Genomic DNA, 49,486 nt, shown 5'->3' with positions numbered 1-49,486 from the left:
TGGTCGCTTCACCACGACACGACGTTTAGCTAAGGCTAAAGCGGGTGCCAATAAAGAATCGGCATCATCATCAGCCCCTACCAATGATTGAAAAACACGCATCTCTTTTTTGACTAATGCACTTTTTTGGCGGTGTGGGTACATTGGGTCGAGATAAATAACATCAGGCGGTGTTGTGATATTGGCTAATGCAGTAATACTCGAGGCATGGATTAACGACATACGTTGTTTTAGCCACTCGCCAATTTCGCTATCTTGATAACCACGTTGTAGTCCATCATCTAACAGCGCGGCAACAACAGGATGACGTTCAAACATACGTACCTGACAACCTAGCGCCGCTAACACAAAAGCATCACGCCCAAGACCAGCAGTCGCATCAATTACATCGGGTAAATAATCTTTTTTGATCCCAACAGCTTTGGCAACAGCTTCACCACGGCCGCCACCAAATTTACGTCGGTGCGCCATTGCCCCTGAAACAAAATCGACAAAAATCCCCCCTAGTTTTGGTTCATCCATTTTGCGTAATTGCAAATTCTCAGGTGTCAGAACCAGCGCCATAATGGCATCAGGACAATGGATAAGATTCCATTTTTCAGCAAGTTGAGATAGGGCGCCTTGATCGGCACCCTCTTCACAGATCAATTGGATCTTGATGTGATCAGCCATTGATACCATAGCTCTTCAACATTGCATCCAGCTCAGGCTTACGGCCACGGAAACGTTCAAACAGTACCATTGGCTCTTCTGAACCACCACGACTGAGGATATTGTCGAGGAATGATTGCCCAGTTTCGCGGTTAAAAATACCTTCTTCCGCAAAGCGTGAATAGGCGTCTGCCGCAAGTACATCTGCCCATAAATAGCTGTAATACCCCGCAGCATAACCACCCGCAAAGATATGGCTGAAGGCGTGTGGGAAACGGCTCCATTCAGGTGATGGAACAACGGCTACTTTTTCTTTTACCGCATATAAGGTTGGCATGACTTGCGCGCCTTTCGCTGGGTCATATTCAGCATGTAAGCGGAAATCAAATAAACCAAACTCCAACTGACGCAGAACAAACATGGCAGATTGGTAGTTTTTCGCTGCCAACATGCTATCAAGCATTGCGCGTGGTAATGGCTCACCCGTTTCATAGTGTCCAGAGATAAACTCAAGCGCCTCAGGCTCCCAGCACCAGTTTTCCATAAATTGGCTTGGTAATTCAACGGCATCCCAAGGTACACCATTGATACCCGCAACATCGGCGACATCGATTTTTGTCAGCATATGGTGCAGGCCATGACCAAATTCGTGGAATAGGGTGATCACTTCATCATGAGTGAATAAAGCGGGTTTATCACCAAGTGGTTTGTTGAAGTTACAAGTCAGATAAGCGACAGGGTTTTGTAGCGAGCCATCTTTATGAACCATTCTACCTGCACAATCATCCATCCACGCACCGCCACGTTTGTGCTCACGCGCGTATAGGTCAAGGTAGAAGCTACCGCGCAATGTGTTGGTGTCATCATATAGCTCAAAGAAACGCACATCGGGGTGCCATGTTTCAACATCTTTGCGCTCTTTGGCTGTTAAACCATAAATACGATGAACGACTTCAAACAGACCTTCAATAACACGTTGCTCTGGGAAGTAAGGGCGCAGTTGCTCATCACTCAGTGAGAATTTGTGCTGCTTCTGTTTTTCGCTGTAATAAGCAATATCCCAAGATTCGAGCTTATCGACGCCATAATGTTCTTTCGCAAATGCGGTGAGTTCCGCTAATTCATCCTTACCTTGTTGATGAGCTCGTTCAGCTAAATTGGTTAAGAAGTCTAATACTTGCTCTGGCGATTCAGCCATTTTTGTTGCGAGTGACTTTTCAGCAAAGTTTTTAAAACCAAGCAATTGAGCGAGTTCATGACGCAGTGCCATCAATTCATCGATAAGTTCACTGTTATCCCATTTGCCTGCATTCGGACCCTGATCGGAAGCACGAGTGCTATAGGCATAACTCATCTCGCGGCGTAGCTCAGCGTTATCTGCATAAGTCATTACAGGTAAGTAACTTGGCATATCCAGAGTGAGTAAATAGCCTTCTTCACCTTTGGATTCAGCCATTGCTTTTGCTGCCGCGATAGCGCTTTCAGGCATACCAGCCAGTTCGCTTTCATCTTTAATTAATTTGGTCCAGCCCATTGTCGCATCAAGGACATTGTTGCTGAATTTAGAGGCGATTTCTGACAAACGGGCAACAATTTCACCGTAGCGCTGTTGTTTTTCAGGTGGTAGACCAATGCCTGACAATTCGAAGTCGCGCAGCGTATTTTCAATCGATTTTTTCTGGGATTGGCTGAGTGAAGCAAATTGTGCACTATCTTTTAGGGATTTATACGCCAGATAGAGAGGTTCATGTTGGCCCATCCAAGTGCTGAATTCAGAGAGTAATGGTAGGCATTTTTCATAAGCTTCACGCAGTTCTGGGCTATTTTTGACGGAATGAAGGTGCCCAACGGGTGACCATACACGGGATAGTTTATCGCTTGCTTCTTCAAGCGGTTGGCATAGGTTATCCCAAGTATATTGATGAGTGGCTGACAGGATATTTTCGACAGTTTGGCGATATTCAGTCAGGACTTGTTGAACCGCAGGAAAGACGTGATCAGGTTCAATTTTAGTAAAATGAGGTAGTACAGAATCGGTTAATAATGGGTTTGTCATATAAACATCCTGTGATAGCAGGCTTGCGCTCGTAGGCCAAGGCTTACTGTATTGACAATAAGTTAAACGGCTGACCCTCAACTTAACGAAAGCAGCACGCCACTGTGAATATGTAAAATTATATGGGGGCGGAAATGAAAACCTCAATACAAGATAACGTTTTTTGTGCTTAATCTTTATCAATAAATGTGACTATTTGATTTCATAGGCTTTGGAAAATAGAGTATTCGGGCTATAATCAAGCCTCTACAGATAAGGAAGATCGTCGTCTCCGGTGAGGCGGCTGGATTTCAAATCCAGTTGGGGCTGCCAGCAGTCCCGGGCAGGTTCGACTCCTGTGATCTTCCGCCACTCAAGTTCAATACACCGCCACAAAAATCAGTTAATCCCTCAAATATCAACTATTAATCCACTTTCAATTTAACGGATGCCAGCTCAGCTCACCCCAAATCAATAGGATTGTGGGGGCATATGAGGTGCCCCAATGACATAAACCGCCCGTCAGGTAGAGGCTGCAAAGCCTAAAGAGAAGCCATATAAACTCTTTGATGGTGGTGGCTTATGCCTTGAAGTTACAACGAAAGACTCATGCTACTGGAGAATGAAGTAGCGCTTTAGTGGTACAGAAAAAGATTAGTTTTTGGTGTATTGCCTATCGTGACGCTTGCTGAAGCGCGTGAAATGTGAAACCAAGCAAAAAAAGATACTGGCTGCTGGTGGAGATCCGGGAGAAGTCAAAAAAGAATAGAAGGCGATTCAAAAGCTCAGTACAGGAAATACGTTTGAAGCTATTGCTCGCGAATGGCATAAATCTAAAGCAGATCGCTGGTCACTACGTTATCGCGGAGAAATTATTGATACCTTTGAAAAGGATATCTTTCCTTATATGGCTACGCTTGATCTGGCTAGAGGGCGAGCACAGTTTGTGGGTAAGAGCTTAATTGCACTGCTCGATTAGGTTAAATATGTGGGGGAAGACGCTGGTATTAAAGCGATTACAGGTGGTGACCTTGTCAAAATTGATGGCAAATATGAGAAGCAATTTAGTACAGTGCTGACGGCTGTTGTATTGGCAAAAAATAATGAGCCGATGAATTTTAGTGAACGCCAAGGTGGTATAACACGGCGACGTGTAATTTTTGCATTTAACCATTCAGTAAAAGAGTCTGAGAAAGCCCCACTTTATTGGAGAGAAAATTGCCAATGAGTTACCCATAGTTATTGGCGCCTTATTAGCGGAGTTTCATGACTAGGAACAAGCAAAGTAGCTATTGATTGAGCAACGTGATTCAATCGAAGCAATGGGAGTGAAGTGGGAGGCTGAGCCACTCTATGGATTTTGTGCCTATACTGTTGAGTTGGGGAAAGCTGTAGGCATGTATATGGGGACTTGGCCATTTATCCTAAGCCCCTCGCGTTTATTTTTATCATGCTTATTTAGCGTATATGGAAGCTTACGGCCACCAATACTCATTTTTTCTCATAAAATTTGGTAAAGATTTTCCTAAAGTGATGAAAGAATTTGGCGCGGAATATAAAAAGGCTAAGACGGATAAAGGATTTCGTTACGACATGGATTTATCAGAGACGGCCAATGATTGGTTGCGCGCGTTGGCATTATCTCATCCACCATTACCTAATTAATCATAATGATTATCTAAATTTGCTCTGTTCATGGTGTTCAGTAAATATTTATGGTAGTTCATTGGCTAGCGCTGGTGGCTAAAACTGAACACTTGAATAGTTGATAAAGAGTTCTGAGGTAAATATTCAGAGCTACGAACATCAGTGCTGGTGCGGGCTGTGAGGGTATTTTGATGAGTAGTGAAGAGGATGAAGAGTATGTGGGGGAGTTGAAGGCGTCGAAAGGAGGGGTAATAGAATATGAAATATTTATATAAATAATAAGCTTACTTATTAATGAAAAAGCAACAGGTTTTAATCTAAATCGTTAAAGTATGCCTAAATTTAATATAAATAAACACTCTTAAATATACCAATTTTCGCTTGCATAAGCTGTAATCACTTGAATCTAGTTAGAAGCTAGTTTAGCATCTAACTATGCAATTTTTGCATTTTTTTCACAAAAATAGAGGTTTCATATGCTTATACAGTTTACGATAGAAAACTATAAAAGTTTTAGGGATAAGCAAAGCCTTAGTTTTGTTTCATCTCAAGGTGATGAGCATCCTGAGCATGTTGTGAAACTTGATAATGGCTTAAGAATTAATAAAGTTGCTGCAATTATTGGTGGTAATGGTACAGGTAAAAGCCAATTATTAGCTGCTATAACTGAGTTTGCTAATGCAATTCGTCAGGATAAACTGAATGATTTGCATCAGCCATACATTTTTAGTCAAGAGTCACGAGTAAGACCCACATCTTATGAAGTAATTATCATTAATGAAGATAAAACCTTATTTTTAAGATATGGGATTTCAGGACTTAATGAAAAAATAATTTCAGAATACTTATATTCTAGACCTGTAAAAAAAGGGGCTAAAGAGTCTTGTATATTCAAACGAGAATTAAATGATGTTGAATTTATTAAACAAGAATATAAAAAGCAAGAAGGTCTTATTAATCCAATACTAAAAGATAGTGGGGCTATTATCACATTTAGTAAGTCGTTAGAAGTTTCTGAATTAACAGCAGTCGGTTTATGGGCAATTCGGCAACTACCATATATTCCTGAGGATCATACAAATCAGGCAATTAATTTTATTGAAGAACGATTGCAAAATGAGCTAGAAAATGGAAGTAAAAGTAGATTTAATCAATTTTTAAATGAATATAATAAGTATATAAAACTTTGCCCTATTTATATTGACTCTGTCAGTTTTCAGCCTCAAGGGGATGAGGGTAAATATCGTTTTGTATATAGAATAAATAATCATCATGACAGTTCTGAATTTGTTTCTGTAGGCCTTGATAGAAGAAGTGGTTTTTTTTCTCGTGGCACCTTAAATATATTGGGCTTCATGGCTGTTTTATTATGGAGTCATAGCAATAAACTTACCTTATATATTGATGAAATTGATTCATCTATTCACTATTTATTAGCAAATAGCATGCTGAAAAAAATAATCCATGATGTTTGTCAACTGGATAACGTACAGTTTATTTTTTCAACTCATAACCTTCCACTTTTAGATGACTGTATTCGTAGAGATGAATTAAACATTATCTATAAAAATGAGGATAAATCATCTGAAATAATAAATGCATCTAAATTTTCAGTCAGAAAAGATGCAAAAATTTCAGCTAAGTATTTCAGAGGTGAGTTTGGAATATTGCCTAAATTTTTAAAAGATAATTTAAAGGATTAAATTATGTCAGATGATTTTGATTTTGATTTTGATTTTGATAACTCGTCCAGTACTATGGTAAATCTTGAATTGTCTTCTTTTGAAGATATCAGATTAAAATGTCAGGATAAAAGGGTTTGTGTATTTTTAGGAGCTGGTTTTTCTAAAGCATGGGATAAAAATTATCCCTTAAGTAATCAGTTGTTTTCTATTTCAGATGAAGAAGCAGAAGAAAATAAGGATAAATATAATTTCTTTTCTTTGTTTACTAGTTTGAATTTAAAGTGGGCAGAAAATAGTGCGGAAGATGAGGATAAAGCAAAGGTATTTAAAAGTTTTAAATACATGATTGATGTTTATAAAAGATATCCAAGCTTACTGCCATCACATTTAGATAAACATACTGTTTCTCTTTTAGAAAATGAGATAAAAAGTTATATCAAGAATAAGTTTAAAAGAATTGTTAAATCTAATGAATTAAAACTGAAGGATACAGGAAAATTAAATAAAAGTAAAACAGGTATCGTGAGATTTTTCAATGAAATAAGTTCTTTTAATGGATTGGATGTAATAACGACTAATTATGATATTGTTATAGACAAGGTTTTGAATAAAATTTCACCTACAAGATCTATTTTACGCGGTATGCCTGTCATGATTGATGATGTATTACAATGCCCTAAAGCTGGTGGTATTGGTTTATACAAATTAAATGGCGGTTTTGAGGTCATTGCAGATGGAGATATTTTTAAAATAGATTATGAATCTATTAAAAATGAGAAAAAAGCACCAAATATTATATTGCCTTCTAATGAACAAGATTATAGTGATAAATACTTTAAAAATGCATTTATTAAATCTTCAAATCAATTGAGAACTGCAGATATTCTTATTTTTATTGGTTACTCTTTTCCATCTGAGGATTTTATTATCCAGTTTTTGTTAAAGTCTTTTTTAGACACCAATAACAAAAATAAAGAAACGATTATTATTAGTAGGGATAAAGAAAGTGCAATTAATTGCCATAAGAATGCATGCAATATATTTAAAGAGTTACATGACAAATCAGGGTTATATTATGTAGATAAGGGATTTGTGGAACTTTGTGAAACAATATAGCCTTACCTTGTATCATATTTCAATAAACAAAGTTTATCTGAATGTACCCCTGTTCAATTGAACAGAGGTATCCCTCCAGATATAGTAACTCTGTAGCGGCGAAATCCGCTGTCGTGGATTAGCGTCCCGAAATTTAATAGAGGCACAACCACAAAGCGGTTATTATGTGCGATACAGCTACACCCTGTGAAAAGCAATGATGGGCTTGACGAGGGCATCGAAAGATGTGCCAGATTTTCTGTTGACTAGTTACGCTAACCTTGTTCAGTTCACCATCCTTTAAGGTTAGCGTCTCTTGGTGGTGATCTTTAAATCATCAACAGAGAGGTTGTCATCATGGATTCGACGACCAAGTGCCCCCTCCCAATAACGATTTTTAGCCCATTCAAAGGTTCCACCACTGCACTTCTATCTAACCAGAAGGTGCGAAATGTACGATAATTCCCATCTTGATCTAGAAGAAATCATTGACCGGTGCTGAGCGTTGATTTATGCCATTGTTACTTTTGAATCACAAGAAACAAAAGAATTTCTTGGGGGCAATTGAACCTATTACACCAAACCTATTCATAAGAAAATTGCACATTAACTACAAATATTGTCAACTGAAAACATACTTTAAGGCATCGAAAGGTGCCTTAAAAAATTGTATTTTTTCTGAATAAAGTTAATTATTTCATTGCTATTTTTTCACCAGTGTTTCCTCTGTTTTGATTTCAGGCCAGTCAAGAGCTAGGATATTTTGCAATGTATAAAAATATTATCCATTTTGGTATGGTTATTATATGGGTAAAGTTTAGACATATTAGACGAGGTAGGGTGTGGATAACATACAGATAAGCGGATTAATAATTAATATTTTAATGATGTTGATAGCTATAATGTCATCATTTATCAGTTACTTAATATATAAAGATAACTCAAGTCCTGATGTTATCGTTTATCTAGAACTAGATAAAGATGCAAAAACGCTATTGAATTTAGTTATAAAAAATATCGGTAAAAGTCCTGCAAAAAACGTAATGTTCAAGTTAGATAAAAAAATACCCCAATTTGCACATGGTAATTCAAAGGCTGAAGAGATGATTGATGGTGCTTTATTCACAGGAATTCCATTTTTAGCACCAGGAGCTTCAAGAGTCTCCATGATAGGTGACTATTATGGGTTAGATAAATGGTTTCAAGGTAAAGAGATTAGAGTAGAAACAACTTTTTATAAGGCAAACAATCGTTCAATATTTAATAATCTAATTACGAATGAAAGCTTTCTTGAAGTTTACTCTTTTAAGGCTGTTTCAGCCTCAGATAATAGTACAGAAACAAAGGTCGTACATGAATTGAGAAATATAAATAAATCATTATCGAAATTTGCAAAATAAAAAATCAAAAAATAATAGTTAAGTCGATGTGTAAAAATTATTTAATTTTTCATAAGGTTAGCAATAAGTAAATATATAATTATTGCCTGACTAACAATCATATTGCAGTTTTTTATACCAATACTTGGCCCTCTATTTTGTAAAATAAAACCAACCAAAAAATTTGGGCAAAATTGGGGGGCATATGAGGTGCCCCAATGACATAAACCACCCGTCAGGTAGAGGCTGCAAAGCCTAAAGAGAAGCCATATAAACTCTTTGATGGTGGTGGCTTATGCCTTGAAGTTACAACGAAAGACTCATGCTACTGGAGAATGAAGTAGCGCTTTAGTGGTAAAGAAAAAGATTAGTTTTTGGTGTATTGCCTATCGTGACGCTTGCTGAAGCGCGTGAAATATGAAGCCCATTTTGGCGACAGATATCTTCGACTTTCATACCTGAATCAGCGAGTTTTAAAATATTAACGATTTGAGTTTCAGTAAAACGAGCTTTTTTCATCATGATCTCTGCAAATTTTAGGGCAGAAACACTAATTATCGCTGTCTTATTTTAAGGGAAGTGGACATATATGGATGGGTGCAGGGAAATGTGTGGTGGTATGCTACATGGACAAGCGTTTGAATAATATAGCCAGTGTGAATTTTAAGTGATGATTGGCCATCTTTATCTATAAATATAAAGATGGCCATATCTATTAGAAATTTAAATAATATTTAATATATTATTTATTATTAACATTATGGTTTATTTATAATGTTGTTGAATCTTTTGCGCAGTAGCAAATCCACGTTTTGCTTCTTTCTCGGCAATTTCAACAGACAAACCAATATAAGCTCGAGGGTCTAACATTTCTTTGATTTCATCATTGCTAAATGCCGCGGAAATGATCTCATTCTTAGTTAAGTTAGTATAAAAATCCTCACCATCAGCAGCGGTTTTAATCGCTTCCTCATAGAGTAGTGAGTGAGCTTTATCTTTACCCAATTTTTCAGCCATCTTCATCATAACGTATTCAGTATTATCTAATCCTTTATTTCTGAGGACGTTATGTAGCATTCTTTCTTCATGAGGCACAATCGTTCTAGACAGCTCTTCAGTTCTCAACAAGATCTCCGTAGTAAGCTCTAATGCTTCTTCAATCAAGCCATCAAACAACATGTATGAACTGCTATCCCCTTCATATGGTCTCACAGCAGAGTACATACCCACACTTGGCAAGGAATATAATTTCTGTGAGTTAGCAATGATCCCTTTGGCTAATTTAGGGTTAATTTTATGTGGCATGGTACTGCTACCCACGGTGCCTTTAGTAAACCCTTCCGAAACCTCAGCGATTTCTTCCAATGTTGTGCTATAGACTTCTTCACCAATTTTATGGCAGATGTTAGCCATCAACGCTAAGTTAGCCATATATTCTAATTTATGGGTACTCAGGTTTCTTGATGGTACTTCCATCGCTTCCATGCCCACTAATTCGGCAACTCTTTTTTGTACCTCTAAACCTACACCTGGCATGGAGTTAAATGCCCCAACAGCGCCGCCCATCATGATAGTAAATACACGCTTTTCACACTCTTGCATACGCTGATAACAGTCAATGAAGTCACTGATCCAGACAGAAACCTTATATCCATAGGTAATCGGGATCGCATGGCGACCATGGGTCCTTCCCGGCATGACCATCGATTTGGTTTTCAATGCTAAATTAGATAAGTTTTCAATGATCTCGCCGAGCAGCAACATAAACTTATGATGTACCGTCTTCATCATATACAGCTGTGAACTTTGTTGTATATTCTGTGTGGTAATTCCATAATGAATATATTTACCGCTCTCTTCGGAACAAGCATTCACCAGTACTTTTAAAAAAGGTACAAAGCCATGACCGATTTTTTGATAAATACGGTTCATTTCTTCGAAATCAATATTCTCGATAACTGCTTTTTCTTTAATTTCATCCGCTGCCGATTGAGGAATAAAACCAAGTTCGGCTTGAGCCTGAGCTAGCATTGATTCAAACATTAACCAAGTTGAATATTTGGCTTCATTCGATAACAGGTCTTTTATTCCACGGTCATCAATAGTTTTACTTTTAGAATCGTATAACGCTCTCATTTTGTATCCCTTCTTTATTTCTTCATTGCTTCATCAACAGCATTACGAACAAACTCAACTTTTGGACCATAGACAACATGGACATGGTTTGCCGATGGGAAGAAGAATGCAGTACAACCAGACTCCAACATTAAATCTTTATCAATTTGATTCACTTCTGCGACGTCAATACGCATACGGGTAATACAGTTATCAACATTACGAATGTTTTGTTTTCCACCTAATGCATTGATCAGTATTTCTGCAACCTCGCCATAACGCTTTTCTTTAATTAAGGTATTTTTCAAATTACTTGATTCTTCTCTGCCCGGTGTTTTGATATCAAATTTGATGATTGCCCAGTAGAAGATAAAGTAAGTGACAACAGCTAAACAGCTTCCGATAATCACTAAGAAGATCCAGTTCGTATGTTCATACAGCAAGCCAAAGATAGTGAAGTCAAATATTGTTCCCCGGATATAGCCGATTGCAACACCCGCTAAAGAGAGTAGAACTGCACCAATCCCAACAATGATTGCATAAACTAAATATAAAAGAGGTGCGATAAAGACGAAGGTAAATTCTAACGGTTCAGTCACGTTACCTAATATGGCGGTTAATACCATGGTAACTAACATTGATTTAACTTCAGCACGATTCTCTTTTTTGGATGTTTTATAGATGGCTAAGGCAATAGCAGGGAATAAGAACAAGGTCACTAACATCTGCTGTTGAGCCATAAAACGTGTCAGGCTTGGCATCATTGCCCAGTATTCACTGTTTGGTCCTTGTTTGAATAACACTTCCGTCATTGCAGGAACAACACCGACAAAAGTTTGCCCATCAATAACGTAAGAGCCGCCTGCTTCTGTAAATCTAAATAAAACGTTCCAAACATGGTGTAAGCCAAATGGAATAAAGAGTCGTTCACCACCTGCCGTAAAGAATGGTCCGACTGGGCTGAGGATCACGGCTGATAATTTCATCAAGCCAAGAACCAAAATTTCCCAAATAAAAGGTAAGACTGCACCCACTGCGATCATTAAACCAATCATAATAATCGATACTGATTTTTTACCTGAGAAGAAGGCAAATGCAGTCGGTAACTCAAGGTTATAGAATTTATCGGTGGCCCAAGCAGCAATTAACCCAGTGATTATCCCGCCCGCGGCGCTAATATTCATGGTTTGTATGCCTAACACCTTAATTTGCCCAACCTGAGTCATAACGGCAGGATCCGCAAGCTTACCTGTCAGTACTAGCCAGACATTAATGGTTATGATTAATGTTAGGTAGCCAACGACAGAGGCAAAAACAGCAATGCCTTTATCTTTTAAGCTCATGCCATAAGCCACCCCCATTGCGAAAAGGAGCGGGATATTGTCAAAAATAACACCTGCAATTGAACGGATACTGACTAATAACGCATTAACGGTTTCATTCCCCAGAAAAGGAAACCGAGCTATCATATAGGATTGAACTAAAGCACCGCTGATACCCAAAATCATACCAATGGGTGCCAAAACACCGATTGGAAGAAGTAAGGTTCTCCCAAAACGTTGAATTGATTCACCGAACTTTTTTTTGGCCATATTTTTTTCCTTATGACTTCGAATATAAAATATATTCTAAATAATTCGAGGTGCAGCTAAGCGACAAGCCAAAAAATCGTTATGCGCTTAGAAAACGCTGCAACTAGAAGTATGACGAGTATAAAAGGGATACTAGCACTGGAGATCGAGTAAAATAAATGATGTTTCGGTTTTAAATATTATCTTAGGTCATTAATTATGACCTAGGTCATTTTATTTTTTCCAATATGAGAGGAAATTATTCTAAATAATGTAGGAATAATATTGTTGCTCACATTAAATAATGGTTAAAATTATTTAAGTTAAGTGGATATAATAAACAATACATAGGCATTTCTTTAGATAAAAAAATTTTAATTTAACTTTATTTATACTTTAGTGATTCGAGATATAGATAAGTAACAAATCAACGTAGTCACCATACTTTAACGAGAAGCATTGCAGTTTGAAATATGACGAGTACAGATTATTTTAAAGCAAATACTCCAATTCATTGATCAATAAATCAACTAAAATAAAAAAGCCAGTTCTGGACTTGGTATCATCGATCTTAGTGTCATAACTATCTGAAAAACAAAATAGAGTATTGTCTGCATAGCTGGTAAGCTCATTGGTATGAAATGCTGTCATACTAATGATATTTGCCTCTTTTAACTGGACAATTTTCGCTGTTTCAATGATTTTTTTTGTTCCCCCAGACAGAGAAATAAAAATCACGGTATCGTCCTTGGTCACTAAGCGTGTGAATGAATCCGATAGGTTGTAATCATTAATAAAAAAGCAATGTAGCCCCAGTGCAAACAGCATATGTTCAAGATAAAAACCTACAGCTTTACTCGTTCCCCTAGCAACAATAAAAATATTCCTAGAATGACGTAATGTTTTGGCACAATTAGCAATTTGCTCCTCATTTATCAATGTAAAGCTTTTATTAATGTTTCTTTCTAGTTGTTTTTTGTAGGATGACGGGTTTATTTTTTCTGTTTTATTTTTGCTGAGAATATAATTATTAATTTGAAATTTAAGCTCTTTAAAACCACTAAACCCTAATTTTTGCGATAAGTTAATGATCACCGTTTTTGAGACAAAGGTTTTAGCCACTAATTCATTAATATTTAAATAAGGGATATCAGTAATATTATCGGTAAGATATTTTAATACTTTTTTTTCGCTAATTGTTAAGTTATCGTAATTTTTTAAAAATTCCAACATACCTTACCGCCCTATTCAGTATAAAAACAGCATCAAAAACCGGTCATTTGATCAATTTTACCGTTTCATCAATATCTATTTCATCTTCTGAGAAGATCAGCGTTGTGCCATGTAACGTGGTGATCGCCAATTTTTTTAATGAGCGCATATCACCCGCTTTAATGTCTGATTTTGGCCTAATATTATTCATTAAAGCGCCTACAGATAATACAGCATTTTCTTTATTAATTCCTGTATCAGCAGGTACTTCTTCACTGTAAACCACATAAGACTTGATGGATGTCAGCTTAATACGTTCACCAGCAATATAAATATACTTGCTTTCAGGTATTACTTTAACAGCGTAAGCCGATAACCCTTTATTATTTGTTGTTGGCTCAAAGGTGACTGCTGCATTTTTCTTAATCAGATCAGGGTTGGCGACCTTAATCACATGAAAATAGCGGTTATCGCCGTTTTCATCTTTGATAAACCCAAAACCTTTATCTTCAAACCACGTTGTGATTGTTCCATTCATCGCCATTACCGCCCATTCAATTATTTCATTACAGACTGCAGTATAAAGCACAATGATAGTGCAAACTATGCCTTTAATTTAGCTTGTTACTTAAATTAGTTATTATATGCGAAATAATTTGAGGTGCAGCTAAGCAACACATCAACGTATCAGTGCCACTCAGAATCTCGGCTGACGTTTAGTCTGACATCCCAACCACCACCTTGCTTGATAGTCTTCAGAAAGAGGACTTTTACCTGTTCTTTGCCTACCAAACTTATCAGCCGTCGAGATCAGGCTTAGGCAACATGGCTAAATTGCGGGTATACAAGTTCCTTAAATAGCCCTGATAGATTAAGTCGTTATCTGATGTTACCCGGCCTATTTAGAGCGGTAGGTCAAAATGATTTAGTTTGTGGAGAGACTTTTGGTGAGGAACATCAATCTATTACAGAAACAAGTATTACAACCTCGTCGTTGGGAAGATAAGAAAGATGATCTGTGGATGGTATATCAACGTTTGCAGGAAAATTTAATTAAAGGAGGATTATCGGGCAGAAGTGCTAAAGGCAAGTGGCTTTGTACTCGTTCGCTGAATGGCATTGATGGGGATATTAAATTGAATAAGGCACTGTGGGTTTGTGATGGATGATGAGCGGATGAAAAATCGCTCACTAAGAACCTTGCCGATTATTGCGCTGACACTGAGTGATGAAAAGCTATCTATGCCCGTCTATCTTTCAGGGATCCGTAACGAAGATGATTGAGAGGATATTGGGTTAGGTCCTCTCATTTTTATCTGGAATGTGGGTCGTGTCGCAGAACCATTCAGCCTCTCTGTTAACGGTAAAGCAATTGCTCATCTCTTTGAGCCATTTGTCCCCGAGATAACCTTGCGTATGTTGAAACCCGAGATGAGATGATGAAGGTTATCGCTGAAGTATCTACTCAGATAGTGCCGACAACTATAGAGGAAACTGGCCTCATGCCCAATGTTGTTTTTGCCTACCGCACTGAGGATGCACGGCAGGAACAAAGCTGACAGTCAGGCAAAGTTTGAGATTATGCTAGGGAAAAAATTAATCAGTCCTATCATCGCAACGCTAATTATCGTCAAGAAACGCTTTAGGTTGCCGATATATACGTTCAGCGTTATTACTGAAAATAAACAAAATGAATTGATCTGTATGAAAAAACTCTTACTTCTTGTTCCACTGGTGTTTACTGCGTCGGTGCAGGCTTCTGGAGTCACTGTAGGTCAGGTTTGCAAGGCTGCATCTGCTGCGATGTTTGGCCGTGACCATAAGATCATGCAGTTGGATAAAGTCGAATCAGGTATTGCCTACGTACATTATATCCGGCAGAACGATAGCTCTCGTTGGGCAATCAAATGCAAACTTATAGGTGATCAAGTTATGTGGGCATCTGACAATCCCGACAGTACCGGTCGCTGGCGAGATGATCCTGCAGACAGCACGGTTAAATATGCTATTGATGATAAAAAAATTATTATTACCGAGCTTTACAGTGACGGTTCCAGGACTACTAACTCTTATCCATTAAAGCAGCTAAAGTGACTATGGTCTGCTCTCCGTTGATTAAGGCTCCTCAATGTTAGTCGTGTAGTTGTTGGAGTGAAGAACTTCGGCTTTTCGCTCACAGTAGATCTAACGACCACTCAACCTAGCCGTTGTGTGCCGGAAGCGAACGTTGCTCCATACGGAGCAGGGTCGGATATCTTCAGACCTTCAAATCAGAACAGTATCGTATTTCATATAGTTTAATTAAATACCTAAGCGATATCACTGTTCATCCGATAGTGGGTTTTTTATAGCCTCTTGATACGCTGCCTCACATTTGAGCCAAAATTGATGATGGAATGCACGTAACTCAGCTCCAACAAGCGCATCAAATCTAACCCAAAAAAGATATCTCACAGCCCTAAACTTAACGAGCTCTGGAAACATGTTGGATTGTGTGTTTTTGAGTCAAAAGGGACAATAAGTCCTCCATGACTTGCAAAACCATGTTCTCCATATGTATCTCGATAATTCTGGTAGATTGGATCTACATCAATGTGTAAAAAGATAATGTTCCTACTCGTTTTTCCTATAGCAACTTCGCAAGTTTCTAATGGGCGAGGGCCTCCTGCTTCTGCAATTTGGCAGCATAAAATTTTGGAAAAGTATCTAAACACATTGAGGTAATCTTCTGATCCTAAAATATACTTTGGCATATTAAACACCTCGGAAGGATCCCTGCCTCTTGATAAAAGCGATGAAACTAAAGTGTGAAATAGATCAAATTCCTGATCTGCCGGCTGAGTACGAGAGCCATTGCATAAAGAGCACATTCGTACCGAAAAATGGAAAGCCTTAGACTTAGGACCTTGTGCTGTACGAAGAATGTCGCCATCATCAAAATTTCCAATGACCATTGCATTGCTTCCAAAAATTTTTCTCAACGCCGAAGCTTTTATTTTGTGCTCTCCGGTGAGAGAACCACTAGATCCGCATAAGCAACAACTTTCTGTCTGATACGATTTGAAGAACATTTCCATTAAGACCACCAAATGTGTAAGACATTCCTTAGAGGTCGAGGCTTAGCCAGCGACACGATAAGTATCCCAGAAAGTCGCGCTATTGACATTTGAATCCCCTTTTAATCTATAAGTTAATATCCGCTTCTCGCTCATAACAAACACTATCAATCTCAGGTTTGATTGCTACACTCAACATCACGATACTTTTATTTCGTAATTCTCTAACCACTACACCCTCAAAAACTAATTTGGGGGCATTAATGGGCGCACTGCTATCTATCCAACTCAGTAAACTTATTTAGTATCAATGCTATTACCCATCAAATGAGACTTCCGTAATCTACTTAAGTTAATCCACCCTTTTAAATTTAATATATAAAAAGCTATTCATAGTTAACTTAGTTCAATTGAGATTATCCCATATCACTTCTTGTTGGAGGAATCATTGGGGTACCCCATAATTTTCGTTTTTCTATGTCATAGATAGGGATTACAGGGGCTTTATTATGGTTCTTAATGTTATAAAAATTAAAGCGTCAAAGCCGCTGGATTATATTCTATCATCAATGTATCTTGCTTCATTAAATCAGATTGATTGCAAGACTCTAAAGTTAGGTTGGTTTTACTGGCGTAATAAAAAATTAGGATAAAGGTATTAAGGAGTGAGTATGAGTTTATTTAAAAAAGATGTCACTAACAGGGTTATACAGAATATCATTATAGAAAGGTTAAAAACGGATATATCAATAAACAGAGATGAAATTATTGATATAATTATTTCTAAAAACTCTTTTTTATTCAAAGAGATTGAACATGGAAATGGTATAGAGTGGGTCGTTGGTAATATGGTGGACTGGTTTTCTGCATCCTATACATTAAAAAAATTACCGGCTGATTTTTTAGAAGATTATGAGAAAGTAAAGATGAAGTCTAAAGGTCGATATATTTCATGCTTCCAGCTTAAAAAATAATAATTAAAATGCTAATCTCATGTAAGGGGGAGGCAGGAGCCATTGAAGGAAGAAACTATAAAATAACAACAAGTAATAGCAAACAAAAAGCTAGTGGAATGGAATTATAAATAATATATTGGATTTAAATATCGGGTTAGATTGTTGATTTCGGTACTCTAGCACAGGAAGAATTCGCTCTCATATGGGCTAAAAAATGCCCGCAAATTAGCAAAAGTGGTTATGCACATGGACATTGGAAAAGCTTGAACACATTTATTTGGATGATATTCGTAAAGTGATTTATATAACCAATGCAATAGCGTCATTAAATAGCATTATTTGCCATGTCACTAAGAAGTGCAAGGTATTCCTGACAGATGATTTTGTTTGTGAAGTGATTTAGTTAGCAATGGAGCCGGCCTTTAAAAAATGGAATATGCAACTCAAATTTATAAAAATGTAATGAGTCGTTTTATTATTCAATTTGGTGACCGCCTAGAACTATCACATTGAGGGAAAGGTAAACACACAGAATCATTGACAGGAACTTTTTAGCATAACTATAAAGAAACTTATTTTTTTAATGAAATAATAGCGATAAAGCCACTTCAATTAAATTCGCTCGTTATAATTATGGGTTATTAAAACCATAATTAGTCCTCTGCGATTACCTATATTTTTGCAATAAATAAACATAAGGAAACTTTATGAAAGTTAAATCACTAGCACTTATTGTTGTTTCAGCTCTCTCTTTAAGTTCAGTTGCGGCATTTGCGGATGCGGTGAAAGTTAACGGCGGCAGCGAATGTTTATGTTAACCTTCAGCCTAGCGTGTTGCCGGTGCAGAACTTAGTGGTTGATCTGTCAAAATCGATATTTTGCAGAAATGATGAGCCCAGAACTCGAAGGGATATGGTGAGTATGATTAGAGGGTCTGCTTATGGAGGAGCGCTTTCTAAATTTACGGGGTCCATAAGGTATTATGGGTCAAGTTATTCATTCCCTCTCGCCTCACCAACGCATTAGCAGAGTTTTCCCTCAGGTGATTATGTTCCTTGGCATACTCAGTTTTACCTTACACGCCGTTTCAGCGGCTGGCGGTGTTGTGATTAATCGAGGATCGCTTTTTGCTTCACTGGTTATACACCAAGTTGGGTCAAATATTGTTGGTGGTGGTAATGTACATACGGCAACGTTTGTATGGAATTTATATGCTAATAACGATGTTGTTGTTCCTGTTGGCGGCGGTGATGTTTCCTCACGTAATGTCACTGTGACATTGCCGGAATATCCTGGAAGTGCGCAATCTATCTCTCTCTATTGGTTGTGCTTCAAATCAAAATATCTCTTATTATTTGATCGGTATAACGGATACAAGTAATTCGATATTTGCCAATACGCTTTCTGGTACAAATGCGGCAAAAGGGGTTGGGATACAACTCTTACGCAATGGTAATGTCATTTCGGCTAACCAAAATGTACAATTGGGTCGGGTTGGAACATCGTCAGTGAGTTTAGGTTTAAGTGCCCGTTATGCACGTACGCAAGGGCAAGCTACGGCGGGAAAAATGCGAACGGTGATAGGCTTGGGGTGCTTTTACTTATGATTAGCCGATAAAACATTTTCTGTTTGATCGTCAATGTTAGCTTTTGAGGGCTGATATGATGAATTTTCTATATGTTATTTCCTTTAGCAACGTGATAAATAAGTAGTGAAGCGTTATCAACGGCTAAAGATAAGCCTTTTCCATCTTAGCCATAATCAATTGATGCTGCTTGTGGATCACCTTCGCTGATATAAAATTCGCTAAATGATGGCTGTCTAATAATTGATCAGTTAGTTGGGTTGTTGTATTTGGTAAGTTGATGAAATATTAGAACATATCTGGAATATTATATCAGTGAACAACGAGCTTATTTATAGGAAAAAGATTTAACCGTGACTGCAATTACGAAATTTTTCAGAATCACTAGAGTATTTCAATTCTTATGAGATATTCAGGTTATTATTCTTTTATTTGGTTGAAATAATCTATTTATTAATAGTTTATTTTTTATTTTTGTATATTTTTCTTGTTGTCTAAATATTTATTTAGTAAATTGTTTTTATTATTTTACTAAATAAAGGCTTATTATGTTCAGTGAAGATTTAATTACACTATCTTTAAAACTACTTTCTTGTACTCAAAAAGAGTTGGCAACTGATTTGAATGTATCACCAACACAAATTAGTAAATGGAAAAAAGGTGAGTATATGTCACAAGAAATGGAGGAGCGTATAAGAAAAAAAATAGCTATTGGTGATTTAAATCCTTCATTAATTTTGCTAACTGGTAGTGTGGAAAATGCAATTAAATGGAATAGGCTTATTTTATTTATAGCTGATTTAGCTAGTGAAAATGCAGAGACTGGATATACAACTTTACCATTAGTAGAAGACACGGAGTTTTTATCTTCTAAGATAATGCGAATTTTTGCTGATGTGGGAATTAAGATCCCAACTCAATTTCCTCAAGATTTAGATATTGATTTAGATATTGATTTTGAAGATGACGATTATGAAGTAATAGAGCAACGCCTTAATAATAACCTATATGCATGTACGATAAAAAAAATTTTTGACGCATTAAACGATCTATATGGATTTTATGCAGCTTATATAAGCGATTTCATAATGAATGATTCATTAGATCTTTTTGATACTGATGCAATTAATATAGAAGCGTGTTTAATCGATTTAGCCATAACAAAAGTTGATATTGATATTTCTTTTGCTCCGAAGTTTTATGAGTTTACGTTCAAAATTAATAACGAATACTCTAATTGGCTTCAAATTGTTAAAAATAAAGCATTTCAGTCGGGTATTCCACTGAGAGCTGAATTGTTAAATTTAGTAAATAAAAGTCACGATGAACTGGGACATGAGGCAGAAGCAGAAAGTTTAGGGTTTAATGATAGTCGTATCCATCCCGATATATATATGAATGAAATATTAACAGGAATTCGCGTAATTCATCAAGTTCTACCTAAAATAATGGATAAATTAGGTATTGATGATTTTGTGATAGATAAATCTAATTTGTCTCTCTAAGTCATTTATGATTAGATTGGCGGCGATTATATAATAAGAAATATTAACCAGTGGCAATATTCATATTCTTTTCCACATTATCTACTTTTTAGATAGGATTTTGAGTTAGAAAGCCAAATACATTAATACCCCAATGTGATTGCTATATCGCATTGGGGGATAAATAGATTATTGAGGTTGACGAGGAATGACGAGTACAGGTTGAGTGACGGCATCTAACAAACTGCGAGTTACTGAGGTATTGGGTTGCCGTTAGTGGAAATCGAATTGCCTCTTGAATTGGAATCCGTATTTATTGTTCAGGCATGGCATCCTCGGTTGGATAGAGACCCTGCTCATCAGTGGTTGCGGCAAACGATTAAGCAATATTTCTTGAAACGGGAATAATTAACAGCACCCGAGCCATTATTATATGACCGATGTGAGAGGATAGGATGCTTTATTCCAGCATAATAATAGATAGTTCCGCACTGCCAGTGACTTTACCTGTCCAATACACATTGGCGCCTAACATACCAGTAAGTAACATAACGTATTTTAAATAATCAAAATAGATAAATTATCAACTTGCCATACTGGTTTGGCAGGTTTTTTGTGATTTTATTTTAAGTTATATCAATATTTTTTAGCGGCTGGTATTTTGTAATACCGCCGCCTGCTTTTGGCATTTAATGAATTTTTTGGGAATTATTTCAATGTTCCTAAGCCACCAATGATGAGGTTTAGCCCGTCTATAAAGCGTTGGTCATAGTTATCAGAAAACAATGTTGCTTTAGCTTCCCATGTATATGGGTACTTATCATTCGATAATTTATTGAATTCATTTAATTTTTCTTGTAGATCATTGCCGTTAGAAAAGAGAGCCGCTTGCTGCTCAATACAGCACCCTAAAATAAAATAGAACACGGTCATGGTGCAGCTTGCTGCTTTGTCGGCGGACATTCCTGACTGTACGAATGTTTTGATTAATGCGTTATTAATTCGTAATACATTATCTGAAATTGCATAGGTCCCAGCGAAAACACGGGCGCCATCTCTGTGTTGTAAGAGCGCTTTTCGTAACTGAGTTGTGATCTTCAGTAAATTAGATTTCCAATCATCACTATCGCACTCATTGAGTGCAACCTCCGCAACAATGTGATCTGCCATGCCTTCGACCAACGATAACTTATTGCTGAAATGCCAATAAAGTGAAGCGGCTTTGATATTCAGTGCGTCCGCAAGCTTGCGCATCGTTAATCCATCAATACCTTCTGTTTCTAAAAGTTGAAGCGCGGTCTCAAGTATTTGTAATCGTGTGATTTTTGGAGTTTTCATAAATAATTCTCATTTAGCTCTTTATTCCCTAACAATGTTAGTTTAACATATTTATCCAACCTAACAATGTTAGATTGCGGGTGTTATTTATTGCGTTGCCAATCGGTGTAAGTATAGAGGTCCATAGAATGACGACAAATGAGACTAAACAATTTTCAAGAAAAATCATTGGATTAACACCTTGGGTTAGTCTGTTGTGTGTCGGCGTATTAGTTGCTATGACGACCCTCAATTGGGATCGGTGGCAAAGTAATCGACGCTATCAAGAATCGAATAATGCCTACATTAAATCGGACTCTGCAATACTGAAATCAAGAATGACGGGGTATATCTCACGTATTTTGGTGGAGGATTATCAATATGTCCGTGAGGGAGACGTGATTGCAGAAATTAACAACCAAGAGGAGTTGTTAAATCAACAGATTGCTAAAGCTAACTATAAAAAAGCACAGCAGCAACTCAATAATCTTGCGGATGAAATTAAAGAGTATGACCTGACCATTGAAAAATTATGGAACCGTTATAAAGCAGCAGGTATTGAGGTTTCTCAAATGCAGCGTAGTCCTTTACTGCGTAAAGAATTAATTAAAAGTGGGGCGATCACTTCTCAAAATTACCTTGATGCGAACTCAGATTTACAGCGGTTAATAAAACTGGAACAAGCCGCAAAAGCCGAATGGGAGCAAGCAAAACAATCGAAATTACTCTTAGCTCAACAAGAGAATATTCGTCTTGCAGAGCGTGATATTGCCTTGGCCAATTATCAACAAGCAAATACGCAAATTTCGTATGCGACGATTACTGCACCTTTTGATGGGCAATTAAATAAAATTAAGCTGAATGTAGGAAGTTTGGTAACACCAGGCACCGAAATTGTCACCGTCACACCGCGTTCACAGCCTTATGTCATTGCTCATTTAAAAGAAACCCAATTAAAAAATGTCCAGTCGGGGCAGTCTGTAGCCATTTCAGTGGATGCTTTTCCTGATATGAAATTTAGTGGCGTAGTGCGTGATATTGGAGCACAAAGTAGCGGAGAGTCCGCTTTAATTCCCGCAGATAATAGCAGCGGAAATTTTACGAAGGTCGTCCAAAGGATCCCTGTTTATATCAGTTTATTATCAGAGCAATCGGCGATAGATAAGTTGCGTCCGGGTATGTCGGTCATTGTGAATATTGATACTCAGAGTACGCAGTCACAAGGAGACTGAGATGAGATTAGCAATATTGCAAAATAGCAAAGAAACGAATCCACTTTTTGTTGTGATATCCGTATTTATCGGCGCGATATTGTCGACGTTATTTGTACGCATGTTCTCTTTATCACTGGCGGATATTCGAGGCATTTTTGGGTTAGATGTACAAGAAGGCACATGGATTAATGTCTCTTTAAACGCTGCGCAATTAATCAGCATGACATTGACGCCTTGGTTTATGGTCGTGCTGGGTGCCGAAAAAATATTAATGAGTACCAGTGCCGTATTGTTGGTGAGCTTTCTCTCTTTTCCATTAATAGGGGAAGGTGGGGATCTATTTACTGCATTAGTCTTGATCCATTTTGTTATTGGTTTTTGTTTAGGTGTGTATTTACCGATGACAATTTCATTGGCTTTACGAAACCTACAACAGAATGTCTGGTTAATCGTTATGGCCGCGTATAGTTTGCGCGTCTCTTTGGGGATGGATGCGGGGGTCGGAATTTCAGGATCTTTTATTGAAATTTTTGGCTGGCAATGGATGTATTGGGTCTGTGCTTGTTTTGCCTGTTTAATATTTATCTTTGCATGGAAGGGAATGCCATTAGTCGGAATTAACCATGATTTTTTGGCCCAAACAGATTGGGGAGGCATGGCGCTGAAAAGTGTCAGTTTGGTTCTACTGTATATTGGTGTTGTGCAAGGTGAAATGTTGGGTTGGTATGATTCAGGCTTGATCACCGCTTGCTTAATCGCGAGTGTGGCTCTTTTTGCTATTTTTATTATTCGTGCATTCTCTTTTAAGCAGACTTTTGCTCACCCCAGCTGGTTAATGAATAGAAATTTATTTCTTTGTTTTGTCGTTTCCTGTTTATACGGCTTTTTGATGCTAGCAAATTCGCTGTTTATTCCCTCATTTTTAATCACAATTGGGGGATTAAAACCTCACCAGATAGGCGAAGTGACGAATATTGCTTTTATTTCATACCTATTGTTTAGCCCGATCGCAATTTGGTTAGCTAGACGGGTGGACTCGCGGTTATTAATGATCATCGGTGTGTCTATTATTGGTGGCGCGAGTCTATTGGGAATGCAGGTTGATTATCAGTGGCGAGTTGATGAATTTATTCCATTAATGATCATGCAGTCTTTTGGGGAGTGCTTGGTGCTCATTGGCTTAATTGCTTCTTTTGTGGTCAATATTAAGCCGCAAGATGCATTAAATTTAGGCGCCTACATTTCTATTGCGCGCGTATTGATGCCTGCAATAGCAGGCGCATTAATGAACACTTATTTACGAATCTCTTTTGATGAGCACTTTGAGGCAAAAAGAGCTTTTATTCAGACTGGGGAGCAGAAATTACCCACAATGGATAGCGTGAATATGAGTTTGTCTCTTATCAGTAGAGAAGCTCATGTTGGCTCATTCATTGATGGCTTCGCCATTACATTAATGGTTGTTATCATAGTATTAACCTTATTAATGTTTATAAAACCCGCACCAGAGAATAACATCGTCCCTGGGGGGAAATAAAAAATGACAGATGATTTATTGGTTTGCGACAACGGTCAGTGAAATTTTATCAGTATTATTTTTAGGGAATGGGCTAATTTGCTCGGTCATCATAATTAGCTCATTATTCTTTTCTACCCTTGCACTAATACCTAAGTTGTTTTTTCTAATAATTATGTCTGGAGGGAGTGCAACACTAAATGCAATAGTGCGTCCAGTCTCTTTAGTTTTAAACTGAAAGTTATCATTTTTAGTATTTTCATTATCATTTTGTTGTAATGGTGAAAATGACAGAGTAATAATCGATTCATTTGGTATATCAATATTTTTGGAATAAATATTACCTTGTAAACTCATTGCGTTTTCTTTATTACTAAGGTTATGCGGTTTTTTCACACAACCAGATAGAAAAAAAGCGAGAATAAATAAAAATATTGATGTTTTTAATCTTTGTTTATAATTCATAATCTTCATATTGATACTCTTTATCTTTATAAGATAGTGCGATTAAATACTTTTTGAAAGAAACATTGAATATATGAATAAACCCCTTTCTTTTGGTGGTTGAATAGCGCATGGCTAGCCTCCGATTTAGTGCCCGTATAGAGGATGCCGACTCTAGGCAGCGTCATAATTAGGTTTTCATCAAGCTCCATTTTTTTGAAAGAGAGGCGTAATTGTCTGACTAATTTGTAATAACTACTTTCAGTCACAATTGTTCCACGTTTTTCCCAGATCTCATACATAATTTCTCGTTTACTGCTGGTTTTATTCAGTAATAATTTCAATAAGCATGATTCATTCTCTGAAAGATTAATCGTTTTCTTCCCCCGAGACAGGGTTCGCTTAAGTGGGTCATAAACAACATGTTCAGATAAAATAATAAGAGGTTCTTGTTCAATTTGTTCAGTATTATTCATATTATTTTCCGTAAATATAATTTCATCGACAAGTTATTCTTCCATATCCTAACGTTCAATACGTCGTGCCACAATATAAAAAAACGACACACTATAAGATATTTATAAAAAAAAGACGATTTTTAATAAAAACTCTCTGTTTTTTTAGGATGACTTAATTTATAACTTTACGACGCGCTATATATATCAATTTTGTATATTGATTTTTTATATTTTTCTATGGAATGTTTTGGGTTAAGACTTAACATAAAAATAATATATTAAGTCTATGAGAAGGTGGGGATATTAAAAGGAGTGACGCTTTAAGTGTGCTATAATGAATTTAATTGATTAATAAAATTTGAACTCATCATCTTGGTCACCCTCTAGACTAATACTACTGATACTATCATTCATCTGGTTGATAAATGGCTGAGTCATCAGGTTAGTTGCATTAACTCGATATAAGGTTTTTTCAAATGTTGCTTTGAGTTGTTCTTGATCAGCAAATGCGTCGGGAGTTTTTAGTCGTTGCATTGCTCCAGTAATAAACCGCTCTTTTGCTTCATTCGTTGAGTTGGCGAGTTTTTTATACAAGACCAAAAAATTGGCTCTGCGCGCTTCGTTATTTGTGTCATCAATTTTTAATTGACTTAATAATTGATTGATCTCGGTATGTTCAGCATCAGTTAATACAATATAGCGCTCTTGAGATGCTGTCGGTTTGACTGTGGTAGATTTTGTGTGCCACGCATCACTCACTTTGGTTGTAATATTGAGGCGATTCGAACCTGTTGATATTTTTTCATTCATTCCTACGTTGAGTCTATTAAGCGTTAGTGGGGATATCATTACAATCTCCTTGTTCGATCAAAGCCATGATATGCTGATAGGCTGATTTTCTCTCTGCTAAAATTTGGCAGCGGGCTGAGACGGATAATATTTGAGGCAAAGTCTGCTCGGCGGCAATCGTCGGGGAAAAATGAATGACTTCATTACCTATTTCTAAAGCAATATCCCCCTCTACACTGGGTAAGATTTTTAGACCCGCCTCGATATGGTTAAACATGTTTTGTAACCTATCAGGTAAATACAGTGTGATGGGGCGTCGCTCTTGTTGCTGAATGAGGTATTTAGCAATGATTTCTTGTAAGTGTGGATCATGAAAAAGCGCAGAAAGTTGCTGCAATAACGTTTCTTGGCTTTGATTCACGGCTTGTTGATAGCACTTTTCGCTGATCTCAATGCTTTCAATTAATTTAGACAGGAGCTGTTTTAAGCCATCAGAGTAGCCTTGCTGATAGGCAATTTTGTGAATATGTTCCACCTGTTGCTGAGCTTGTTGATAACGCTCTGTGGCTTGCTGTTGAGCTTGTTGTTCAATCTGTTTCACATAGCGAAACGCACGAGTAGCATGATGTTTAATCAATACTTTTTCACATGCGGTTTGTTGGATATCAGGCTGTATTTTTTCTGACATAACGGCAAGTTTCTTCAATGATATTCCAAGGTAGCATCGCGTTAAACGATGAAGGGATTAGCGCTAACGTTTGATTGCTGAACATATATTTTAACCTCTCGGTATAAGCACGCCCGAAGGGAGTGATATAGGCGAAAAGTTGTTCAGCCCCAAGCGCAAGTAAATGTTGGGGAGTCGGGCTTTCTCTATCAGTGCACTGCCAGCGTGGGTCACTGTATTTGTGGCGTAAGTCGGAAAAAGCCGCCAACTCTCCCCACCAAGGCAGCGCGCCTGAATGTAAAATAGCCCCTAATCCGAGAGCGACTTTTGGGAGTTGATTCCACTCCATCGACAAAATACGAGGTAGCCGTGCCGTTGTGCTATCAGGCCAAGGCAAAAGATACTGTTGGATCAACTGCTGGTTATGCAGTTTTTTTAACGTTGCAGGTAATCGATGATAATCAACATCACTGTATTCTAAATGGAAATAACTCCCCGGCGCTAAGAAGATATCTGCTTGCAGAAGTGGATGAATATTATGCAATAGTGTCATCGATTTTTGCCTCTATAGCGGCCTTGTCTTGATCATCTCTATTTTTCAATGATTGCTGGCGGTGCCAAAGGAATATGGCTAGGCCAAGAACAGCGGCTCCCCCGAGCGTCAGTATGGCAACCCAAATAGGATTAAATATTGATTCAGGTTCAGTGCGAATTTGATGCTGTAAAGGTGGGCGGCTGACAATCACCACAGAAACATTGTCATAATTGGTTTCTGCAAAGCTACTGGTTAGGAATAGTTTGATTTTATTCATCATCAATTTCGGGTCTTCATTACCAGAGTAGGTCACTAAACTAGACACTTTTTGCGTCTGCTTAGTCGGGGTATTACCATTCAGAGGGTAACTGACATGCACCCTCGCATTAACAACATCAGGGATCGTTAATAGAGATTGCTCTAAGCGTTGTTCAATCAAGGAGAGCAGTCGAGTGCGTTCCGCCTGTGGTGAAGCAACCAGCGAGTCTCCCGGGAAAGCCTGAATGATCTCCACAGGGTCTTTAGACGGTAAGTTATATTGACGTAATAAATCTACGGCGATCACAAAGTCACGCGGCGATACCTTTATAGAATCCCCTTGTTTATTATCTTGTTTACGTGAAGCTTCAACGCCATGCTCTTGTAAGATGGCTAGGACTTCATTGCTCTGGCGTTGGCTAAGATGACTGAGTAAGAGTTGGTTATCACACCCAGCCAATAACCCGACGAAGGTAATTAGGATTAATTTCTTCAATGTATTCATGACTTATTGGGCTTTTAGTAGAGTATCAATAGCACCTGTGGCTTTATGGGTGAGGGTCGACACAAAATTGAGGCCTAAACTGTATTGGGCGATTGAATTTTGCATATTCATCACATCAATGGGATTGCTAACATCTATGGTATCGGCTTGGTGAAAAAGGGCCTCTTTTTTATTTTGTACTTCAACAGAATATTGTGCATAAAGAGATCTAACCGTACTTTCAAGAGATTGAGTCGATACGCTGTCAGTAGTATTATCTAACATCATTGACATGAAAACGGATCGATTAATAGGCTGTATCATCATAGGCTCCTAAAAGGTAGAGCACCCACAAAGCGATGCTCTATTGTGAAATTAAACGTTACGGATAATGGCTTGAGCGGTATCTTTAATGGATTTCATTAAGTTGCTTTGTAACTGTCTTGCCATATTGTAGCTACCACTTAAAGCGGTAATTTTTCCGAGAGTCAGTGGGTTATCGACTTCTAACTTTACCGTCTTACCATCAGGTGTTGTCGTCTTACCATCAAGTATGTCTTTTAATTCATCGGCGAACTCTTTGGCTCGGTTACTGACATTCGCACTACTGCGATACATCATTCCCCAGTTTTTATCACCAGCCACCGGCGTTTCGAATGCGGATGACTCCCAATTACCCGTGTCTTTATTAATACCTAGAATACCTGAATCTGACATATATCACCTCATTAATTAATTGTGTTTGAATTAAACGACCAATGGTTATGGCCTAAAATAATAAAACCCTGATCGTTACGGATAAATGATTTCCCTGTTAGTTGATTCGTTGCCAGAGAAATTGAAAACTGAATATGCTGATTTCCCCATTGATTAATAAATTGATCCGCGAGCCGAACAGTAGACGATATCTGTTTATCATCCAAACTTCCTTGAACAATAAATATGGTCATATTATCTTTATCAACTCGTTTCCACGGAACGTTACTTTCTGTTAATCCTATTTCCGCCTTTTTTATCAGTTCGTCTAAATTGACGGTCAAAATTTCACTGTTTTTATAGCAGCCAAGATAACCTTTCATAATATTATTAATGATTTTTTCATCCTTAGTGGTTACCTGTTTATTGGCTTTTCTAACAATAGGGTGACAAGGATTACTTAAATCAATCTTTAATAAACTCGGTACGTTTTCGGAAATTTTATTCTCAATTTCACTTTCCAACTGAGCTATTTTTGTTATCTGATACTTTTCAGAATAATGCTCTTTTCTTAGGCGTTGAATACTCCAGTCGACGTCACGCTGATTTCGCACTAAAATTAAGGTTTCACCTTGCTGGTTCAGAGTCACAATGATGGGATAATGGCTACCTTGTAGAATGTTTTCGACAGTGTTTATCTTTTTTAAAGAATTATTTCCAGAGTAGTATTGAATAACTAGAATTATTGAAAAAATAGTTAAAACAAATAGCCCAAAGAAAATAAAATTTTTCTTGGTTAATTTGGATTCCAGCATAGGTTGGCTGTCATTTTCAATACAAATTTCAGGTAATGCAGGCTCACGAGTTGATAGGTTCCATGGTGCATCAATTGGTTTTATTGCAATAGGAAATGTGTCGGCCAATATTAATTCTTGAAAAGGGATAGGAATAGACTTTGATTTCATACCATCATTGATATGAAGATAAAATATTGGTTCATCGGCATCATTGATATGATCATTCGAACCATCCTCTGTTGTGATAGCTAGTTCGTAATGTATTGATTCACTAGGGATATAGTAAGTCATAAGCCCATCATTATCGACCTCCGTGTGGTATTCAACATTCGGGTCAATAACAATCAAATGAGCGTCAGCAGTTAACATTAGCTCATGTCCATTCATGGGGCCGCTAGCAATTTTCATTATACAAGCGCGGCTATTTGTATCTTTCATAAAGTAAATTCCAATGACAAGAAATTGGCGCTAGTAAAACTGATAACTGCATTTCCGTCAGTAGAATTTATCTTAATCATTCTGACCTATTATGTTAGATATCGAGTATGAGTTATTCCGGATTATTCCTTTGTGCCATGATGCATTTTCCGCCATTTTAGCGCTATTGATTCTCTTTAGATAAAGTAGAAACATCATGGTGAATACAAATATTGCGGCATTACTTGAAAATAAAGAAGGCTGCTTCTCTTTACAAGACAGCTTAGTTTTAGCGATACCTAACGCTGAGGAAACAGCGTTAATTTTTCATTCTCCCTATTCGGGTAAAAAAGTAGAGGTAATGGGGCAATCTTTATTTGTATTCCCATCATCAGATATTACTTCTATTAATAAAAAGGGCTGGTTTATTCATTCAATGCTACTTTCTGAGGTCATTGAAGTTCTTGCTGTTATTGATACCGCAATGGGGCAATCATTTCTTGCAGAAAACGAAATAACCTCATCAGATAATAAAGAAGATGAAGTTATTCATCTATCAAGTGATATTTTTTCCGAATATTCAATAAAGAATATTGTTATTGATTTGATTATTCAACGGCAACCTCAGTTTTATTCATGGTGCAATATATTAAGGCGCTATGAAGCATACGGCATTATGCGTTTTTTACTTTCTGCCGCCGAAAAAGATAAAAATGCCAATATTAACCAGCTATGTGCAAGGTATGGCGTGTCGGCTTCTTATTTTAGGCAGCTATATCGAGAAAACTTTAATAAAACAGCAAAAAGAAAAATTATGAGTGTGCGAATGGCGTCAGCCATTTTGAAATTAATTGAAAGCGATAATTCAATACTTGATGTTGGGTTGGAAGCGGGTTATTGCTCCGCATCGCATTTTACTAACGATATTAAAAAAGAGCTAGGGTTAACTCCCTCTGATATTAGGCACCTTGGAGCAAAATTATATGAGCAGTAAAAGAGGCGGAGTGATCTTATTGTCACTCTTTTTACTGAGTGTGGATCATAGTTTAGCGCAAACGACAGTGATCACAGCAGAGCCGGTTAAACAAGAAATGGGTCAGGAGACCTTTGTCGCCAATAATATTGCGGTAGGAAAAGTGTTTGATTCTATCGCTGAGCGACTGAATAAGCCGATTATTCTCAGCAAACTTGCGGCACAAAAACGCATTACAGGTAATTTTAATTTAGCGAATGCCGATGAAATGTTTAAAGCATTAACTCGCCGTATTGCGCTGGTTTGGTATGACGATGGTGCAGCGATTTATGTTTATGATAATAGCGAAATGCGTAGTGCAATTATTCCGATGAATAATGCCAGTAGCCAACAAGTCCTCAATTATATTAAGAAAAATGGGATTTACGACCCGCGTTTTCCTGTCCGTACTCAAGGGGAAAATAGCCTGCTATTTGTTTCTGGGCCGCCGTTATATGTTGAATTGATAAAAGCCGCTACGCTGTATCTTGATGAGCAAGTTAAGCAGGAGTCGTTATCTGGGGGAGAGTTGGCAGTGATCCCCGTAAAATATGCTTCTGTGACAGATAGAAACTATGCGTTGCGCGGTAATAACATCACGGTGCCGGGCATGCTGTCAGTTATCAGTGAGCTATTCAAAGATACGCCGACCGGCGCCGTACCGACGCAAAAAATAACTCCCAAAGAGAAGGTTGGAGATGATATTGATGCCTTGATGGATGCACCCATCGGTGAAGCTTCTGAGTCTCTAGCGACATTTAGTCACTCTTCATCATCAAATGTGCCTTTTTCTTTGGTGGCTCACCCTGATAGTAACAGTCTAATTGTTAAAGGTTCCCCTGAACAAATTCGTTATGTTCGCCAACTGGTTAGAACGTTAGATACGCGTCGCCGCCAAGTTGAGCTATCACTGTGGATTATCGATATCACGCGTAGTGAATTGGATAATTTAGGCGTCAATTGGGAAGTTGGCACGATTAATACGGGGAACACGGCATTTTCTTTTAATCGCAGCACGTTATCAAACAGTACGGATTTTCTGTTACGCGTTGATGCCTTAAGCAAAAGCGGTAATGGCCATATTGTTTCTCGTCCTGTTCTGCTAACCCAAGAGAACATTCCTGCCTTATTTGATAACAACACCAGTTTTTATGCCAAGTTACAAGGGGAACGTATTGCCACCTTGGAGCAAGTCACTTACGGCACCATGGTGAGTGTGATGCCGCGTATTTCATCTAGTCATCAAGTTGAGATGGAAGTGAATATTGAAGACGGCGGTGAAAAACAATCAAAAAGTGGTGAGGTTTCGAATGTGGAAGGCCTTCCATCTGTTAATCGTACGACTATCAATACGGTTGCGCGTATTGCGCAAAATAGCAGTTTATTAATTGGGGGATACACCCGAGAACAAGTGGTTGAAAATGAAAGTCATATTCCTTTATTGGGGGATATCCCACTGATCGGCGGCCTCTTTAGTCATACCTCCGTTAATAAGCAAAAAATGGTGCGATTGTTTTTGATCCAACCGCGTTTATTGGACGAAAACGAAGTATGGGATGGGCGTCAGTTCTCGGAAAATCAGCGTATTAAAGAACAAAACGGGCAGTTGCACAGTACCGTTAAATTTTTGAAAACCTATATGGAGCAACCATGGCAATAACGCCTTTGGGCTTTGGTTCCCGCATAGTCAGCAGTTCACATGAAAAGAGTCGATCATCAAAAACCAGTGATGATTCGGACGAAGTATTGCGCGGTCAAGGGGTTATCGATAGTGCTGGGGAATATGCCTCAATGTCGATGTTGGCGGCGAGCCATGTAAAAAAAAGTGGCTCTAAACAAGGAGAAACCGAAGATTGGATGCAATTTGCTGAGCGCATCCTTGATGAGCATGCTGATGAAACCATTTTACATGTTGAAAGTGCGCTTAATCGGCAGTTTATGACTCCTAAAGAGCTAAGAGCATTTTTATTGCGCTTTTTTGCCGACCCTAGCGATTTGTTAATGGCGCTTGCGGCCTTAATCAATCGAGGGAAATTGAAGGCTGAGCAACTCGAACAACTAAAAGAGCTGGAGCAACAACTTAACGCTGAGGATAGCGATAGAAGCACTCAAGCGGGGATAAATATTGCACTGGTTGCGAAGGCGTTTGCGCAAAAAATTAAGCAATCCGCAGGGAACTTACGCATGTTATATCGTGAGTTTCTTAGTTATGACGGCCCTGTAGTTTATCTATATGAGCAGTGGGTTGAGGAGATGGAAAGCCAAGAGCGCGAAAATATTATGCGTTATTTAAGCAGAGCGCTGGCGTGTGATCTACAAGCCCTGCCATTGGGCGATATTAATATTAGTGAATTTGGTGATTATTTTCTCCGTGTCGGGCGGTTACGTGAATTGCAGTCACTTGAGCATGTGTTCACGCAACAATTTTTCCAATCGGGGCTTTTTCGGCAGCACAGCCAACTGATTAATTCTGAGTTTGCTAAAAAGCTCAGTCAGCTCTTTACCAGTGGTATTCGTAGCCAAGCGCAATTTGAAGAGAATTTGTTGTTATTTATTTCATCACAGTTAGGGGCGATGAGCACGGACTTACGGGCGCGTTTTTTACAATTATTAATTTTGGCATTTGGAACAATACCCACCGCAATTTTTCAATCATTGGAAGCACGAGAAGAGCTGCTCAATCAATTGAAAATATATATGGACTATGTGAAGGCACAAGAGGAAATCATGATGCGCAACGGTTTGCTAAATAAGGAACAGAAACCGCATGAATAAATTTACGGGATTTCTTTTGGCGATCCGCAATCGCCCAGAATTGATGGTCTTAGTTATTATGGTGATGGTCATCGCCATGCTGATTATTCCATTACCAACAATATTGGTCGATTTATTAATTGGCTTGAATATTATGATATCGGTGCTCATTTTTATGAGCTCTTTCTATATTACTCGCATATTAAATTTTCAATCATTCCCTTCTATTTTATTAATAAGCACATTATTTCGTCTCGCATTATCTATTAGCACGAGCCGCTTGATTTTATTGGAGGCTGACGCGGGCGATATTATTGCCACCTTTGGTGAGTTTGTGATCCAAGATAATTTAGTGGTCGGTATGGTGGTGTTTGCCATTGTGACCATAGTGCAATTTATTGTGATCACGAAAGGGTCTGAACGTATTGCTGAAGTGGCAGCACGTTTTTCCCTCGATGCAATGCCGGGTAAGCAAATGAGTATTGATGCCGACTTACGGGCAGGGGTGATTGATGAATCGACGGTAAAAGAGCGGCGCGGCGACTTAGAAAAAGAGAGTCAATTATTTGGTTCTTTTGATGGTGCAATGAAGTTTATTAAAGGGGATGCGATTGCAGGGATTGTCATTATTTTTGTCAATCTGATCGGGGGAATTTCTGTGGGTGTTGCACAGCAGGGCATGGATATGTCATCGGCTCTGAATACATTCTCACTCTTAACCATCGGTGATGGTTTGGTGGCACAGATCCCAGCACTGCTTATCTCTATTAGTGCAGGCTTTATTGTGACTCGCGTTGGAGGCAATGATAAAAACTTAGGTCAAAATATCGTTTCTGAGTTATTTGCGAATAATTTTACGATTCTTATTACTGCCTTCATCGTTTTATTTATGGGGTTCCTGCCGGGTTTCCCTACCGCTATTTTTCTCTTTTTAGCCTCTTTGCTATCAGTACTATTTTTTGTTCGTTTTTGGAAAACGCGTAAAGAGAAGAATAAGCAGATATCACAAACTGAGCAGGTGAGTGTCGATTCGGAAGTCACCGAAGGGGAAACACAAAGGGAAAATAGCCGTTTTGAGCCTGAATATATTCCTGAAACCTTGCCGATTATTATTTCGGTTAATCAGCAATATAAAAAACAGCTCGAAGAAAAAAACTTTTTGTTTCGTATGAAAAAGGATGTGTTTGTTCGTTATGGTTACCGGATACCCGATATTGCCATTAATTATTCACCTATCGTTCCAGATAACAAAATCATCATTTTAATTAATGAAGTTAAAGCAGGTGAATACGATATCTGTTTCGGTGGATTTCGCTTATTAACCATGAGTGATGAATTGGAATATTTAGGCATAACGCTGACTCATTTTACTGATGAGTATGGCGCAATTAGCTCTTGGTGTGGCAAGCAAGATCACGAACATATAGAACAGCTTGGTTTGATGGTGCGCGATGATGTGACCGAAATGATTGATTGCGTTAGTACACTATTGCTGCGTCATATTAATGAGTTTTTTGGGATCCAAGAAACGAAAAACTTACTAGATGATTTAGAAGGCAAATACCCTGAGCTATTAAAAGAGTGCTATCGACACGCGACGGTGCAAAAGGTGACAGAGGTTTTCCAGCGTTTATTAATGGAGAAAATCTCAGTGCGTAATATGAAACTCATTATTGAAACTCTCGTGCAATGGGTGCCAAGAGAGAAAGATAGCTTAATGCTCGTTGAACATGTCAGAACCTCAATGGCGCGCTATATATCTTCACGTTTTGCCATTGATGGCCGCTTAAATGTGCTTATGGTGAATTCTGTTTTTGAAGACACCATTCGCCAAGGCATTCGTCAATCTTCTGGGGGAGTCTATTTGCATTTAGAACCAGAAAAGACCAATGAATTAATTCAAGCTGCCGAGCTAGCCCTCGAAAATAGCCATTTATCTATTCGAGATATTAATGTGCTGGTGCCGGTCGATATACGTCGTTTTGTGAAAAAAATCCTTGAAGGACGCTTTCCTGAATTAGAGGTGCTCTCATTTAATGAGGTATCTGAAATGGTGAAAGTGAATATTATTAAGACAATATAAGGAAATTTCTTATGAAATACCGCTTTGTAGAAGCATTAAATACATTTTTAAATTCAATGGGCCGTAGTGATCTAATTAATCCACAACTCGACTGTCATTCAAATATTCAATTAGAAATGAATGACTCGCCAGCGATTAATATCGATCTTTCTGGTGATGATTTAATTATTTGGTGTCACCTTGCTGAATATAGTCCCGCAAAATTTGATTCAATGGCGCATATGCTACTGAGCATGATCGTGGAATATTCACCTCGCAATTTTCAATTGGGGCAACCGGCATTGAATCTTATTGATAATAGCTTGGTGCTTTCGGCTGTGATGAAAGAGTCAGCCTTAAACGATACTCAACAATTTGCTGACAGCTTTGAAGAGTTCTTTGAGCGTAGTAATCAATTCCAAACAGTATTAGCTAATTAAATCATGAAGCTTTTTGATTCTTGCGCGCACCCTGCGCGCATTCATGGCTGTTTAATGGAAGCCCCTTTGCAGGGAGTTTTTATTGGTGAGATCTGTGTTGTTGAACGCTCGATAACGTCAAAAGAGCGCATAGCAAAAGCACAAGTCGTGGGGTTTAAAGAGGGCTTAACTGTGCTCAGCTTAATTGGTCGAGCACAAGGGTTAACGCGTGATGTGGTGATCCGCCCAACGGGCCTACCTTTCGTGTTTGAAATGCATGAGCAGCTTGCCGGTAAAATTTTTGATGCGGCGGGTGAGCAGGTTGGTGTGCTCGGTCATACTGCCGAAACAGCGTTCTGCCCTGACTCAAGACTAATGCGTATTGATAGTCCACCCGCGAGCGTGACATCTCGGCGTCCGATTGATGAACCACTTATCACCGGTATCCGTGCGATAGATGGCTTATTAACCTGTGGTCTTGGGCAGCGTATTGGTATTTTCGCTGCGGCAGGAAGCGGCAAAACTTCATTAATGAATATGATTATTAACCACGCGAAGGCGGATATCCATGTTGTTGCTTTAATCGGTGAGCGTGGCCGAGAGGTCATTGAATTTATTGAGGAGTTACAAGCCTCTCCTCATGCAGCCCAAACGGTGCTTATTTATGCCACTTCCGATAGCCCACCGATAGAGCGGTGTAATGCGGCGTTGCTTGCTACGACAATCGCGGAATATTTCCGTGACCGTAATCGACATGTCTTGTTATTTGTTGATTCAATGACACGTTACGCCAGAGCATTACGTGATGTTGCTTTGGCGGCGGGGGAACTTCCAGCAAGACGAGGCTACCCAGCGTCGGTGTTTGAGCAACTGCCTATGTTGCTTGAGCGCCCAGGTCGTATGCAGCAAGGCTCAATTACCGCCTTTTATACCGTATTGCTAGAAAGTGAAGAAGAGTCAGACCCTATTGGTGATGAAATTCGCTCGATTCTTGATGGGCATATTTATCTTAGCCATAAGTTGGCGGGAAAGGGGCATTACCCAGCGATTGATATTTTGCACAGCATTAGTCGTGTATTCCAAAAAGTCACGACGGATACACATCGCCAAGCCGCAACAAAAGTGCGTGATCGTCTATCTAGGCTAGAACAAATTCAGCTGTATTTGGAGCTTGGCGAATACCAACGTGGGGAAAGTGAAGACAACGACAATGCTTTGGATAAAAAAGAAGATATTGAACAGTTCTTGCAACAAAAGATGGATGAAGCTGAGCATTTCGAAACTGTATTAAACCGCCTCGACTATTTGGCTTCCTGATGATTAAAAGTCTTCTTACGTTAACGGAAAGACGCCTTGATCGCGCTAAACAGGAACAATGGCAAGTGCAGTCAGCAATCCGTGCGCTACAACAACAATTAACGGATATTCAATCGCGTATTGCGATATTGACGACACAAATCGCGTTATATGAGCAATCCGCCGAACTGAGCAAAATGGCTTTTTGGGAGAGCCAAAGGCTGAAAGCCGCTTTGCTCGCGGAAATTGCTCATCTTCAATACCAAACGGAGTCAATTAATACGGAAATGACTCGGTATGAGCAATCACGAAAAAATATTGTTGTGCGTATGTTTGCGTTACGTAACAAGTGCGAGAAATTCCAAAATTATCTCAAGCAGCAACACCGTGCTCGGCGTTTAAAATCGGAACGTCAGCAACAAAATGAAATTGAGGAGTTGTCCGCCTATGGCAACAGTAAAACTGGCGTTGAATGAACTGAGTACTAGGGTAGCGGAAAACCATGCTGCCTTCCCATTAGCAAAAGGTAAACAACCCGATAGCAAGTCGCTAATTAAACAGCGTATGGCGGAGGTCGCTTCGAAGAAAGCACAAACGTCGCCACCACAAAAACGACGCAAGAAAGAAATGGAAGACAGCTTAGCGCTATTATTGGCGCAGTTACCTGTGCACCTACGCCATACTGAAACGGCGGAAAAAATGATGGCATTTTGCCAATTGGGTATCAATGCAACGGCGGGTGTGAAAGCCGCCCAATCACACCGTGAATTACCTGTGATAGAAGCATCGCTGTCACATAGGGCGCTACCGATGACAGAAATATCGTCGGACAGTGAGGGTGATTCGACCGATAAAGCGCTTATTGATGCGCCATTAGTTCCTAATCATGTTGCGATTGGGCAAGGTGTTATCGGGAAAACTCACTGGCAACAAGAGAGCAATCGGTTATCAAATACTGCTGAAACGGTCTCTGTAGAAACCAATGCAAATTTATCTATCTCTGCAAATACAAATAAAAATGTGGTGAGACATCAAGCGTCAATAACAGCTTTAGCGCCTCAGCCAAAAAAATGGCAAGGAGCAGAGCACAATAAGCACGCATTGCCGCCATCAACGCAGATTAAACATCGTGAAGTAGAGCAAAATGATTTGCATATTCACCATGAAACCCATCATGAAATGCCAATACCGCTAGGCGTAAAAACAACGTCAGTTACTCGAGAGGCGATGTCTGTATCCCCCCTCTCTTTCCAAGCGCCAGCGCTATCTCTGCCTACGCATGAAAGCCGGATTTTGCCTCAATCCGAAATAACCGCACGACCAATGTCACCGTCACCATCTGTGGCTTCTATTTCAGTGGCAGATCAGGGGCAGTACAGTACGCCCTCCTCATTGCCGCTTGTTCAGCCAACGCAATCACAAAAAATAGATGAAGGCGATACAGTGCCTGAGATTAGCCAGCCATATCCGCAATTGGAAATCGATGACTCCCCTGATTGGGTGATACCACCATTAGCCACTACGACTTGCAATGAAAAGGGGCAAATAGCTCCGATGGTGCAATCTCGTCAACCCACAAATAAAGCAAATTCCACCCTAGATATGGGCACAGAAGCGATGGCGGCAGCGACAGAGAATAAAGTGACACAAATTGAAGGAAGCCGCCTCACTTATACCTTTAATCAATGGCAGAACAGCCCTTCGGTGACATTTGAGTTAGCCACTAGAGGCAGTGAACTATTGGCTACCACCACTAGCCCGGAAGTTCATCGTGCGTTACATGAAAATCAGCACCTTTTACGCAGCGATCATCCGTTATCAATTCGTGATGAAGAGTCGCGTCATGAGCGACAACGCCAACAAAGGCAACAACAGTCTGAGCAAGAAGATCATTAATCATGTTGAATATTCGCCGTATTAGCCAGCGAGCACTCCAAGTACGCGCTTGGCAGCAATGTTACCAACCTGATTTGGAAACCGTCTCCCCCAGACAGGGGGAGCGCTATTTCCAACTGACGTTAATCAGTCACACGGAAAAAGTACCAGCACTGGTCAATGTGGAACGTTGGTGTCACCACCATTGGCCCGCTTTCACGCATTATGCTTGGAATAGCATTGATGAGGATAACTTAATCAGTCTATTTACGACTGAAAATCGTGGAATGCGCTTTTTCTCCGAGCATTTCCGTTGTGGTTCACTCGAAATTATTGATGATAGCCCTGCAAAGCCTTGGTTGTGTGTGCAAGAGCCGGCTTTGGGCCAGGTGTTGTTACCTTCATCAATAGAAGGGCTAGCAAAACAATCAAAACAACAATTTGCGTTGCATAAGCTTAAGTTACAAGCGGATTGGGTATTGGGCTATAGCTATATTAGCGCAAAACTTCTGCAATCTATCCAGTTGCATGATGTGTTTTGTATTCAGCAATTACTGCTGAATATGTCAATCGCAGGGCGCCCTTTTGCCCGTTTTCAAAAACAACAAGAAGGTCAATTTATGATTGAAGAGACGATCGCCCCTATTGCCGATGAGAGTGCGTTATTACAAGAAGAAACCTTTTCAGATGAGGTTGTGAAACCATTCGATGTGAATGCGATGACAATCAAATTAACGTTTGTACTTGGTCAGACTGAAATTACGCTGAATGAGTTAGCCGATATTCAGCCGGGAGCCGTATATTCGATTGGTGAAAATAAAGAGCGTGAAGTCAAAGTGTATGCCAATAAGCAGCTCATTGCTGAGGGAGAGCTGATTTATATCGGTGAGAGTGACGAGTTAGGCTTAGAAATTACTCGTCTTGCTCATCTGGGTGATAAAAGGCCATAACATGTCCATTGTATCCAACGAAATACCCATGTTGGCACTGGTTTCACTGGCCACATTACTGCCGTTTATTATTGCGGCAGGCACCTGTTATTTAAAAATATCGATCGTATTAATCATGGTACGTAATGCCATGGGGGTTCAACAGGTTCCCTCAACCATGGCTTTAAATGGCATCGCGATGTTGTTATCCCTTTTTGTCATGATGCCAGTGGTACAAGACATTAGCCATTATATGCGTGAAGAGAAGGTGGATTTTGGCAATGTGGAATCGGTCGATAATTTTGTTGATGGCGGCTTAGGGCGCTATAAGGCCTATTTACAAAAATATTCTGATCCTGAACTGGTGCAATTTTTCGAATCAGTACAACAGCAGCGAAATGAAGAGCCAATGGATGCCGAAGCGCATTCAGCCACACTATTTTCACTATTACCTGCCTATGCACTAAGTGAAGTTAAGTCAGCATTCGAAATTGGTTTTTATATCTATTTACCCTTTGTTGTGATTGATCTGGTGATATCTAGCATTCTGTTAGCTCTCGGTATGATGATGATGAGCCCAGTCACTATTTCGGTGCCAGTTAAATTGATCCTGTTTGTCGCTATTGATGGATGGTCACTGATTTCGAAAGGGTTAGTGATGCAATATCTTGAATTGGCACAGCAATAACAAGGATACGATGAATGGATGAGATTATTTATAGCAGCAATAAAGCAATGTTATTGATTGTTATGTTATCCGCTATCCCTGTTATTGTGGCGACAGTGGTTGGGTTGCTGGTGGGATTAATCCAAACGGTTACGCAATTACAGGAGCAGACGCTTCCTTTTGGGATTAAATTGCTGGCGGTGTTTGGCTCGTTATTTATGATTTCAGGCTGGCTGGCAGATAAAGTGATGAATTATGCGTTAGAAGTGTTAACGACAGCCATTCCAGCAATAGGGCTTTTGGGATGAATCAAGAGATACTGTCTTTTTATTCGTCCATGTATTTTACCTTTCAGGAAGGGTTAATCACATTAGCTATCGCTTGGGTACGTATTGCTCCAACACTCTTCTTTTTACCTTTTTTGAGTAACAAGTTACTCAGTAGCGGTATGATTAAAAACTGTGTGACTGTCTATATTGTATTAGGACTCTGGCCACTACTATCGACTCATAATCTTCAAGAAGAGCGTGTTGGTTTTATGGAAATAGTGCTGTATGAATTAGCGGTAGGGTTAATCACGGCACTTATTTTAGCTTTACCGTTTATGATAGCGAATATTATCGGTGAGCTGATTGATACTCAGCGTGGTGAAACAATTAGCAGTATTGTGGATCCTGCCAGTGGCAGTGAAGCGTCCGAACTTGCGGTCTTTATTAGTTATATCGTGTGTATGGTCTTTTTATCGCAAGGTGGCATGCTATTATTAGTTAAAACATTTGCACAAAGTTATCAGCTATTACCGTTTGCGGCAGGTTTTTCCCAATTTAATAGTTTGCCATTAGGGGAATGGATGAACCAAATGGTGGTAAAAGCGATTATATTGGCGGCACCTATTCTCATTACCCTATTTATTAGTGAAGCTGCATTGGGGTTATATTCACGTTTTTGCCCACAGTTAAATGCGTTTTCTTTATCTTTAACCATTAAGTCAATTATCGCATTTGCTGTTTTTTTGCTCTATTTTCAGAATGAAGTGCCTGATATCTTGGTTAATATGATTTCAACCTCTCCATTACATGACATCTTTATATTATCGGACCCAGCATAGAGCACATATAAAATGGCAGAGAAAACCGAAAAACCTACCGAGAAAAAAATTAAAGATTCTGCTAAAAAAGGGCAAAGCTTTAAAAGTAAAGACAGTGTTGCGGCATTAGTGTTAGTCGTTAGCGTTTATGTAATCACAGGAACAACCAGTTTATTTGAAATAGCTGGATTGATGAAACGTATTTTGTTATCACCTTATAATATTAATATCAATATATTATTAAGGGAGTTTATTGGTGCTTTTCTAAAAATAGTTATTCCTGTACTACTCGCCTGTTTTATTTCAGGAGCGATACTTTCTTTATTACAAAGTCGTTTCCGCTTAGCAACAGAAGCCATTAAAATTGATTTTTCAAAGCTCAATCCAATTTCAGGGATTAAGAAAATATTTTCACTGAATTCTCTTAAGGAATTAATTAAAGCATTTCTTTATCTGATCGTATTTTCTATCTCGGCCATGGTATTTTTTATTCTTTGGCGGCATGACATTTTCTTGCTGTATCGTAGCACGATAAATGGAGTGATTTATCAATGGGTGGGGCTGTGCGCTACCTTTGTTGTCGTTTTTTTAGCCGTTGCGTTATTTATCATCTTAGTGGATGTGGTCACAGAATTCTTCTTGTTTATTAAGGGATTAAAAATGGAAAAACAGGAAGTGAAAAAAGAGTATAAAGATAATGAAGGGGATCCTCACTTAAAAAGCGCTCGTAAAGGGCTGCATCAGGAAATATTGTCGGAAGAGGTGAAATCCAATGTGCGTAACTCGACTTTTGTGATGGCAAACCCGACGCATATTGCAATGTTAATTTATTATAATAATGATATTGCGCCATTACCTTTTTTATTATTTAAAAGCCATGGATTACAGGCAAAAATGATTGTTCGATATGCCGAGCAACAAGGCGTTCCTGTTGTCCGTGATATTCCATTAGCTAGAAAAATATGGCGCTATTATCGGAAAGATAGTTTTATTGATGAGCATGGTTTGCAGGATGTAATGCGGATCATCAATTGGTTAATTCGCATTGAATTAGAAAAGATGGGAATAGATCTCGATGAAGAATCAATGAAACTAATAAATGAGAGAAAAATCATTCAGGAAGATAAAGACAGTTAAATTAACCATTTGTCGATAATATCGTTTTTTATAAGAAAATTCAGTTTTGAATAATTATGATGCAATTATTAATGATATTGCGTCATATATCCTACATTTTTATAAGGTGAATATATGAGTAACAAAGAAAAACAGTCTATAGATATGGATGAATTGCTTAATGATGTTACGTCGGCATTAATGTCTGGGGCAACTTATAAAGATATTCATGGTATTTCACAAGAGATGATGGATGGCATCTATGCCTACGCTTATGAGTTTTATCAACAAGGAAAATTAAAAGAAGCAGAAACCTTTTTTCGCTTTTTGAGTATTTATGATTTTTATAATACCGACTATGTGATGGGACTTGCCGCTGTTTACCAATTAACTAAACGTTATGAAAAGGCCGCTGAACTTTATGCATTAGCTTTTGTATTGGCTAAGGATGACTATCGTCCTTTATTTCATGCTGGCCAATGTAATTTGATGCTTAAAAAAAGCAGTGCAGCACTGCACTGTTTCGAAAGTGTTTGTAATAGCAGTACCGATAGTGAGTTAAAAGCCAAATCTCAGGCTTACCTTAATGCATTGAAAAAGAATCTTGAAAAGACTGATTCAGTGCAGAAAGACTCTTCAATAAAGTAGAGGAAACAATATGGCAGCAATCACCAATATAACATCTGATAGGATAGGCCTAGTCAAAGCCTTTCAGCAAGGTGTTAATCCATTAGAAATGGGGGATAACATCGCCAAAGCGATGTTAAGTATGGAGACCGCATGCGAAGAATTAACATCAAATGAACAAGTGAAACGCAGTAAATTAGAAAGCCAGCCGCAACTGCAAGAGCCGAAAAAAGGCGTGAATGCAAGAGTGTCAATGATGGAGGCTTTCTCATCGATACGTAAGATATTAGGTGAAAATAATATCAATGAATTACGTAATCAACTGCATCAGTTAAATATTGAATCCGATGCGCTGAGGCAACATGGTGATGCGTTATTAGATTCATTTGCTAAAAATACAGAAAAACTACAGCAAGCTGAAAAAGATGTGAATGCTATTCGCGTTGACCATACTAATACCAAAAATGAGTTAGAGGAGCTAACGAAAACACAGACCCAGCAGCAGAATCGACTGAATGAAAATAAGCAGGCGTTAGCCAGTAAAACCAACGCACTCGATTTTGCTAAAGCGAGTTTAAGTGGGATACCAAAACCCCCTAAAACAGCCGATGACAAGCAAGATGCGCAAAAACTGACTCAGTTAATTGAACAGCTAACAACGGAAGTGAATGAGCTTAAACAGCAGGGGGGGCAATTAACGGCTCAGCTTGCACAAAGTAATACCCAACTTGCTGATTTAGAATTAAAACTATCTACGATTGAAAGCAATCTTAAGACAGCGTATTCGACAATAGCAGAACTCACTGTGGCTGCTAATAGTGATCGCGACGTTTTAAATAAATTTATCCAAAATGCACCGCGCCCTGTCGAAGTCGACGGCGAAAAATGGGAAAACACGCTTGCTCTATTGACCATGTTAACCGCATCGCTGAAAAAAGCGATGAATGAAGACTCTATCCGCAATATGAAAGAGCAAGAAGAGGTGATGGCTAAGATCAGCGAAGCCTCTCGTAAAGATTCAGAGAAAAAAGCCAAAGAAGCCGAAGAGGCTCAGCGTAAAGCAGATGCTGCCAATAAAGCCGCATCGTGCGCCAGTAAGATTTTTAGCTACGTCATGTTAGCGGTTTCTGTTATTGCGACAGTCGCAACATTCGGCGCGGCTGCACCATTAACCCTTGCCGTTGCCGCAATCGGTATCGCCATTTCTGTCACTGATATCGTGTTGGAAGAGACGGGTAATGCAAGTTTAATGCAGATGTTAGCGACGGAAATTTCAAATGTTGTCACGGATATGTTGATATCGTTTGGGATGTCTGCCGAAGAGGCGAAAAAGATTGGTAGCATTGTTGGCATGGTTGTCGCAGCCGTTGCTTTTCTGGCGCTCTCTTTGGTTTCTATGTCCTCTTTTGTGAAAAACATCGCCAATACCGTAAAAACGGTCGTCAAAATTGCGGCCAATACGCTGAAAACTGTCGTGAAAAGCACATTAAAGGCGATGGCAAATACGATCGTCAATCTCGTTAAAAACCTGCTCAGTAAAATTAAAACGTTAGGCAAAGCCGCGGATGACATGGTGGTATTAACGAAATTTACTAAATTAGCCGATGCGGCGGAAGAGTTACAAAGTACCGTTAAAACAGCCAATCAGGTCGTGAAGAAGGCTCGTGATATTAAAAATATCGCAAAAGCCGTTGATAGGACGCATGAGCAGGCTGATAGCATCAAAGATACTGCAAAAGCGGTCGACAAGTTACATGAACAGGCAGACAGCGCTAAGCATGCAGTGAAAACGGTTAATCAGGTGAATGAACAAGCAGACGGTATTAAGGATGCCGTGAAAACCGTTGATAAGGTGCATCAGCAAGCAGATAGCATCCAAGATACGGTGAAAGTGGTCGATAAAGTCGCTGATCAGGTTGATGATGTTGCTGATATCGTTGATACAGGGAAAAAACTGGGCAAACAGAGCCTATTAGCGTCACGTGTCGAAGTTGGTGCGAAAGGGGCTGGCGTTGCAATGTCAGTGACAAGTGCGGTGACTGTTGGAGCATTACGCTTAGAAGGAGCTGCGCAACTACGAGAGCTTAAGACGTTATTCGCCAAAATGATGATGAATGATGAAATCATTAAAGTCCTCGATGAGTTGCTTGAGTCTCTGATTAAGATGCTGTCAAAACAATATGAGGTGTTTAATAACCTATTTACTGACACGCTGACCTCATTGAAACAATCAAATGAGCGTAAAGCCAATTCAATCAATCTCTCTAATTATGCCTAATTTTCATTAAGGAACTCTATTATGACGACTATTTCCTCACCAATGCCGTTTTCTATTCCAACCCAAAAGTTAGGCAATCTTGAGGGGCTGACTACTTTAACCGGTAGCGAAACTCAAACGATGTCAACGCAAGCACCAGGACAGCAAGTGTCCATCAAAGATGCTGTCGATATTACTGTGCCACGAACGCAAGATAAGCCGTTATTAAAGCTCCCTGAGCAAACGACGGTTAGTCCATCACTCCTGTTTGAAGTGAAAAACATGAACAAGGTCGAGCTTGAAGAGACCTCGAAAGTCATAGGTGGATTTTCATCGGCTTATGCAAACCTTCAGGAGCATATTGCCGTCACAGCAATCAAAGTTGAAAAAGCCGTCAGAGAAGTGATAACGGAAGAAAATAGCAAGTTGGAAAAAATGTTCCCAACAATCGCTAATTTGGACGAAAGCGAGATCAAGCAATTATCTCAAGGGGTTAATTTAATGCTGGCAGCCTCGGCAATTAAAGATGTGCAAGTGGCTCAAGCAAATAGTGAGGATGTAAAACCTGGTATTCAGTCACTTGACGCAATAAAAGAGAGCCAATTTATCGGCATTATGAGTAGCGATATTTTAATGGAGCTACGTAACCTACTGAGCCAGATTAAATCGATTATTAATACCGCTGATCGCCAACTACAAGCGGATTTTTTAAAGCTAAAAACGCAAATGGTGCAAAGTGCAGCAGATACAACGATTCAAGAGGGTAAAAAAGCATTTGAAGGAGCACTGATGGGATTTGCGGTTTCTCTGGGTGTAACACTTGCGGGGGCGGCATTACAAACTAAGCAATTAGTGAAACAAACCAAAGCTATTAATGTTCACGGTGTCGAAAGGCATAAATTATCTACTCAAGCACAATCAGAGATTGAAAGCAGTCGCCCATATATGAAAAAAACGGGAAATAAAGCGCTTGAACAACAAAACGAGTTACATGTTACTAACGTTCAAGATAAGGTTAAAGGATTGCAGTTAAAAGCGGAGCGGGAGCAACTGCAACTCGATCGAATTACCAACCAGACCCAAAAGAAATCGAGCATTATTGAAACAATGACTCGTTTATCCGATAACGCAGGTCAATTGGTAACTTCTGCGCTTAATATAGAGGTGAAAGCACTAGAAGCCCAAAAAATGGTGCTACAAGATATTGGTGATACTGCACGTGCTATAGCAAGTGATAAAGAAAAACAGATTGATACTGTTCTGGATTTGATGAAAAAAGTCTTTGATATTTTAAAAGAAATTATTGAGGGGCAAATCCGTACATTCCAAGCTGTTGCAACCAGAGGTTAGAGTATGAACGGAGTTAATATTGTTATCCAACCATCAGCTCTTGCTTCGATGACACCATCATCAGCGACAATAACTCATGATGATAGCGTGGTATCTCCACTGAATTTACAGGGGACATTTGTCCCCGATTTAGAACTCCCTATAGAGGAACGAGCTGAAAAAATCCTGCAGCAATATGGTGTTGACTATCCTGAAAAAAAGAATTACCTGATTTCTAATAATATGCAAGACCATGAGCAAATCTTGGCACTAACGAGACTTGCACAATTTGAATTTAAAGATTCAATGGATAAAACCAGTAATCTTATTGCCTCAATGTCGGCGGAAATTACAAAAACTGAGGATGGCCGATCGCACATTAAAAGTATCAAGGGGTTAATTGATAATATTAACACTAACTACCAAAAAAGCTTTGGTGAAATAACTAAAGAGGCGACGAAATATATGGAAACGCTTAATAAAGCATTAGGCTTATTGAGTACTTATATTTCAGCAGGAAAAGATGGTAAGATACACTTTAATAGGTCAGAGTTTGACAATCAATTTATGATAGCTCTAAAGGGTTATGTTATACCGAAAACCGGTACGGCATGGGATGCTTGGAGAGAGCCAGTTATTGATGATGATAGAATAAGCGATTTTATTAATGATATCGCTTCTATATCTTTTAAAGAGGGGGTGACAAGATCTACTATAGAGGGGGTGGCAAGTTTTTTTAAGAAAAAATTAGAAGGGCAAGGTTTTATTGTGAAAGAAACAGATGGAAAAATTAAAATTTACCCTGATTTTAATGTTGTCAAGGAAATAAAAAAAATAGTTGATGGTGTTAAATTAAATGAGGATGGTGACCTAATTTCCCAAGCGTTCCAAAGTATGCAAACGGCGATTGATAGTAAAAAAAATTCAGTGAATAATAGTGTATCCCGTTTATTAGAAGCTTTCCGTCAAGATAATAGCCATTTTGAAACTTTAACTCAATTATTAATTCAGTTATTAAAAGACCTATTTCAATATAATGCAGGTTTTGCTAATACATAACTGTTTAAAGACAATGTATCTTAATAGAGTGGGGTTTAAATACCCTGCTCTATTCTATTGTATCGAAATGGCTAATTATATTTATATAATTAAAAGGAGTTTCTATGCCAACAATCTCTCCCTCTACAACTATGCGAAGCACCGTTGAGCATAGGAGTAATATTCAGGCTAATGAATCCACTCATACATTGTTAAATGTTATGAATGGAGCTTTAAATATCGGTGATAGTAGCCCTATACAAATGGGAAAAAGAATCAATTTTTTTGCAAGTAGTAAAGTTCTACATCGTGAGCTTGATAGTGCTAAAGCAAATAACTTATTTACATTATTAAAAAACTCATCAGACAATTTAGTAGCAAAATATCATCTGACACCTGATATGATTGTAAATGTTCTAAGAGAAGACAAGAATAATATCAATGCAGTGTTAACTTCCTTTTCATTATTAAGCAAAGATGAAATTCCTTCTTCCGTATTAAATAGTCTTGCCAAAAATATTGCGGTGATGTCTAAGTCCTCAGCGGAAGTATCAAGTAAAACTTTAAGTAGCGAATTATTCAATTTATTACCTAAATTTGAAAGCAAACTGCAAACACGGTTTTTATCGGAATATGTTACGCCTGCGATTAAAGCTAAATTAAATGAAACTTATACTGATAGTCAATTGAAGCAGATGGCAGGTCTTGACTCTGCTCAACAGATTGATGATACAACACTGGTTAATCATTTTTTAAATCCAACGTTAGTACAGGAAAAACTAACAGGATTTGAGCGTGGGGTTAAGTCGAGCCAAGAGTTAAAATCTTGGAGTAATAAGAATTATAGATTGAATCAATGTTTTCAAAATTTAGAGGAACACATTGAAATTATTCTTGTAAATAAGTTGAGTGTACCGAGTGCAGATCATGCTCCTGTACAGATGAAACCAAAAG

Annotated in this window: 44 protein-coding genes, 1 tRNA gene and 6 pseudogenes (1 of these 51 running past the window's edge); 33 read left to right on the top strand and 18 right to left on the bottom strand. The window is 38.7% G+C overall.

Going from position 1 to position 49,486, the window contains the following annotated elements; all coding sequences use genetic code 11:
• Both rsmJ and prlC read right to left on the bottom strand, forming a co-directional pair.
• Positions 1–672, bottom strand: a 672-nt coding sequence (gene rsmJ, locus PR833_RS15355; RefSeq protein WP_272526321.1) for a 16S rRNA (guanine(1516)-N(2))-methyltransferase RsmJ, incomplete at its 3' end; no start/stop codon positions are given.
• Positions 665–2,707 carry an oligopeptidase A gene (gene prlC, locus PR833_RS15350; RefSeq protein WP_004916007.1) on the bottom strand — a complete coding sequence of 681 codons (2,043 nt, stop codon included), beginning with the start codon at positions 2,705–2,707 and terminating at the stop codon, positions 665–667. The genes prlC and rsmJ, both read right to left, overlap by 8 nt.
• Positions 2,708–2,963: 256 nt before the next feature.
• Here prlC and PR833_RS15345 point away from each other — a divergent pair.
• From PR833_RS15345 to PR833_RS15315, 7 genes and pseudogenes are all read left to right on the top strand, one after another.
• Positions 2,964–3,058 (top strand) — tRNA-Sec (locus tag PR833_RS15345).
• Positions 3,059–3,209: 151 nt separating this feature from the next.
• Positions 3,210–3,614 (top strand): annotated as a pseudogene (locus tag PR833_RS15340) (tyrosine-type recombinase/integrase); the annotation flags it as partial.
• A pseudogene (locus PR833_RS15335) lies at positions 3,594–4,351 on the top strand (primase-like DNA-binding domain-containing protein); the annotation flags it as partial. The pseudogenes PR833_RS15340 and PR833_RS15335, both read left to right, overlap by 21 nt.
• A 458-nt stretch (positions 4,352–4,809) precedes the next feature.
• Positions 4,810–6,036: an AAA family ATPase gene (locus PR833_RS15330; RefSeq protein ID WP_121875270.1), complete on the top strand. Its 1,227-nt coding sequence runs from the start codon at positions 4,810–4,812 to the stop codon at positions 6,034–6,036.
• A gap of 3 nt (positions 6,037–6,039) precedes the next feature.
• Positions 6,040–7,134: an SIR2 family protein gene (locus tag PR833_RS15325; protein ID WP_121875271.1), complete on the top strand. Its 1,095-nt coding sequence runs from the start codon at positions 6,040–6,042 to the stop codon at positions 7,132–7,134.
• Positions 7,135–7,955: 821 nt separating this feature from the next.
• Positions 7,956–8,513, top strand: a complete 558-nt coding sequence (locus PR833_RS15320) for a hypothetical protein (RefSeq protein WP_259466017.1) — start codon at positions 7,956–7,958, stop codon at positions 8,511–8,513.
• A 206-nt stretch (positions 8,514–8,719) separates the two neighbouring features.
• Positions 8,720–8,907, top strand: a pseudogene (locus PR833_RS15315) (Arm DNA-binding domain-containing protein); the annotation flags it as partial.
• 5 nt (positions 8,908–8,912) lie between these two features.
• Here the strand turns inward: PR833_RS15315 and PR833_RS15310 are convergent.
• From PR833_RS15310 to PR833_RS15290, 5 genes and pseudogenes are all read right to left on the bottom strand, one after another.
• A pseudogene (locus tag PR833_RS15310) lies at positions 8,913–9,011 on the bottom strand (transposase); the annotation flags it as partial.
• Between the two features lie 246 nt (positions 9,012–9,257).
• Positions 9,258–10,628: a class-II fumarase/aspartase family protein gene (locus tag PR833_RS15305; RefSeq protein ID WP_004926185.1), complete on the bottom strand. Its 1,371-nt coding sequence runs from the start codon at positions 10,626–10,628 to the stop codon at positions 9,258–9,260.
• Between the two features lie 14 nt (positions 10,629–10,642).
• Positions 10,643–12,199 carry a PTS transporter subunit EIIC gene (locus PR833_RS15300; RefSeq protein WP_004926187.1) on the bottom strand — a complete coding sequence of 519 codons (1,557 nt, stop codon included), beginning with the start codon at positions 12,197–12,199 and terminating at the stop codon, positions 10,643–10,645.
• A gap of 471 nt (positions 12,200–12,670) precedes the next feature.
• A complete protein-coding gene (locus tag PR833_RS15295; RefSeq protein WP_004926190.1) occupies positions 12,671–13,411 on the bottom strand; it encodes a MurR/RpiR family transcriptional regulator in 741 nt (246 codons plus the stop codon).
• Positions 13,412–13,454: 43 nt separating this feature from the next.
• Positions 13,455–13,934: a cold-shock protein gene (locus tag PR833_RS15290; protein ID WP_014657106.1), complete on the bottom strand. Its 480-nt coding sequence runs from the start codon at positions 13,932–13,934 to the stop codon at positions 13,455–13,457.
• A gap of 182 nt (positions 13,935–14,116) precedes the next feature.
• Between PR833_RS15290 and PR833_RS15285 the strand changes: the two are divergent.
• Both PR833_RS15285 and PR833_RS15280 read left to right on the top strand, forming a co-directional pair.
• Positions 14,117–14,559: pseudogene (locus PR833_RS15285) on the top strand (DUF932 domain-containing protein); the annotation flags it as partial.
• Between the two features lie 535 nt (positions 14,560–15,094).
• Positions 15,095–15,484, top strand: coding sequence for a hypothetical protein (locus PR833_RS15280; protein WP_272526322.1), 390 nt, complete (start codon positions 15,095–15,097; stop codon positions 15,482–15,484).
• A gap of 356 nt (positions 15,485–15,840) precedes the next feature.
• Here PR833_RS15280 and PR833_RS15275 read toward each other — a convergent pair whose 3' ends face one another.
• The gene (locus tag PR833_RS15275; RefSeq protein WP_272526320.1) at positions 15,841–16,467 is read right to left on the bottom strand and encodes a hypothetical protein; all 627 of its coding nucleotides are present in this window, start codon (positions 16,465–16,467) and stop codon (positions 15,841–15,843) included.
• Between the two features lie 650 nt (positions 16,468–17,117).
• On the opposite strand from PR833_RS15275, the gene PR833_RS15270 reads away from it, so the two are divergent.
• The 4 genes and pseudogenes from PR833_RS15270 (at position 17,118) to PR833_RS15240 (ending at position 20,880) form a co-directional block, all read left to right on the top strand.
• Positions 17,118–17,420: a hypothetical protein gene (locus tag PR833_RS15270; protein WP_102781035.1), complete on the top strand. Its 303-nt coding sequence runs from the start codon at positions 17,118–17,120 to the stop codon at positions 17,418–17,420.
• 689 nt (positions 17,421–18,109) lie between these two features.
• A pseudogene (locus PR833_RS20460) lies at positions 18,110–19,009 on the top strand (fimbrial protein).
• A gap of 527 nt (positions 19,010–19,536) precedes the next feature.
• Entirely contained in the window at positions 19,537–20,493 is a 957-nt protein-coding gene (locus PR833_RS15245) for a helix-turn-helix domain-containing protein (protein ID WP_272526313.1), read from the top strand.
• 255 nt (positions 20,494–20,748) lie between these two features.
• On the top strand, positions 20,749–20,880 hold the full coding sequence (locus tag PR833_RS15240) for a hypothetical protein (RefSeq protein WP_258002884.1): 132 nt from the start codon (positions 20,749–20,751) through the stop codon (positions 20,878–20,880).
• A gap of 300 nt (positions 20,881–21,180) precedes the next feature.
• Here the strand turns inward: PR833_RS15240 and PR833_RS15235 are convergent, their stop codons facing one another.
• Positions 21,181–21,810, bottom strand: coding sequence for a TetR/AcrR family transcriptional regulator C-terminal domain-containing protein (locus PR833_RS15235; RefSeq protein ID WP_004926195.1), 630 nt, complete (start codon positions 21,808–21,810; stop codon positions 21,181–21,183).
• A gap of 128 nt (positions 21,811–21,938) precedes the next feature.
• Between PR833_RS15235 and PR833_RS15230 the strand changes: the two genes are divergently transcribed.
• The gene (locus PR833_RS15230) at positions 21,939–23,021 is read left to right on the top strand and encodes an HlyD family secretion protein (protein ID WP_004926198.1); all 1,083 of its coding nucleotides are present in this window, start codon (positions 21,939–21,941) and stop codon (positions 23,019–23,021) included.
• Position 23,022: 1 nt separating this feature from the next.
• Positions 23,023–24,540, top strand: coding sequence for an MFS transporter (locus tag PR833_RS15225; protein ID WP_053110279.1), 1,518 nt, complete (start codon positions 23,023–23,025; stop codon positions 24,538–24,540).
• Positions 24,541–24,555: 15 nt separating this feature from the next.
• Here PR833_RS15225 and PR833_RS15220 read toward each other — a convergent pair whose 3' ends face one another.
• The 9 genes from PR833_RS15220 to PR833_RS15180 form a co-directional block, all read right to left on the bottom strand.
• A complete protein-coding gene (locus PR833_RS15220) occupies positions 24,556–24,984 on the bottom strand; it encodes a YbaY family lipoprotein (protein ID WP_272526312.1) in 429 nt (142 codons plus the stop codon).
• 26 nt (positions 24,985–25,010) lie between these two features.
• Positions 25,011–25,439: a winged helix-turn-helix domain-containing protein gene (locus PR833_RS15215; RefSeq protein WP_004926207.1), complete on the bottom strand. Its 429-nt coding sequence runs from the start codon at positions 25,437–25,439 to the stop codon at positions 25,011–25,013.
• A 330-nt stretch (positions 25,440–25,769) separates the two neighbouring features.
• On the bottom strand, positions 25,770–26,270 hold the full coding sequence (locus tag PR833_RS15210; protein WP_272526311.1) for a hypothetical protein: 501 nt from the start codon (positions 26,268–26,270) through the stop codon (positions 25,770–25,772).
• Entirely contained in the window at positions 26,248–26,898 is a 651-nt protein-coding gene (locus PR833_RS15205; RefSeq protein WP_014657101.1) for a hypothetical protein, read from the bottom strand. The genes PR833_RS15210 and PR833_RS15205 overlap by 23 nt, the downstream gene beginning before the upstream one ends.
• Positions 26,876–27,430 (bottom strand): hypothetical protein, encoded by a 555-nt coding sequence (locus PR833_RS15200; protein WP_053110278.1) that lies wholly within the window; start codon positions 27,428–27,430, stop codon positions 26,876–26,878. Before PR833_RS15200 ends, PR833_RS15205 begins: the two co-directional genes overlap by 23 nt.
• On the bottom strand, positions 27,414–28,175 hold the full coding sequence (sctJ, locus tag PR833_RS15195; protein ID WP_004926218.1) for a type III secretion system inner membrane ring lipoprotein SctJ: 762 nt from the start codon (positions 28,173–28,175) through the stop codon (positions 27,414–27,416). Before sctJ ends, PR833_RS15200 begins: the two co-directional genes overlap by 17 nt.
• Positions 28,176–28,178: 3 nt before the next feature.
• Positions 28,179–28,481 carry a type III secretion system inner rod subunit SctI gene (gene sctI / locus PR833_RS15190; protein WP_004926354.1) on the bottom strand — a complete coding sequence of 101 codons (303 nt, stop codon included), beginning with the start codon at positions 28,479–28,481 and terminating at the stop codon, positions 28,179–28,181.
• Between the two features lie 48 nt (positions 28,482–28,529).
• The gene (locus tag PR833_RS15185) at positions 28,530–28,871 is read right to left on the bottom strand and encodes a type III secretion apparatus needle protein (protein WP_004926220.1); all 342 of its coding nucleotides are present in this window, start codon (positions 28,869–28,871) and stop codon (positions 28,530–28,532) included.
• 11 nt (positions 28,872–28,882) lie between these two features.
• Positions 28,883–30,085, bottom strand: coding sequence for a PrgH/EprH family type III secretion apparatus protein (locus tag PR833_RS15180; protein WP_004926223.1), 1,203 nt, complete (start codon positions 30,083–30,085; stop codon positions 28,883–28,885).
• Between the two features lie 196 nt (positions 30,086–30,281).
• Here PR833_RS15180 and PR833_RS15175 point away from each other — a divergent pair, with 196 nt between their 5' ends.
• The 18 genes from PR833_RS15175 to PR833_RS15090 all read left to right on the top strand — a co-directional run.
• The gene (locus PR833_RS15175) at positions 30,282–31,058 is read left to right on the top strand and encodes a helix-turn-helix domain-containing protein (RefSeq protein WP_004926225.1); all 777 of its coding nucleotides are present in this window, start codon (positions 30,282–30,284) and stop codon (positions 31,056–31,058) included.
• Positions 31,048–32,736, top strand: a complete 1,689-nt coding sequence (sctC, locus tag PR833_RS15170; RefSeq protein ID WP_036942370.1) for a type III secretion system outer membrane ring subunit SctC — start codon at positions 31,048–31,050, stop codon at positions 32,734–32,736. Before PR833_RS15175 ends, sctC begins: the two co-directional genes overlap by 11 nt.
• Positions 32,727–33,851, top strand: coding sequence for a type III secretion system gatekeeper subunit SctW (sctW, locus tag PR833_RS15165; protein WP_004926232.1), 1,125 nt, complete (start codon positions 32,727–32,729; stop codon positions 33,849–33,851). The genes sctC and sctW overlap by 10 nt, the downstream gene beginning before the upstream one ends.
• Positions 33,844–35,913 (top strand): EscV/YscV/HrcV family type III secretion system export apparatus protein, encoded by a 2,070-nt coding sequence (locus PR833_RS15160; RefSeq protein WP_004926235.1) that lies wholly within the window; start codon positions 33,844–33,846, stop codon positions 35,911–35,913. Before sctW ends, PR833_RS15160 begins: the two co-directional genes overlap by 8 nt.
• Before the next feature lie 11 nt (positions 35,914–35,924).
• The gene (locus PR833_RS15155; protein ID WP_014657096.1) at positions 35,925–36,332 is read left to right on the top strand and encodes a type III secretion system protein; all 408 of its coding nucleotides are present in this window, start codon (positions 35,925–35,927) and stop codon (positions 36,330–36,332) included.
• 3 nt (positions 36,333–36,335) lie between these two features.
• On the top strand, positions 36,336–37,628 hold the full coding sequence (gene sctN, locus PR833_RS15150; protein WP_036942361.1) for a type III secretion system ATPase SctN: 1,293 nt from the start codon (positions 36,336–36,338) through the stop codon (positions 37,626–37,628).
• On the top strand, positions 37,628–38,083 hold the full coding sequence (locus PR833_RS15145; protein ID WP_004926241.1) for a hypothetical protein: 456 nt from the start codon (positions 37,628–37,630) through the stop codon (positions 38,081–38,083). The genes sctN and PR833_RS15145 overlap by 1 nt, the downstream gene beginning before the upstream one ends.
• Positions 38,055–39,503: a SpaN/EivJ family type III secretion system needle length determinant gene (locus PR833_RS15140; RefSeq protein WP_004926243.1), complete on the top strand. Its 1,449-nt coding sequence runs from the start codon at positions 38,055–38,057 to the stop codon at positions 39,501–39,503. Before PR833_RS15145 ends, PR833_RS15140 begins: the two co-directional genes overlap by 29 nt.
• Positions 39,504–39,505: 2 nt before the next feature.
• Positions 39,506–40,432 (top strand): FliM/FliN family flagellar motor switch protein, encoded by a 927-nt coding sequence (locus tag PR833_RS15135; RefSeq protein WP_272526308.1) that lies wholly within the window; start codon positions 39,506–39,508, stop codon positions 40,430–40,432.
• Position 40,433: 1 nt separating this feature from the next.
• Positions 40,434–41,099, top strand: coding sequence for an EscR/YscR/HrcR family type III secretion system export apparatus protein (locus tag PR833_RS15130; RefSeq protein WP_036942351.1), 666 nt, complete (start codon positions 40,434–40,436; stop codon positions 41,097–41,099).
• Between the two features lie 14 nt (positions 41,100–41,113).
• Positions 41,114–41,386, top strand: a complete 273-nt coding sequence (gene sctS / locus PR833_RS15125; RefSeq protein ID WP_004926250.1) for a type III secretion system export apparatus subunit SctS — start codon at positions 41,114–41,116, stop codon at positions 41,384–41,386.
• Complete coding sequence (sctT, locus tag PR833_RS15120; protein ID WP_036942348.1) at positions 41,383–42,186, top strand: type III secretion system export apparatus subunit SctT; 804 nt, start codon at positions 41,383–41,385, stop codon at positions 42,184–42,186. Before sctS ends, sctT begins: the two co-directional genes overlap by 4 nt.
• A gap of 12 nt (positions 42,187–42,198) precedes the next feature.
• Positions 42,199–43,302, top strand: coding sequence for an EscU/YscU/HrcU family type III secretion system export apparatus switch protein (locus PR833_RS15115; RefSeq protein WP_040132647.1), 1,104 nt, complete (start codon positions 42,199–42,201; stop codon positions 43,300–43,302).
• Positions 43,303–43,416: 114 nt separating this feature from the next.
• Positions 43,417–43,929 (top strand): type III secretion system translocator chaperone SicA, encoded by a 513-nt coding sequence (gene sicA / locus PR833_RS15110; protein WP_004926257.1) that lies wholly within the window; start codon positions 43,417–43,419, stop codon positions 43,927–43,929.
• Positions 43,930–43,939: 10 nt separating this feature from the next.
• Positions 43,940–46,186 (top strand): type III secretion system translocon subunit SctE, encoded by a 2,247-nt coding sequence (gene sctE / locus PR833_RS15105; protein ID WP_004926260.1) that lies wholly within the window; start codon positions 43,940–43,942, stop codon positions 46,184–46,186.
• 21 nt (positions 46,187–46,207) lie between these two features.
• Positions 46,208–47,515, top strand: a complete 1,308-nt coding sequence (locus PR833_RS15100) for a hypothetical protein (protein WP_148493700.1) — start codon at positions 46,208–46,210, stop codon at positions 47,513–47,515.
• Between the two features lie 3 nt (positions 47,516–47,518).
• Complete coding sequence (locus PR833_RS15095; protein ID WP_040132648.1) at positions 47,519–48,553, top strand: hypothetical protein; 1,035 nt, start codon at positions 47,519–47,521, stop codon at positions 48,551–48,553.
• A gap of 104 nt (positions 48,554–48,657) precedes the next feature.
• Positions 48,658–49,486, top strand: the 5' portion of a protein-coding gene (locus tag PR833_RS15090) for a hypothetical protein (RefSeq protein WP_040132649.1). The gene runs 1,307 nt beyond the window's last position; only the first 829 of its 2,136 coding nucleotides appear in the window; its start codon is at positions 48,658–48,660; its stop codon lies beyond the right edge, outside the window.

Origin of the sequence: Providencia sp. PROV189, assembly GCF_028480065.1 — a bacterium.
GTDB lineage: Bacteria > Pseudomonadota > Gammaproteobacteria > Enterobacterales > Enterobacteriaceae > Providencia > Providencia stuartii.
This window is presented reverse-complemented; position numbering and strand designations above follow the sequence as displayed.

Coding starts and splice junctions, on each gene's coding strand:
- prlC (WP_004916007.1), bottom strand. CDS start 2,707: ATGACAAACCCATTATTAACCGATTCTGTACTACCTCATTTTACTAAA.
- PR833_RS15330 (WP_121875270.1), top strand. CDS start 4,810: ATGCTTATACAGTTTACGATAGAAAACTATAAAAGTTTTAGGGATAAG.
- PR833_RS15325 (WP_121875271.1), top strand. CDS start 6,040: ATGTCAGATGATTTTGATTTTGATTTTGATTTTGATAACTCGTCCAGT.
- PR833_RS15305 (WP_004926185.1), bottom strand. CDS start 10,628: ATGAGAGCGTTATACGATTCTAAAAGTAAAACTATTGATGACCGTGGA.
- PR833_RS15300 (WP_004926187.1), bottom strand. CDS start 12,199: ATGGCCAAAAAAAAGTTCGGTGAATCAATTCAACGTTTTGGGAGAACC.
- PR833_RS15295 (WP_004926190.1), bottom strand. CDS start 13,411: ATGTTGGAATTTTTAAAAAATTACGATAACTTAACAATTAGCGAAAAA.
- PR833_RS15290 (WP_014657106.1), bottom strand. CDS start 13,934: ATGGCGATGAATGGAACAATCACAACGTGGTTTGAAGATAAAGGTTTT.
- PR833_RS15280 (WP_272526322.1), top strand. CDS start 15,095: ATGAAAAAACTCTTACTTCTTGTTCCACTGGTGTTTACTGCGTCGGTG.
- PR833_RS15275 (WP_272526320.1), bottom strand. CDS start 16,467: ATGGAAATGTTCTTCAAATCGTATCAGACAGAAAGTTGTTGCTTATGC.
- PR833_RS15270 (WP_102781035.1), top strand. CDS start 17,118: ATGAGTTTATTTAAAAAAGATGTCACTAACAGGGTTATACAGAATATC.
- PR833_RS15245 (WP_272526313.1), top strand. CDS start 19,537: ATGTTCAGTGAAGATTTAATTACACTATCTTTAAAACTACTTTCTTGT.
- PR833_RS15235 (WP_004926195.1), bottom strand. CDS start 21,810: ATGAAAACTCCAAAAATCACACGATTACAAATACTTGAGACCGCGCTT.
- PR833_RS15230 (WP_004926198.1), top strand. CDS start 21,939: ATGACGACAAATGAGACTAAACAATTTTCAAGAAAAATCATTGGATTA.
- PR833_RS15225 (WP_053110279.1), top strand. CDS start 23,023: ATGAGATTAGCAATATTGCAAAATAGCAAAGAAACGAATCCACTTTTT.
- PR833_RS15220 (WP_272526312.1), bottom strand. CDS start 24,984: ATGAATTATAAACAAAGATTAAAAACATCAATATTTTTATTTATTCTC.
- PR833_RS15215 (WP_004926207.1), bottom strand. CDS start 25,439: ATGAATAATACTGAACAAATTGAACAAGAACCTCTTATTATTTTATCT.
- PR833_RS15210 (WP_272526311.1), bottom strand. CDS start 26,270: ATGATATCCCCACTAACGCTTAATAGACTCAACGTAGGAATGAATGAA.
- PR833_RS15205 (WP_014657101.1), bottom strand. CDS start 26,898: ATGTCAGAAAAAATACAGCCTGATATCCAACAAACCGCATGTGAAAAA.
- PR833_RS15200 (WP_053110278.1), bottom strand. CDS start 27,430: ATGACACTATTGCATAATATTCATCCACTTCTGCAAGCAGATATCTTC.
- sctJ (WP_004926218.1), bottom strand. CDS start 28,175: ATGAATACATTGAAGAAATTAATCCTAATTACCTTCGTCGGGTTATTG.
- sctI (WP_004926354.1), bottom strand. CDS start 28,481: ATGATGATACAGCCTATTAATCGATCCGTTTTCATGTCAATGATGTTA.
- PR833_RS15185 (WP_004926220.1), bottom strand. CDS start 28,871: ATGTCAGATTCAGGTATTCTAGGTATTAATAAAGACACGGGTAATTGG.
- PR833_RS15180 (WP_004926223.1), bottom strand. CDS start 30,085: ATGAAAGATACAAATAGCCGCGCTTGTATAATGAAAATTGCTAGCGGC.
- PR833_RS15175 (WP_004926225.1), top strand. CDS start 30,282: ATGGTGAATACAAATATTGCGGCATTACTTGAAAATAAAGAAGGCTGC.
- sctC (WP_036942370.1), top strand. CDS start 31,048: ATGAGCAGTAAAAGAGGCGGAGTGATCTTATTGTCACTCTTTTTACTG.
- sctW (WP_004926232.1), top strand. CDS start 32,727: ATGGCAATAACGCCTTTGGGCTTTGGTTCCCGCATAGTCAGCAGTTCA.
- PR833_RS15160 (WP_004926235.1), top strand. CDS start 33,844: ATGAATAAATTTACGGGATTTCTTTTGGCGATCCGCAATCGCCCAGAA.
- PR833_RS15155 (WP_014657096.1), top strand. CDS start 35,925: ATGAAATACCGCTTTGTAGAAGCATTAAATACATTTTTAAATTCAATG.
- sctN (WP_036942361.1), top strand. CDS start 36,336: ATGAAGCTTTTTGATTCTTGCGCGCACCCTGCGCGCATTCATGGCTGT.
- PR833_RS15145 (WP_004926241.1), top strand. CDS start 37,628: ATGATTAAAAGTCTTCTTACGTTAACGGAAAGACGCCTTGATCGCGCT.
- PR833_RS15140 (WP_004926243.1), top strand. CDS start 38,055: ATGGCAACAGTAAAACTGGCGTTGAATGAACTGAGTACTAGGGTAGCG.
- PR833_RS15135 (WP_272526308.1), top strand. CDS start 39,506: ATGTTGAATATTCGCCGTATTAGCCAGCGAGCACTCCAAGTACGCGCT.
- PR833_RS15130 (WP_036942351.1), top strand. CDS start 40,434: ATGTCCATTGTATCCAACGAAATACCCATGTTGGCACTGGTTTCACTG.
- sctS (WP_004926250.1), top strand. CDS start 41,114: ATGGATGAGATTATTTATAGCAGCAATAAAGCAATGTTATTGATTGTT.
- sctT (WP_036942348.1), top strand. CDS start 41,383: ATGAATCAAGAGATACTGTCTTTTTATTCGTCCATGTATTTTACCTTT.
- PR833_RS15115 (WP_040132647.1), top strand. CDS start 42,199: ATGGCAGAGAAAACCGAAAAACCTACCGAGAAAAAAATTAAAGATTCT.
- sicA (WP_004926257.1), top strand. CDS start 43,417: ATGAGTAACAAAGAAAAACAGTCTATAGATATGGATGAATTGCTTAAT.
- sctE (WP_004926260.1), top strand. CDS start 43,940: ATGGCAGCAATCACCAATATAACATCTGATAGGATAGGCCTAGTCAAA.
- PR833_RS15100 (WP_148493700.1), top strand. CDS start 46,208: ATGACGACTATTTCCTCACCAATGCCGTTTTCTATTCCAACCCAAAAG.
- PR833_RS15095 (WP_040132648.1), top strand. CDS start 47,519: ATGAACGGAGTTAATATTGTTATCCAACCATCAGCTCTTGCTTCGATG.